The sequence below is a fragment of the Aliiroseovarius crassostreae genome (assembly GCF_025137635.1).
Classification (GTDB): Bacteria; Pseudomonadota; Alphaproteobacteria; order Rhodobacterales; family Rhodobacteraceae; genus Aliiroseovarius; species Aliiroseovarius crassostreae.
Genome location: NZ_CP080772.1, coordinates 2,397,185 through 2,454,040, shown reverse-complemented (window position 1 = coordinate 2,454,040; position 56,856 = coordinate 2,397,185). Strand labels below are relative to the sequence as shown.

At 59.9% G+C, this 56,856-nt stretch carries 52 protein-coding genes and 1 other RNA gene (2 of these 53 only partly in view); 23 read left to right on the top strand and 30 right to left on the bottom strand.

The features are described 5' to 3' along the window. On the bottom strand, positions 1–895 hold the 5' portion of the coding sequence (locus tag K3J57_RS11710; protein ID WP_259796027.1) for a mucoidy inhibitor MuiA family protein. 752 nt of this gene lie to the left of the window's left edge; the window shows 895 of its 1,647 coding nt (coding positions 1–895); its start codon is at positions 893–895; the stop codon falls past the left edge of the window. Between the two features lie 290 nt (positions 896–1,185). Further along, entirely contained in the window at positions 1,186–2,208 is a 1,023-nt protein-coding gene (locus tag K3J57_RS11705) for an aspartate-semialdehyde dehydrogenase (protein ID WP_259775850.1), read from the bottom strand. Between the two features lie 399 nt (positions 2,209–2,607). On the opposite strand from K3J57_RS11705, the gene K3J57_RS11700 reads away from it, so the two are divergent. Continuing rightward, positions 2,608–3,945 carry a DEAD/DEAH box helicase gene (locus K3J57_RS11700; protein ID WP_259796026.1) on the top strand — a complete coding sequence of 446 codons (1,338 nt, stop codon included), beginning with the start codon at positions 2,608–2,610 and terminating at the stop codon, positions 3,943–3,945. Between the two features lie 110 nt (positions 3,946–4,055). Here K3J57_RS11700 and K3J57_RS11695 read toward each other — a convergent pair whose 3' ends face one another. Continuing rightward, positions 4,056–5,243 carry an MFS transporter gene (locus K3J57_RS11695; protein ID WP_259791963.1) on the bottom strand — a complete coding sequence of 396 codons (1,188 nt, stop codon included), beginning with the start codon at positions 5,241–5,243 and terminating at the stop codon, positions 4,056–4,058. 172 nt (positions 5,244–5,415) lie between these two features. Next, entirely contained in the window at positions 5,416–6,450 is a 1,035-nt protein-coding gene (gene hemE, locus K3J57_RS11690) for a uroporphyrinogen decarboxylase (RefSeq protein ID WP_259796025.1), read from the bottom strand. Positions 6,451–6,579: 129 nt separating this feature from the next. Between hemE and hemC the strand changes: the two genes are divergently transcribed. Further along, the gene (gene hemC / locus K3J57_RS11685; protein WP_259796022.1) at positions 6,580–7,548 is read left to right on the top strand and encodes a hydroxymethylbilane synthase; all 969 of its coding nucleotides are present in this window, start codon (positions 6,580–6,582) and stop codon (positions 7,546–7,548) included. Positions 7,549–7,750: 202 nt separating this feature from the next. On the opposite strand, the gene K3J57_RS11680 is transcribed toward hemC, so the two are convergent. The 7 genes from K3J57_RS11680 to clpS all read right to left on the bottom strand — a co-directional run bounded on the left by K3J57_RS11680 (position 7,751) and on the right by clpS (position 13,302). Further along, positions 7,751–8,926, bottom strand: coding sequence for an acetyl-CoA C-acyltransferase family protein (locus K3J57_RS11680; protein ID WP_259796020.1), 1,176 nt, complete (start codon positions 8,924–8,926; stop codon positions 7,751–7,753). Between the two features lie 96 nt (positions 8,927–9,022). Continuing rightward, positions 9,023–9,493, bottom strand: coding sequence for a MarR family winged helix-turn-helix transcriptional regulator (locus K3J57_RS11675; protein ID WP_259796017.1), 471 nt, complete (start codon positions 9,491–9,493; stop codon positions 9,023–9,025). Positions 9,494–9,546: 53 nt separating this feature from the next. Beyond that, positions 9,547–10,056, bottom strand: coding sequence for a hypothetical protein (locus K3J57_RS11670; protein ID WP_259796015.1), 510 nt, complete (start codon positions 10,054–10,056; stop codon positions 9,547–9,549). Positions 10,057–10,069: 13 nt separating this feature from the next. Beyond that, a complete protein-coding gene (gene hemF / locus K3J57_RS11665) occupies positions 10,070–10,951 on the bottom strand; it encodes an oxygen-dependent coproporphyrinogen oxidase (RefSeq protein ID WP_259797777.1) in 882 nt (293 codons plus the stop codon). 120 nt (positions 10,952–11,071) lie between these two features. After that, positions 11,072–11,899, bottom strand: coding sequence for an SDR family NAD(P)-dependent oxidoreductase (locus K3J57_RS11660; RefSeq protein ID WP_259773151.1), 828 nt, complete (start codon positions 11,897–11,899; stop codon positions 11,072–11,074). 38 nt (positions 11,900–11,937) lie between these two features. After that, positions 11,938–12,939, bottom strand: a complete 1,002-nt coding sequence (locus tag K3J57_RS11655) for a class I SAM-dependent methyltransferase (protein ID WP_259796012.1) — start codon at positions 12,937–12,939, stop codon at positions 11,938–11,940. A gap of 30 nt (positions 12,940–12,969) precedes the next feature. Continuing rightward, on the bottom strand, positions 12,970–13,302 hold the full coding sequence (gene clpS / locus K3J57_RS11650; RefSeq protein ID WP_055187452.1) for an ATP-dependent Clp protease adapter ClpS: 333 nt from the start codon (positions 13,300–13,302) through the stop codon (positions 12,970–12,972). Positions 13,303–13,920: 618 nt separating this feature from the next. Here clpS and K3J57_RS11645 point away from each other — a divergent pair. Further along, on the top strand, positions 13,921–15,378 hold the full coding sequence (locus tag K3J57_RS11645; RefSeq protein WP_259791955.1) for a D-alanyl-D-alanine carboxypeptidase family protein: 1,458 nt from the start codon (positions 13,921–13,923) through the stop codon (positions 15,376–15,378). 96 nt (positions 15,379–15,474) lie between these two features. Here the strand turns inward: K3J57_RS11645 and K3J57_RS11640 are convergent, their stop codons facing one another. The 5 genes from K3J57_RS11640 to K3J57_RS11620 form a co-directional block, all read right to left on the bottom strand. Beyond that, the gene (locus K3J57_RS11640; protein ID WP_259796009.1) at positions 15,475–17,091 is read right to left on the bottom strand and encodes an ABC transporter ATP-binding protein; all 1,617 of its coding nucleotides are present in this window, start codon (positions 17,089–17,091) and stop codon (positions 15,475–15,477) included. Beyond that, positions 17,088–18,194: an ABC transporter permease gene (locus K3J57_RS11635; protein ID WP_173484889.1), complete on the bottom strand. Its 1,107-nt coding sequence runs from the start codon at positions 18,192–18,194 to the stop codon at positions 17,088–17,090. The genes K3J57_RS11640 and K3J57_RS11635 overlap by 4 nt, the downstream gene beginning before the upstream one ends. 3 nt (positions 18,195–18,197) lie before the next feature. Then, positions 18,198–19,283 (bottom strand): microcin C ABC transporter permease YejB, encoded by a 1,086-nt coding sequence (locus K3J57_RS11630; protein WP_055187457.1) that lies wholly within the window; start codon positions 19,281–19,283, stop codon positions 18,198–18,200. A gap of 6 nt (positions 19,284–19,289) precedes the next feature. Beyond that, positions 19,290–21,230: an extracellular solute-binding protein gene (locus tag K3J57_RS11625; RefSeq protein WP_259791950.1), complete on the bottom strand. Its 1,941-nt coding sequence runs from the start codon at positions 21,228–21,230 to the stop codon at positions 19,290–19,292. Positions 21,231–21,490: 260 nt separating this feature from the next. Further along, a complete protein-coding gene (locus K3J57_RS11620) occupies positions 21,491–22,018 on the bottom strand; it encodes a c-type cytochrome (protein ID WP_259791948.1) in 528 nt (175 codons plus the stop codon). Positions 22,019–22,135: 117 nt separating this feature from the next. Between K3J57_RS11620 and K3J57_RS11615 the strand changes: the two genes are divergently transcribed. Continuing rightward, positions 22,136–22,972, top strand: coding sequence for a prephenate dehydratase (locus tag K3J57_RS11615; RefSeq protein ID WP_055187460.1), 837 nt, complete (start codon positions 22,136–22,138; stop codon positions 22,970–22,972). Between the two features lie 113 nt (positions 22,973–23,085). Here the strand turns inward: K3J57_RS11615 and K3J57_RS11610 are convergent, their stop codons facing one another. Then, the gene (locus K3J57_RS11610; RefSeq protein ID WP_259773143.1) at positions 23,086–23,547 is read right to left on the bottom strand and encodes an SRPBCC family protein; all 462 of its coding nucleotides are present in this window, start codon (positions 23,545–23,547) and stop codon (positions 23,086–23,088) included. A 75-nt stretch (positions 23,548–23,622) separates the two neighbouring features. Then, a complete protein-coding gene (gene nudC, locus K3J57_RS11605) occupies positions 23,623–24,585 on the bottom strand; it encodes an NAD(+) diphosphatase (RefSeq protein ID WP_259796004.1) in 963 nt (320 codons plus the stop codon). Between the two features lie 169 nt (positions 24,586–24,754). On the opposite strand from nudC, the gene K3J57_RS11600 reads away from it, so the two are divergent. From K3J57_RS11600 to rsgA, 3 genes are all read left to right on the top strand, one after another. Continuing rightward, positions 24,755–26,707 carry a bifunctional 2',3'-cyclic-nucleotide 2'-phosphodiesterase/3'-nucleotidase gene (locus K3J57_RS11600; protein WP_259796002.1) on the top strand — a complete coding sequence of 651 codons (1,953 nt, stop codon included), beginning with the start codon at positions 24,755–24,757 and terminating at the stop codon, positions 26,705–26,707. Positions 26,708–26,759: 52 nt separating this feature from the next. Then, an RNA gene (ffs, locus tag K3J57_RS11595) (signal recognition particle sRNA small type) lies at positions 26,760–26,857 on the top strand. Between the two features lie 282 nt (positions 26,858–27,139). Beyond that, positions 27,140–28,168, top strand: coding sequence for a ribosome small subunit-dependent GTPase A (rsgA, locus tag K3J57_RS11590; RefSeq protein WP_259791942.1), 1,029 nt, complete (start codon positions 27,140–27,142; stop codon positions 28,166–28,168). 4 nt (positions 28,169–28,172) lie between these two features. Here rsgA and K3J57_RS11585 read toward each other — a convergent pair whose 3' ends face one another. Continuing rightward, positions 28,173–28,667: a phosphatase domain-containing putative toxin gene (locus K3J57_RS11585; protein WP_259791940.1), complete on the bottom strand. Its 495-nt coding sequence runs from the start codon at positions 28,665–28,667 to the stop codon at positions 28,173–28,175. 146 nt (positions 28,668–28,813) lie between these two features. Here K3J57_RS11585 and K3J57_RS11580 point away from each other — a divergent pair, with 146 nt between their 5' ends. From K3J57_RS11580 to recR, 4 genes are all read left to right on the top strand, one after another. After that, positions 28,814–29,191: a YidH family protein gene (locus K3J57_RS11580; RefSeq protein WP_055187466.1), complete on the top strand. Its 378-nt coding sequence runs from the start codon at positions 28,814–28,816 to the stop codon at positions 29,189–29,191. Positions 29,192–29,275: 84 nt separating this feature from the next. Continuing rightward, positions 29,276–31,060, top strand: coding sequence for a DNA polymerase III subunit gamma/tau (locus K3J57_RS11575; RefSeq protein ID WP_259796000.1), 1,785 nt, complete (start codon positions 29,276–29,278; stop codon positions 31,058–31,060). 66 nt (positions 31,061–31,126) lie between these two features. Continuing rightward, the gene (locus K3J57_RS11570; protein WP_055187468.1) at positions 31,127–31,471 is read left to right on the top strand and encodes a YbaB/EbfC family nucleoid-associated protein; all 345 of its coding nucleotides are present in this window, start codon (positions 31,127–31,129) and stop codon (positions 31,469–31,471) included. A 15-nt stretch (positions 31,472–31,486) separates the two neighbouring features. After that, complete coding sequence (gene recR / locus K3J57_RS11565) at positions 31,487–32,083, top strand: recombination mediator RecR (RefSeq protein WP_259795998.1); 597 nt, start codon at positions 31,487–31,489, stop codon at positions 32,081–32,083. 463 nt (positions 32,084–32,546) lie between these two features. Here recR and K3J57_RS11560 read toward each other — a convergent pair whose 3' ends face one another. The 3 genes from K3J57_RS11560 to argH all read right to left on the bottom strand — a co-directional run bounded on the left by K3J57_RS11560 (position 32,547) and on the right by argH (position 38,022). Next, positions 32,547–35,078 carry a DUF4175 domain-containing protein gene (locus K3J57_RS11560; RefSeq protein ID WP_259795996.1) on the bottom strand — a complete coding sequence of 844 codons (2,532 nt, stop codon included), beginning with the start codon at positions 35,076–35,078 and terminating at the stop codon, positions 32,547–32,549. A gap of 15 nt (positions 35,079–35,093) precedes the next feature. After that, positions 35,094–36,359, bottom strand: coding sequence for a diaminopimelate decarboxylase (lysA, locus tag K3J57_RS11555; RefSeq protein ID WP_259791927.1), 1,266 nt, complete (start codon positions 36,357–36,359; stop codon positions 35,094–35,096). Between the two features lie 295 nt (positions 36,360–36,654). After that, positions 36,655–38,022: an argininosuccinate lyase gene (argH, locus tag K3J57_RS11550; protein ID WP_259794925.1), complete on the bottom strand. Its 1,368-nt coding sequence runs from the start codon at positions 38,020–38,022 to the stop codon at positions 36,655–36,657. 49 nt (positions 38,023–38,071) lie between these two features. Here argH and K3J57_RS11545 point away from each other — a divergent pair, with 49 nt between their 5' ends. From K3J57_RS11545 to K3J57_RS11530, 4 genes are all read left to right on the top strand, one after another. Then, complete coding sequence (locus K3J57_RS11545; protein ID WP_259791925.1) at positions 38,072–38,659, top strand: TlpA family protein disulfide reductase; 588 nt, start codon at positions 38,072–38,074, stop codon at positions 38,657–38,659. Positions 38,660–39,094: 435 nt separating this feature from the next. Beyond that, positions 39,095–39,487, top strand: a complete 393-nt coding sequence (locus tag K3J57_RS11540; RefSeq protein WP_259775826.1) for a hypothetical protein — start codon at positions 39,095–39,097, stop codon at positions 39,485–39,487. Next, positions 39,487–40,425, top strand: coding sequence for a sterol desaturase family protein (locus K3J57_RS11535; protein WP_259791923.1), 939 nt, complete (start codon positions 39,487–39,489; stop codon positions 40,423–40,425). Before K3J57_RS11540 ends, K3J57_RS11535 begins: the two co-directional genes overlap by 1 nt. 153 nt (positions 40,426–40,578) lie before the next feature. After that, on the top strand, positions 40,579–41,763 hold the full coding sequence (locus K3J57_RS11530; RefSeq protein WP_259795995.1) for a lytic murein transglycosylase: 1,185 nt from the start codon (positions 40,579–40,581) through the stop codon (positions 41,761–41,763). Here K3J57_RS11530 and K3J57_RS11525 read toward each other — a convergent pair. Continuing rightward, a complete protein-coding gene (locus K3J57_RS11525; RefSeq protein WP_259795994.1) occupies positions 41,760–42,326 on the bottom strand; it encodes a DNA-3-methyladenine glycosylase I in 567 nt (188 codons plus the stop codon). The genes K3J57_RS11530 and K3J57_RS11525 overlap by 4 nt on opposite strands. A 164-nt stretch (positions 42,327–42,490) precedes the next feature. Here K3J57_RS11525 and K3J57_RS11520 point away from each other — a divergent pair, with 164 nt between their 5' ends. The 5 genes from K3J57_RS11520 (at position 42,491) to yddG (ending at position 47,875) form a co-directional block, all read left to right on the top strand. Then, entirely contained in the window at positions 42,491–43,303 is an 813-nt protein-coding gene (locus K3J57_RS11520) for an EAL domain-containing protein (protein ID WP_259791917.1), read from the top strand. Between the two features lie 278 nt (positions 43,304–43,581). Continuing rightward, positions 43,582–44,760, top strand: coding sequence for an acetyl-CoA C-acetyltransferase (locus K3J57_RS11515; RefSeq protein WP_259773127.1), 1,179 nt, complete (start codon positions 43,582–43,584; stop codon positions 44,758–44,760). Between the two features lie 326 nt (positions 44,761–45,086). Beyond that, positions 45,087–45,809, top strand: coding sequence for an acetoacetyl-CoA reductase (gene phbB / locus K3J57_RS11510; RefSeq protein ID WP_055190577.1), 723 nt, complete (start codon positions 45,087–45,089; stop codon positions 45,807–45,809). A 267-nt stretch (positions 45,810–46,076) separates the two neighbouring features. Next, complete coding sequence (gene gcvA / locus K3J57_RS11505; RefSeq protein ID WP_055190406.1) at positions 46,077–47,018, top strand: transcriptional regulator GcvA; 942 nt, start codon at positions 46,077–46,079, stop codon at positions 47,016–47,018. After that, positions 47,015–47,875 carry an aromatic amino acid exporter YddG gene (gene yddG, locus K3J57_RS11500; protein ID WP_259795992.1) on the top strand — a complete coding sequence of 287 codons (861 nt, stop codon included), beginning with the start codon at positions 47,015–47,017 and terminating at the stop codon, positions 47,873–47,875. Before gcvA ends, yddG begins: the two co-directional genes overlap by 4 nt. A gap of 87 nt (positions 47,876–47,962) precedes the next feature. Here the strand turns inward: yddG and K3J57_RS11495 are convergent, their stop codons facing one another. The 3 genes from K3J57_RS11495 to K3J57_RS11485 form a co-directional block, all read right to left on the bottom strand. Beyond that, the gene (locus tag K3J57_RS11495; protein WP_074963795.1) at positions 47,963–48,130 is read right to left on the bottom strand and encodes a YdcH family protein; all 168 of its coding nucleotides are present in this window, start codon (positions 48,128–48,130) and stop codon (positions 47,963–47,965) included. A gap of 120 nt (positions 48,131–48,250) precedes the next feature. Continuing rightward, the gene (locus tag K3J57_RS11490; RefSeq protein ID WP_259791913.1) at positions 48,251–49,012 is read right to left on the bottom strand and encodes a tRNA1(Val) (adenine(37)-N6)-methyltransferase; all 762 of its coding nucleotides are present in this window, start codon (positions 49,010–49,012) and stop codon (positions 48,251–48,253) included. A gap of 4 nt (positions 49,013–49,016) precedes the next feature. Then, positions 49,017–49,232 (bottom strand): putative signal transducing protein, encoded by a 216-nt coding sequence (locus K3J57_RS11485; protein WP_173484912.1) that lies wholly within the window; start codon positions 49,230–49,232, stop codon positions 49,017–49,019. A gap of 73 nt (positions 49,233–49,305) precedes the next feature. Between K3J57_RS11485 and K3J57_RS11480 the strand changes: the two genes are divergently transcribed. Further along, positions 49,306–50,298 carry a polyprenyl synthetase family protein gene (locus K3J57_RS11480; RefSeq protein ID WP_259794924.1) on the top strand — a complete coding sequence of 331 codons (993 nt, stop codon included), beginning with the start codon at positions 49,306–49,308 and terminating at the stop codon, positions 50,296–50,298. A 231-nt stretch (positions 50,299–50,529) separates the two neighbouring features. Here K3J57_RS11480 and K3J57_RS11475 read toward each other — a convergent pair whose 3' ends face one another. The 4 genes from K3J57_RS11475 to K3J57_RS11460 all read right to left on the bottom strand — a co-directional run bounded on the left by K3J57_RS11475 (position 50,530) and on the right by K3J57_RS11460 (position 56,003). After that, complete coding sequence (locus K3J57_RS11475) at positions 50,530–51,372, bottom strand: 4-(cytidine 5'-diphospho)-2-C-methyl-D-erythritol kinase (protein ID WP_259795989.1); 843 nt, start codon at positions 51,370–51,372, stop codon at positions 50,530–50,532. Between the two features lie 3 nt (positions 51,373–51,375). Further along, positions 51,376–53,094, bottom strand: coding sequence for a tetratricopeptide repeat protein (locus K3J57_RS11470; protein WP_259797774.1), 1,719 nt, complete (start codon positions 53,092–53,094; stop codon positions 51,376–51,378). 119 nt (positions 53,095–53,213) lie between these two features. Next, positions 53,214–54,866 carry an electron transfer flavoprotein-ubiquinone oxidoreductase gene (locus K3J57_RS11465; protein WP_259795987.1) on the bottom strand — a complete coding sequence of 551 codons (1,653 nt, stop codon included), beginning with the start codon at positions 54,864–54,866 and terminating at the stop codon, positions 53,214–53,216. A gap of 129 nt (positions 54,867–54,995) precedes the next feature. Then, positions 54,996–56,003 (bottom strand): phosphatase PAP2 family protein, encoded by a 1,008-nt coding sequence (locus tag K3J57_RS11460; protein WP_259795985.1) that lies wholly within the window; start codon positions 56,001–56,003, stop codon positions 54,996–54,998. Positions 56,004–56,129: 126 nt separating this feature from the next. Here K3J57_RS11460 and greA point away from each other — a divergent pair, with 126 nt between their 5' ends. Both greA and K3J57_RS11450 read left to right on the top strand, forming a co-directional pair. Beyond that, a complete protein-coding gene (greA, locus tag K3J57_RS11455) occupies positions 56,130–56,600 on the top strand; it encodes a transcription elongation factor GreA (protein WP_055190395.1) in 471 nt (156 codons plus the stop codon). A gap of 46 nt (positions 56,601–56,646) precedes the next feature. Beyond that, positions 56,647–56,856 carry the start of a hypothetical protein gene (locus tag K3J57_RS11450; RefSeq protein WP_259784668.1) on the top strand. 840 nt of this gene lie beyond the right edge of the window, so the window shows 210 of its 1,050 coding nt (coding positions 1–210); the start codon lies at positions 56,647–56,649; its stop codon lies beyond the right edge, outside the window.

Sequence of the window (56,856 nt, the reverse complement as noted above, 5' to 3'; positions counted from 1 at the left end):
GAATTTGAGCGCGTTTGTCGCGCGGTTCGCTGGGGGCCACCTGCATGGATGGGCGCTGGGTAGAGAGGGTCACGTCAATCTGGTCCCAAACCGCGTCTTGCGGGGCATCCAACCAGACAAATCGGGTGATGGTCAGGCTGTCCTGGGCGGGCTCTGCCAGCTTCAGATCATAGTTCGGCGCCCATCCGCCACCATATTCAACGGATGTGGTCTCAATCTCAACAAGCTGTGGAGTTGCCAGTTCGACCGGCAACATGGCGAGGCGTCCTGTGTCGTCTGGAGGAGACAGGCGGTCATATGCTTTCCGGGCGGCGGTGAGCGCCTTCTCCAGCTCAGCCTGCCGATCTTTTGCCTCGCGCAGCTTGGCCTGCTGCGTGGCCATGCGGCTGCGCACATCCTGTGTTTGGCTGCCAACCAATGCTGCAATGGCTTTCAACTCCTCAACCGATGTGGTGTCGTCCGGTGCGGAGATGCTTTCCAGAAAGGTGAGTTCATTTTTCAATGAAGCAATGCTGTCCGCAATGCCGGATACATTGTCCTGTGCAGAAACAAGGGCGTCTTCAGCAGTTTCGACCGCAGTCTTTGCCTTTGCCTGAGCGGGGGTCAGAAGTCCCGGATCCATGGTGGGGACATCAAAGAGGATGGTGACGGGGCCAAGATGCGCATCGCCGCCCACCAGGGTGACAGTCGGTGCACCCTCTGTATTTTCAAACGGTGCGGCAGGCAGGAAGAGGCGATGCTGGCCTGCGGGCAGGTCCACTGTGATGCGATGGGTCTGCGTGACGCCTTCTGGGTAAAGGATGGCCGAAACCACCGGGGCGGAGCTGTAGAAATCATCAGCCCAGAGTGGCAGGGGCAGGGTTGTGAGGGCGGATAAGAGCAAGGCGCGGCGCATCGGAAATGTCCTTTTGGGTTCAATCTTATAGCGAGAGGACCATGTTGTGCCGCGCTTGGGAAGGGGGAGTTTTGGGACGGGCGGAGCTTTGCCGTGAGCGGATGTGCTCCCGCCCCCAGTGCCTGCGCACCCTTGGTGCTTGCCCGGGGTTGGGCCCGGGGTTGGGGATGGCCTCGCTTCGCTCGGCTGCCTCCGGCGGAGGTATTTTCAGCAAGAAAAAGCTGGCGGCATGTCTGCAAAAAAGCCCCACCATTTGGCGGGGCTTTCCTGGATTGGATTGTGAAAAAGGGTCAGCCCTTTTTCAGAACCTCGCGGCCCAGAAGTTCGGCGATTTGCACGGCGTTGAGGGCGGCGCCTTTGCGCAGGTTGTCCGAGACACACCACAGGTTCAGGCCGTTCTCCACGGTCACGTCCTGACGGATGCGCGAGATGAATGTGGCGTAGTCGCCCACGCATTCCACCGGGGTGACATAGCCACCGTTTTCGCGTTTATCGACCACCAGGATCCCCGGAGCTTCGCGCAGGATGTCACGGGCTTCGTCTTCATCAAGGAAGTCTTCGAATTCGATATTCACCGATTCCGAGTGGCCCACGAAGACCGGCACGCGCACGCAGGTGGCGGTGACTTTGATCGACGGGTCGACGATTTTCTTCGTCTCGACGATCATCTTCCATTCTTCTTTCGTGTCACCCGAATCCATGAAGACGTCGATATGCGGGATCACGTTGAAGGCGATCTGCTTGGGGTAAACCTTAGGCTCGACTTCCTGACCGGGGACATACATGCCTTTGGTCTGGTTCCACAGCTCATCAATTGCGTCTTTGCCCGAGCCCGATACCGACTGGTAGGTCGAGACCACAACGCGCTTGATCTTCGCGCGGTCATGCAGGGGCTTCAGCGCTACAACCATCTGCGCGGTTGAGCAGTTGGGGTTGGCGATGATGTTCTTGTTTTTATAGTCGTGAATGGCCTGCGGGTTCACCTCGGGCACGATCAGCGGAATGTCGGGGTCGTAACGATAAAGCGACGAGTTATCGATCACCACACAGCCAGCCGCGGCCGCTTTTGGCGCGTAGGTCTTGGTGGCATCCGAACCCACGGCAAACAGCGCCATGTCCCAGCCGGTGAAGTCGAAGGTGTCCAGATCCTGGGTGGTCAGGGTCTTGTCACCAAAGCTGACTTCAGTACCGAGCGAACGGCGCGATGCAAGCGCTGCGATCTCGTCTACAGGAAACTGGCGTTCCGCCAGGATGTTCAGCATTTCGCGGCCCACATTGCCCGTGGCGCCCACGACGGCGACTTTATAGCCCATTACGGCCTCCTATAATGAATCTGTCTTTGAACCACCCAAAGACGCAGGGTGCTTAGACCAAAATTGTCTTGTGGGGAAGGGGCATCCCGACGATCTGCCATGATTTCTCGTTGACTTGTCACCAAATTGCTGTGATACGGGCGCAATCTGTCCGGCTGACGCGTGAGCAGCCCGCCCAAATCTGAGGCAGACAGAGAGACGCACCTTGATTTCTTGAAGGTGCAATCCAAGAGTTCCCAAATCACGCGGGGTGCTGACGGCCGGATCGGCGGGCAGGATACTGCACGGGGATATGCCCCACCGCGAGCGCTGGTCGCAACCGATGCGATGGGCTGACGCGTGGCGCGGCCCCACACCCGTGTGAAACGGTGCGCCCGTGTGCGTGCCAGAAAGATGATTATGACCAAATTTGCAGAGCTCGGGCTGGACCCGAAGCTGGTGACCTCTGTTTCAGAGGCTGGATATGACACCCCGACTCCCATTCAGACTCAGGCCATCCCACTGGTCCTGTCGGGCCGCGACGTGATGGGGCTGGCGCAGACCGGCACCGGTAAGACGGCCGCCTTTGGCCTGCCGCTGATCCACCAGCTGTTGCGCAACCATGACAAACGCCAGCCGAAGTCGATCAAGGCGCTGGTGTTGGCCCCAACCCGCGAGTTGGTGAACCAGATTGCCGTGAACCTGCGCGACTATGTGAAGGGCACCCATCTGAAGGTGATGACCGTGGTGGGTGGTGTGTCGATCAACCGCCAGATCGAACAGCTGAACCGCGGCACGGACATTCTGGTGGCCACGCCGGGCCGCCTGATTGACCTGATGGACCGCCGGGCCATTCGTTTGGATACCGCAACTTTCCTTGTGCTGGATGAAGCGGACCAGATGCTCGACATGGGGTTCATCCATGCGTTGCGCCGGATCGCACCCGAACTTGGCACGCCGCGCCAGACCATGCTGTTTTCCGCCACCATGCCAAAACAGATGGAAGAGCTGTCGCGCGCTTATCTGACCGATCCCGCCAAAGTGCAGGTGACCCCTCCGGGCAAGGCCGCCGACAAGATCACCCAATGCGTCTATTATGCGCAGGACAAAGAAGACAAGGCGCGCCTGCTGATCAAGCATCTGCGGGGCGAACCCGACGGGTTGTCGCTGGTCTTTTCGCGCACGAAACATGGTGCTGAACGGCTGATGAAAAAGCTGGTGGCCGAAGGGTTCAAAGCGGTGTCGATCCACGGCAACAAATCGCAAGGCCAGCGCGATCGCGCCCTTGCCGCGTTCCGTGCAGGTGAGGCGCGCGTGCTTGTCGCGACCGATGTTGCAGCACGTGGGATCGACATTCCGGGCGTGAGTCATGTGTTCAACTTCGATCTGCCGGAAGTGGCTGACAACTACGTGCACCGCATTGGCCGCACCGCCCGCGCAGGCGCTGATGGGGATGCGATCAGCTTTGTGTCCGGTGTTGAGCTGGGCCTGCTGCGTGACATTGAAAAACTGATGAAAATCTCGATCCCGGTGCTGGGTGGCGAACGCCCGCAAGAGGAAAAACGCCCGACCCGTCAAGGCCGTGGCGGGGGTGGCGGTGGCCGTGGGCGCTCTGGTGGAGGTCATCGTGGTCAGGGTGGCGGTACACCTTCTGGCGGCAAATCCGATCAACGCCGCTCGGCTGGTGGGAAATCCCGCTCGGGCGCGCCTTCTGGTGGTCGACCTGGGGCCAGTCGCCGCCGTAAGAAAGCCTCATAAACAATACGCAAAAGGGCGCCGATCCAGGCGCCCATTTCGTTTCTCTCAGTGCGATGCTGGCTTAAAGCGTTTCGGGATAAACTTGAAACATCTGTTTCTTCCGAAACGCTTTAGTCCATGCGGTCCTGACTGAACAGATACAGCAGGCAGCCAACCAACATCGGCACCGCGAAATACAATAGCACGGCCTGATAGGGGGCGGCGGTGCTGCTCGCCCCGAATGCCTGCGCCGATTTGAACACCGTGGCTGAGCTGAACTGGAAAAAGCCCACGCCTCCGATCCCGACCATATTCATCAAGGTCACGCCTCGTCCGACCAGATGTGGCGGGTAAAAGCTGCGCCCATGGGCCATGATCAACGGGAAGCTCGAGGCAAACAACCCAATGCCTGCCATCAGGAGAGCCACTGTCCAAACCCCAGACGCGGGCATCGCCCATAAGGCAAAGACGAAACTGACCGCAATCATGTTGCCGATGAAAATCACCCATTTGCGCGTGCCGAACAGACGGTCCAGTGGGCCGTAGGCGAAATTTCCCAGAACCATTGCAAAGGCGATCCCCATGGTGACCCAACCAATCCCCGTGGCATCCAGACCGTAAAGATCGCGCATGAACGGCCCGGCCCAGCTTCCCCGCAGACCCGCCGCCGCCGCGTAATTCACGAACATGATCGGAAAAATTGCCCAAAGTGCAGGCAGTTTCAACAGGTCGAGAACGGACCCTTTCTGCCCATCCTGATGCGAGATTTTCGGGGGATCCTGCACCGTTACCATGATGATCAGGGCAACCAGGAACGTAACAATCGCCAATGCCCAAAGGCAGGCCCGCCACCCAAAGCTCTCGACCGCCAGTGCAAGCGGCAGTGCCCCCGCGATATTTCCAAGGGCTCCGAAACCGATCACCATGCCCGCCATGGTGCCGAATACGCGAGGAGAATACATTCGTGCAAAGATGAAATAAGACGCCATCAGCACCGGTGAACACCCCACACCAATCATCATCATGGCGTAAAGGATGTGATCAGGATGGGTGGCATTGGCAAATAAAAGCGCGCCGCCACCTCCGCCAACTGCCAGCAGGCCTGCCGCAAGCCGCCGGGGTCCGATATTGTCCAGCGCCCAGCCCACCGGCAACTGCATCAGGGCAAAGATCAAGAACCACGCGCCAGATGCCCGTGCCAAATCTTCGGGTGTTGCCCCGAGATCAAGTTTCAGCGCAGGGGTCATTACCGCCAGAAAAGCCCGATAGAACTGGCTCAGAACATAGGCGATGATCAGCGAAAAAATCCCAACCCGCATAAGGCGCTCCTCCCAAAACACAACTGGGCCACAAGACACGGGATAGGCGCATATGGCAAGCCCGTAGAACCACGCATAAAAAAAGGCGCGACATAAGATCCGCGCCCTTTTTCTTGCTGAAAATACCTCGGGGTGAGCCTTGAAAAGGCGAGGGGCAGAGCCCCTTTCCCGATTATCCGTTGCGGATCGTGTCGATCATCAGTTGAACATTCTCCGGGTCGGCGTCGGGGGTGATGCCGTGACCCAGGTTGAAGATATGCGGACCGTTCTTGAAGGCCTCGACAATGGCGCGGGTCTCATCAATCAACGCCTGACCACCGGTGACCATGTGGCTCGACTTGAGGTTGCCCTGCACACAGCTGTCGACCTGCACGTTTTCCGCTGCCCATTCGGGGCTGACCGAATTGTCCAGCGCCACGCAGTCCACGCCGGTGGCCTTGGCAAACCCGATATAGCCCTCGCCCGCTTCACGCGGGAAGCCGATCACCGGAATGCCCGGATGGCGGCGTTTCAGTTCCTGAGTGATAACACGGGCTGGTTCCACCGCGTATTTCTGGAAATCCTCGCCCTTCAGCGATCCCGCCCAGCTGTCGAACAATTTCACCACTTCGGCGCCAGCCTCGATCTGCTTCGACAGATACTCGATCGTGCCTTCGGTCAGGCGATCCATCACCGCTTCAAACAGGGCGCGGTTCTCGGCCTTCAACGCATGCGCCGGGCCCTGATCCTTGGTGCCTTGACCCGCAATCATATAGGTCGCCACGGTCCAGGGCATCCCGGCAAACCCGATCAGAGTGGTCTCGCTGGGCAGTTCGCGGCGCAGAATGCGCACGGTTTCATAAACCGGAGCGAGGTGATCATGGATGTCATCCTTGCCGACCAGCTTGTCGAAATCGCCCTGGCTGGTGATGGTCGACAGGCGTGGCCCTTCGCCGGTCACAAACCACAGATCCGCGCCAAGGGCCTGGGGCAGCAGCAAAATATCGGCAAACAGAATCGCTGCGTCAAACCCGTAACGGCGAATGGGCTGCAATGTGACCTCGGCGGCCAGCTCGGAATTGTAACACAGCGACAGGAAATCCCCGGCCTGGGCGCGCGTGGCGCGATATTCCGGCAGGTAACGCCCGGCCTGACGCATCATCCAGATCGGAGGGGTCGGCAGCGTTTCACCCGCAAGGGCCCGCAGGATCGTCTTTTGCTCGCTCATGTCTTACGCCTTTCCTGTCAATTCAATCACGGCACTCGCCCGTTCGGCCCGCGATGTCAAGCATAGTCTCGGTCGCATGTGTTTGACCTATGTTATGGACATGTTGATTCTGCATGTTAAATGAGGCCCATGACACACAATAATCTCACCCCCGTTCCCACCGCCGAAGCCCCCTTCAAGATCGGCACCCGTGGCAGCCCGCTTGCGCTGGCGCAGGCTTATGAAACCCGGTCCCGCCTGATGGCTGCGTTCGCCCTGCCGGAAGAGGCGTTCGAAATTGTGGTCATCCACACAACCGGCGACAACCGCTCTATGATCGACGCGGATAAACCGTTGAAAGAGATTGGCAACAAGGGGCTCTTCACCAAGGAAATCGAAGAGGCGATGCTGGACGGTCGCATCGACATCGCGGTGCATAGCTGCAAAGACATGCCGGTGGAGCAGCCCGAAGGGCTGGTGCTGGACTGCTACCTGCCGCGTGAAGATACGCGTGATGCGTTTGTGTCGTTCAAATATAAATCCATCGCGGACCTGCCGCAGGGGGCGGTGGTGGGCACCTCCTCGCTGCGCCGAAAGGCCCAGCTGCTCAATAAACGCCCCGACCTGAATGTGGTCGAATTTCGTGGCAATGTGCAGACCCGCCTGAAAAAGCTTGAGGCAGGTGTGGCCGAGGCAACGTTCCTTGCGATGGCAGGGCTCAACCGTCTGGGGATGGATGAGGTGCCGAAAACCGCTATCCCGACCGAAGATATGCTGAATGCCGTGGCGCAGGGGGCGATTGTGATCGAGCGCCGCATTGCAGATGAGCGCGCAAAGACCATGCTGGCCGCGATCCATGACACCACCACCGGGCAACGGCTCGATTGCGAGCGCGCTTTCCTTGGTGCGCTGGACGGATCCTGTGAGACCCCGATTGGGGCGCTGGCCACGCTGAATGGCGACCAGATCACGCTGAAGGGCGAAATCCTGCGGGTGGATGGATCTGAGGCCGTTTCGGATCAGATTACCGGCGCGATTGCCGATGGTCCTGAACTGGGTCGCAAACTGGCCGCCGACCTGCTGTCGCGCGTGGACGATGATTTCTTTGACTGGAAGTGAGGCGGTCTCAGGGACGATTGCTCCTTGACGCCTGTCGCTGGTAACCACTCTCTAAGAAAACTAGAAAACTAGAAAACTAGAAAACTAGAAAACTAGAAAACTAGAAAACTAGTATTCTGGTTTTGTAACGGAAAAGGGCGCCAGTTTGGGCGCCCTTTTTGTTTCAGTCAGCCTGCTGGATGCCCCATGTGGGGCGAAACGCTCAGAGCCGCTCGATGGCGATGGCGATGCCCTGTCCACCGCCGATGCACATGGTAATCAGGGCTTTTGACCCACCGGTGCGCTCCAGCTCATAAAGCGCTTTCAGCGTGATGATCGCGCCGGTTGCGCCAACCGGATGACCAAGGGCAATGGCCCCCCCGTTCGGGTTCACTTTCGCCGGATCCAGGCCCAGCCCCTTGTTGACCGCAAGTGCTTGGGCGGCAAAGGCTTCGTTCGACTCGATGACGTCGAAATCCGCTACCGAAAGCCCGGTTTTCGCCAACAGGTTCTCGACCGCTGGGACCGGGCCGATGCCCATCACCTCGGGGCGCACCCCGGCATGGGCATAGCCCAGGATGCGGGCGCGCGGCGTAAGCCCTGCGGCCTCAGCGGCCTCGGCGCGGGCCAGCACCATGGCGGCGGCCCCGTCATTGATGCCAGACGCATTCCCGGCGGTGACGGACCCGTCTTTCTTGAAGGCCGGGCGCAATCCTGACAGCGCCTCCAGCGTGGTCGCCTTGGGGTGTTCATCGCGTTTGAACGCAACCAGTTCGCGGCGTTGTTTGACCTCAATGGGCACAATCTGATCGTCGAAATACCCGGCGTCGATGGCTTTGGCAGCGCGGGATTGGCTTTCCAGTGCAAAGGCGTCCTGATCGGCGCGGCTCACGTCATGTTCTGCAGCAACATTCTCGGCGGTGATGCCCATATGCCCGGTGCCAAAGGGGCAGTTCAGCGCGCCCAGCATCATGTCCTGCGCGCCTGCGTCCCCCATTTTCTGCCCCCAGCGGGTGGCGGGCAGGATATAGGGGGCGCGGCTCATGCTTTCAGCACCACCGGCAATGGCGAAGTCCGCATCCCCCAGCATCAGCGCCTGCGTGGCCGACACCACCGCCTGCGCGCCGGAGCCGCAAAGGCGGTTCACGTTCATGGCCGGGGTTGTGTCGGGGATACCGGCCTCCATCGCGGCAATGCGCGACAGATACATGTCGCGGGGTTCGGTATTGATCACATGGCCAAAGACCACGGTGCCAATCTGCCCGGGTTCGACCCCGGCGCGGGCCATGGCTTCGCGGGTCACATGCGCGCCCAGGGCGCTGGGGGCGATGCCGGACAGACTGCCGCCAAAGGTGCCGATGGCGGTGCGGGCGCCGCCCAGAATTACGATATCGGTCATGGTGATCCCCTTACGTTTCGAACCGTTCACACCAGACTGTGCCACGGCGGGTAGGAGCTGTCTTTTGTGACGCCCCGTCAGAAAGGGAAAGTTGGATCAGGTCGCGGCGTCATCTTTGCCCGGACCTGTGTTCAGGTCCCGAAGCAGCGCGTTGATCTGGTGGTGGAACCCGTCCGGATCCTGCAAAAGTGCTTCCAGCTCCGCCTGATAAGCGTCCGCAATCGGGGACAGGGCGGTCATCATCTCGCGGCCTTTTTCGGTCAGGCTCAGCTCTACCAACCGTCGGTCGTTCGGGTTCACGGTCTTGGTAACATAGCCCGCGCTTTCCAGCCGAGAGGCCGCCCGGCTGACTTTGGGCTTGTCCATATCCACGCGTTTGTGGATCTCGCGCACGCTGACGCTGTCGGCCTGGGAAAGATGCGCAACCACGCGCCATTCCGACACGGAAATGCCATAGGCCTTGCGGTAATGGCGTTCAAACCCGGCACTGATCCGGCTGGACAGGACGGCGATCTGATAGGGTAGAAAATTGTCGAGCTTGAAGGTGGTCACGTCCGGGCCTTTCATTTCCTTTAAAACAATCTGCCCGGTTGTGTGGTGCAAAGCAAGCTGTCCCGCCCTCAGATCAACGGATCATAGGCCCATTGCAACAGGGCCTGACGTTGGCGCGGGCGGCAAAAGACATCCCCCGGATCGCAATTGGCCCGGATTTGGCCCGCATGCCGGGAAAAGGCCCGCCAGCGTTTGATCTGGGCAGCGTCGGTATCGGGCAGGCGGCGGCCCATATAGTAGCGGCAATACCACTGAAACCATCCACGTGGATCAGGCCCGAAGATCCATCCCTTTTCACGCCAGACCGACAGGGGTTGGCGGCTTTTCACGCCAAAGAAGTTTACCGTCTCATCCGGGCGGTCCGACAATTTGGCCCCATCGAACCAGGTTTGCGGAAACTCGTCGCGGCAATCATTCAGGTATTTGCCCTCAAACACCCCCATGGCGAGCATCTCGGCCGGGCTGTGATGCGGGGTGAAGCCGGGGGCAAACTCCGCGCCCACCGTGGCCTCCAGACGATAGGAATACCCCGATTGCATCTTGTCGTTTACGTGAACTTCATCCCCGACCTGCGCCATCGTTCCCCCCCGGTCAGATCCATTTCGCCATAGGCGGCAGGCTCATGAGCACCGCATTGGCGTCATGCCCCGTCGCCAGGCCAAACTTGGTTCCGCGGTCATAGACCAGATTATACTCGGCATAAAGGCCGCGATGGACCAGCTGGGTGTCCTTGTCCGCCTCGCTCCAGGGTGTGTTGCGGCGCTTTTCGGTGACGGGAACAAAGGCAGGCAGAAAGGCCCGGCCAATATCCTGGGTCAGGGCAAAATCCGCCTCCCAGTCGCCCGAGTTGCGATCATCCATAAAGATGCCGCCCACGCCCCGTGTGCGCCCGCGATGTGGCACATAGAAATACTCGTCCGCCCAGGCCTTCAATTCCGGATAGAGCGTCTTGTCATGCGGGTCGAGATGCTGCTTTTGCACCTCATGAAAATGGGCCGTGTCCTCGTCATATTCGATGCAGGGATTGAGGTCGGATCCCCCGCCGAACCACCAGGCGTTCGGGGTCCAGAACATGCGGGTGTTCATGTGCACGGCCGGGCAATGGGGGTTTTGCATATGCGCCACCAGCGAAATGCCCGAGGCCCAGAAACGTGGATCTTCCTTGATGCCCGGCACGCCGCGGGCCGCCATCGCGCCCTGCGCGGCTTCGCCCAGCGTGCCGTGGACGGTGGAAATGTTCACGCCGACTTTCTCAAACACGCGCCCTCCGCGCAGGACGGACATCAGCCCCCCGCCGGCATCAGCGCCATCGTCGCCCTGACGCTTGGTTTTGGTCACTTCGAACCGCCCGGCGGGTGCGTCGGCAAAGGGACCGGTGGTCTGGCTGTCCTCGAGGGCTTCAAATCGGGCAACGATCTGGTCGCGCAACTCATGAAACCACGCGCTTGCCCGCGCCTTCTGATCCTGCATCATGTCCATTGTTTTGATCCTTTACCTGATTGCGCGGTTTTCTTGGACCCGAGCTATCAGGTTTTGACGGCACAGGCCAACCCGCGCTTTGCCGCAGAGAGGCGCGCGCCGAGCGGAGGGGTGTCAGTGCGAGGGGTTGGAGACCACATCCAGGAGGCTCCGCCCGCCATCGACCTGCAGGATATGGCCGGTCATGAAACTCGACCCGTCCGAGCAGAGGAACTGGGCCGCCTCGGCAATTTCCGTGGCGCTGGCAATCCGCCCCAAAGGCGTGCCTTCGATAATGTCGGCGCGTGTGGATTTATTGGCCTTGATGGTCTCGCGCAGGCTTGCGCTCATCAGGGACCCAAAGCTGATCGCGTTGACACGGATCCGGCTGGGCGCCAGCGCCACCGCCAAGGAGCGGGTCATCTGATCCACCGCCGCAGAGGCCACCGAATAGGCCAGGAGGCCCGGCTGGGTGCGGCAGGCAGCAATCGAGGAAAGGTTCACGATGGCACCCAGCGGCGTGTCCTGATCATCCTCGCTCAGGTCCAGTCCCTGCTGGATCATCCGCTTTGCGACCAGTTGGCTTAACCGCAGACTGGTCATCAGGTTCTGGTCCAGAAGGGTGCGCATCGCGGTATTGTCCGCATCCAGCGGATCCGAGATCAACACCTGGCGCGAGGCATTGATCAGGATGTCGACCTGCTCAAACGCGTCGATTGTTGCCGACAGGAGATTGGCGATGGTCAGCTTTTCACGCAGGTCACCGGCAAATATCCGGGTGTTGGAGCTGCTGCCCTCGTCGTCCTCGGGGTTGTCCCCCCATTCTTTCAAAAGGCCCTCTTCGTCCATGTCCGCACAGACCACATTCGCGCCGTGATCGGCAAAGTGGCGGGCGATGGCCAGACCAATCCCGTTGGCGGCCCCGGTGACGATGGCAGTTTTGCCTGCGATGGAAAAAGACATGCGGTTCTCCTGATTCCCCAGCCCGACCCTAAGCGATCTTACCGGGTCGTGCGAAGTGACTTTGTGTCCGGCCGGGTGGCACGGATGACCTTGAAGCCCGAGGTCCCGCCGATTTCGGACACGTCGCGGAAATACTGCGCCAGCGTGTCTTCATAGGGCAGGTGGCGGTTGGCGACCATGATGAACTGGCCCGCCCCCTTGAGGATCTTTGCCGCTGTCTGGATGAATGCGCGGCCCAGATCCGGGTCGCCCTTGCGTCCGGTGTGAAAGGGCGGGTTGGAGACCACCGCGTCATAGGGTGCTTTGGCCAGATAGGTCGTGGCGTCCCCCCACAGGAAATGAGCACGCGGATCGGTGATATTGCGACGCGCGCAGTCCAGCGCCGTGGCATTGGCTTCAATCAGGTCGAGATGCTCTACTGCGTCTTGCGCCAGAATATGCCGTGACAGATACCCCCAGCCCGCGCCGAGATCCGCCACGCGCCCGCTGAGCGTTTGCGGCAGGGCATCAATCAGGGCAGCGGATCCCTTGTCGATCCCATCTGCGGAAAAGACACCGGGACGGGTGATGAAATCCCCTGCGATCACCGTGTCTTTCGCTGCCCAGTCGGACAGGTCGGCACCGTGCAGCCAGGCAATCTTGCCATGGGCCTTGGACATCACCCCGTCAAGAGAGGCGTGCTTTTTAAGCAGTTTCAGCAGGCTGTCGATACCATCGGTTTTCTGCCCATCCAGAACGATCAGCCCGCCCTGCGTGGCCTTGCTGGCCTCCGCGGCCCAGGCCTGTGCCAGGGCTTTGGCGCGTGGAACACATATGATTGCGGCGGCGATGTCTTGCGCGGGCAGGGTGGGGGACACAGACCAGCCCTGCGCCTGCCAGGTCGCATGGACCGGGAATTCCTGCGCGATGATCACGGTGCGTTCACGGGGAAGCCCGGACAGGTCCATGTCGGGCGTCGGGCCAAAGATCGCGATCTGCCCGTCTTCGGGCAGGGTAAGGCCAGCCTCGCCAGATGCGAGGGCAAAACGGGTGTGAAACATGTTCAGCCTCCGCTCAGAGGGTTGATGGGATTATTCTCGTTCCATGGTGCATTGCAGTGGGTGCTGATGCTCGCGCGCCAACTGCATGACCTGGGTGACTTTGGTTTCGGCGATTTCAAAGGAAAAGACGCCCACAACGGCCAGACCCTTTTTATGCACGGTCAACATCAGTTCGAACGCCTGCGCATGGTTCATGCCGAAAAAGCGTTCAAGGATCATCACCACGAATTCCATCGGGGTGAAGTCATCGTTCAGGATCATGACCTTGTACATCGGTGGTCGCTTGGTCTTGGGTTTGGTGGCCAGCGCCACACCCAGATCGCCATCATCGTCGCTTCCGCCGTTGCGCTGCGCGGTGGTCATGAGGATGGGGTCAAAACGCACGGGGCTTCTCCGAAGATCTGTCATGTTTGCAGCTGGGTCCGGTTGGGCCAGCCTGGTGCTTTGCCGAGTATATAGGGACGGCGCGGAAGTTTCAAAAGGGCCGGTTCCCCCTGTCAGGGGCCCCGAATATCACGAGGCTCTTAACAGACTGCGCATAAAAGTCACAACAATTGGTTTCGTTGCAGCGGGCGTGGGCGGGATGAGGGTATGGCGGGATCTTGGGCGGAGGTCTGGTGTCGTGCGCCGGTGGCGTTTGGGTTGCAGCCACATCGTCGGAATTCGAACAGGTGGGATGATTGGTCGATCCTGCGGGGGCAAAGGGCAGATGTTGTGGTCTGCCCGTGCAGGGATACTCAAGCTTGTGGCGTGGTCAGAAGGTCACGGCGCGGAACCTCTCGCAAAACAAGGGAAAATTGACTTTCCATGATTGGAATTCTCGTGTTACGCTGAAGAAAATAAATGAACGGGCGTCAGACCCGATTTCAGACGCAGACCCGAACAGGGCATGTCTGATTTGAGGCAGAAAAGGTAAGCGACGTGCAGACACGTCTTGGGCAGTGGGCCAGTTTTTGGCTATTTCTCGCAGTATTTTGCGTTATGTCGGCGGTTTCGGTCCGGCATGTGGTGGCTGCGCCGTATGCGGCCATGGTGATGGACGCGCGCTCGGGTAAAATTCTTCATGCCCGCAATGCCGATACCCGGCTGCACCCGGCGTCACTCACCAAGATGATGACGCTTTATATTGCATTCGAAGCAATATCTCGCGGGGAAATCTCTCTGGATACGGTGGTGACGATCACCAGAAAGGCGGCCGCTGAGCCGCCTTCGAAGCTGGGGCTGCGGGCCGGGCAGAAGATCAAGCTGCGCTATTTGATTCGTGCCGCCGCCATCAAATCCGCCAATGATGCCGCCACCGCGATCGGGATTGCGATTTCGGGATCAGAAGCCGCTTTTGCCCGCAGGATGAACCGGACCGCCAAGGCGATGGGGATGACCCGGACGCATTTCAAGAACGCCAATGGCCTGACGGAAAGCGGCCACCTGTCCACGGCGCGGGACATGACGACCCTGGGGCGACACGTTTTTTATGATTACCCGGATTATTACAACCTGTTCTCGCGCCGGACGGCGGATGCCGGAATGCGGCGGGTGAACAACACCAATACGCGGTTTCTAAACAGCTATCGTGGTGCAGATGGGATCAAAACCGGGTATACACGTGCGGCCGGTTTCAATCTTGTTGCCTCTGCGCAGCGCGGAAGCGAACGGATTATCACCACCGTGTTTGGCGGGCGGTCCACTGCGTCGCGCAATGCAAAAGTGGCGGAACTGATGGACCTTGGGTTCCGTCGCGCCCCCAGCCGTGTGGCGGTGCGCAAACCGTCCAAACCGACCTATCAGGGCAATGGCACGCCGCAAGGGGCGGGCAAGACCATTCGTCTGGTGGGGGCGGTGAAAACCAGTCCGCGCCCAATGCTGCGCCCCGCTTCGGGAACGCCTGAGACCACAGCGGAACCTGTCACCTCCGCGCAATTGGCGGCGCTGAGTGAGGGGATCGCCGAGGCGGTCGAAGAAGTGAACCGGGAAGTTGTGGTTGCCGCTGCAACTCCGGTTGCGCCTGTTCCCGCCCCTGTTCCCGCACCGTCGCCGGTCGTGGCGCAGAAATCTGCGGCGCGCCCGGTCACCAGCAGCCTTCTGGCCCCGGCTTCCGTCATGGCCCCGCGCCCGCGTCCTGCAGGGATCGTGCTTGCGGCCCGCGCCAAAACGCCCACCGATCCTGTGCCGCAGGAAGTGGTGACGCGGATGTCCACGTCCGGTGGACGCCATTGGGGCATCAATGTCGGTATTCTCGGGTCTCGGTATCAGGCGGAGCGTCTGTTGCTGAAAACCGCGCTGAAAGAGATCGACACGCTGGATGATGCGCTGCGCAAAGTGGTGAAGCGTCCGAAGGGGTGGTATGCGAATTTTGTCGGAATGACAGAGGAGCAGGCCGATCTTGCCTGTCGCCGCCTGAGCGCCCGGAACACGGAGTGCAAGGTGTTGGGGCCGAGCTGATCCCACCAACTTGCATTGCAGGTAAAGTTCAGAACAAAATAAAAGGGCGCGGTTTTCCGGCGCCCTTTGCTGTTTTGTCAGGCTTGTGATCAGGCTTTATTGCGACACCGTGTCCGAGGCTTTCATGTCAAAGGCTGCGGCCATCAGCGCGCGGGTGTAATCGGTGCCCGGTGCGTCGAAAATCTGATCTGCGGGACCGCTTTCGACAATGTCGCCCGCGCGCATCACCAGCACTTTGTGGCTAAGGGCGCGGACCACGCGCAGGTCGTGGCTGATGAACAGATAGGCAAGGCCGTATTTTTTCTGCAACCCGCGCAGAAGCTCTACGATCTGCACCTGCACGGTCATGTCGAGGGCCGAGGTGGGTTCGTCGAGCACCACCAGTTTTGGGCGCAGGATCATCGCGCGGGCGATGGCGATACGCTGGCGCTGCCCCCCTGAAAACTCGTGCGGGTAGCGGTCCATCGTGGTGGGATCAAGGCCGACCTCTTCCATGATTTCAGCCACCATTTCGCGTCTGTTGCGGCCCGGCTGCACCCCATGCACGGTCAGCCCTTCGGCAATGATCTCTTCGCAGGTCATGCGCGGTGACAGCGAGCCATAGGGGTCTTGAAACACGATCTGCATGTCGCGGCGCAGCGGTTGCAGCTGGCGTGATTTTCGCCCCTGAATGTTTTCGCCCAGAAAAACGACCGGCCCGTCCGACCGGATCAGCCGCATAACCGCCAACGCCAGCGTGGTCTTGCCTGATCCGCTTTCACCCACGATGCCCACCGTTTCACCGGCCCGGACCGTGAATGAGGCAGCATTGACCGCTTTGACATGGCCCACGGTGCGGCGCATGAGCCCGCGCTGGATGGGGAACCAGATGCGCAGGTCCTTGGTTTCAGCGATGATCGGCGCCTCGGCATCCACTGGCTCCGGGCGGCCCGCTGCTTCGGCGTTGATCAGCGTTTTGGTATAATCATTTTGCGGATTGGCAAAGATCTCGGCGGTTGGGCCCGTCTCGACGATCTCACCCCCTTTCATCACGCAGACCCGGTCGGCGATCCGGCGCACGATGCCAAGGTCATGGGTGATGAAAAGCAGGCTCATGCCTTCGCTCTCTTTCAGCTCCATCAACAGGTCGAGGATCTGTGCCTGAATGGTGACGTCCAGTGCGGTGGTGGGTTCATCCGCGACCAGCAGGTCCGGCCCATTTGCGAGCGCCATGGCGATCATCACCCGTTGGCGCTGACCGCCGGACAACTGGTGCGGATAGTCGGACAGGCGCCGTTCGGCATCGCGGATCCCCACCTTGTTCAGCAGGTCGAGGATGCGCACACGCGCGTCCTCTCCGCGCAGCCCCTGATGCAGTTCCAGGCTTTCCGCCAGCTGCTTTTCAATCGTGTGCAGCGGATTGAGCGAGGTCATCGGCTCTTGAAAAATGAAACTGATATCGTTGCCACGCACATCCCTGAGATCGGCCAGCGAGGCGCCGATCATCTCGCGCCCTTCATAGGTGACGGATCCGGTGATCTGCGCGCTGTCAGGCAACAGTCCCACGGTGGACAGGGCGGTCACCGATTTGCCCGATCCGCTTTCGCCGACCAGCGCCACGGTTTCCCCATGCCCGACCTCGAAACTCACCCCGCGCACCGCCGGGTGAAGCTGCCCATCCTGACGGAAGGAAATCTGCAGATTGTCAACTTTCAGAACGCGGGCATCCGTCATTGGAACGTCTTTCGCGGGTCAAAGGCGTCGCGCACCCCTTCGAAGATGAAGACAAGCAGCGACAGCAGGATCGAGAAGGTCAGGAAGGCGGTGAAGGCAAGCCAGGGCGCCTGCAGGTTGGCTTTGGCCTGACGGGTCAGTTCCCCCAGCGATGGCGCAGAGGAGGGCAGCCCGAAACCGAGGAAATCCAGCGTTGCCAGGGTTGAGATCGTGCCGGTGATAATGAACGGCAGAAGCGTGAGCGTGGCCACCATCGCGTTGGGCAGAACATGCCGATACATGATGACCCGGTTCGAGACGCCAAGGGCGCGCGCGGCGCGGACATATTCGAAATTGCGCGCGCGCAGGAACTCGGCCCGCACAACGCCGACCAGCGCTGGCCAGCCGAACAGGACAGTCACAAAGACCAAAAGCCAGAAGCTGCGTCCGAGAATGGCAAACAGGATGATGATGACGTAAAGCGATGGGGTGGAGCCCCAGATCTCCAGCAGACGTTGGAAAATCAGGTCGGTCTTGCCGCCGAAATAACCCTGGATCGCCCCCGCGGCAATGCCGATGACCGAGGTCAGCAGGGTCACGACAATGGTGAAAACCACCGACAGCCGAAAGCCATAGATCACCCGCGCCAGCACATCGCGCGACGTGTCATCGGTGCCCAGCCAGTTTTGCGCACTGGGGGCTGAGGGCACGGCCCCGCCCGTGTCGACAATGGTGGTGTAGCTATAGGGGATCGGGGGCCATAACAGCCACCCGGCTTCGACAGGCGCACCTTCGAACTGACCGGTTGCGGCCTCGGCGATCACCTCGTCGGGGGCGTCCCAGCAGGCTTCCAGCCCGCCGGTTTTGATCAGGCATTGCACCTCGATATCCCCATAGGGGGCTTCGGTCCTGAAATCGCCGCCAAAGGTGGTTTCGGGATAGAATTTCATGATCGGCACATAAAACTCGCCGCGATAGCTCACCAAAATCGGTTTGTCATTGGCCAGAAGTTCCGCGATCAGCGACAGGCCAAACAGCAGGCAGAAGATAATCAGCGACCAGAAAGCGCGCCCGTTGCGGCGGAAATTGCGCCAGCGGCGCTGGTTGAGGGGGGAGAGCGCCATGGATCAGCCCTCCCGCGCTTCAAAGTCGATGCGCGGATCGACAAAGACATACATGAGGTCAGAGAGGATACCGATCACCAGCCCCATCAGGCCAAAGACGAACAGCGTGCCGAAAATCACCGGGTAATCGCGTTGCAGCGCGGCTTCGAACCCCAGCCGGCCAAGCCCGTCCAGCGAGAACAGCGTCTCGATAATGACCGAGCTGCCGAAGAAAACGCCAAGGAAGACCGAGGGGAAACCTGCGATCACGATCAACATCGCATTGCGGAACACATGGCCATAAAGCACCCGGTTCTCAGCCAGGCCCTTTGCGCGGGCGGTGACCACATATTGCTTTTTGATCTCGTCGAGAAAGCTGTTTTTGGTCAGCAGCGTGAGCGTGGCAAAGCTGGCGATTGTGGTGGCTAGGACCGGCAGGGTGATGTGCCAGAAATAGTCGATGATCTTGCCCCAGAGGCTCAGCTCTTCGAAATTGTCCGAGGTCAGGCCGCGCAGCGGGAACCATTGCAGATAGGATCCGCCCGCAAACACGACCAGAAGCAGGATCGCAAACAGAAAGCCGGGGATGGCATAGGCGATGATGATCATGCCCGAGGTCCAGGTGTCAAAGCGTGATCCGTCCTGCACGGCTTTCTTGATCCCCAGCGGGATCGACACGATATAGGCGATCAGCGTGGACCACAGGCCAAGGGTGATCGACACGGGCAGCTTCTCGGCCACCAGTTCGAACACGCCGATGGACCGGAAATAGCTTTCGCCAAAATCCAGCCGCATATAATTCCACAGCATCAGGAAAAACCGTTCCACCGGCGGCTTGTCGAGGCCAAACTCCCGTTCCAGCTCTTCGATGAACTCCTTGGGAAGGCCGCGCGCCCCAATGTATTCGCTATCGGATCCAAAGGTTTCCTCTCCCACATCATTGGCATTGCCGATGATCTGCTGGGTCACATCCCCTTCGCCCTGAAGCTTGGCCAGCACCTGTTCAACAGGGCCACCCGGCACAAACTGGGTCAGCGTGAAGTTGATGATCATGATGCCCAGAAGGGTTGGGATGATCAGCAGAAGACGTCGTAAAATATAAGCGCCCACAGGGGATTACCTCAGCACACCTTTGGATTTCAAAGCGGCGTATTTATCTTCGTTGATCCACCAGAAATCAAGAAAGCCCGTTGCATGGGGCGGCAGGTTTTCGGGATGTTCAAAAAAGTCGTAATAGGCCAGCCATGTATCGGGCACATACCCGGCGTGGATCATGATGCGTTCATGGCGCAGTGCACGGTCCAATGCGGTGAGGGTGGTGATTTCGTCTTCGCGGGTAGTGGTGTCCAGAGCTGCGGTGATGATGGCGTCAACCAGGGGGCTGCGCAGCGTGGCCGGGTTGTAAGAGGAGACTTCGGCCGTTTCAGAGCCAAACATCTGCCGAAGACCAGTGCCCGCCTGGATAAAGGAATTATATCGCGTGAACAGCATCTGGTAATCCTTGTCCAGATACCGTTTCTGCATCTGGGCCGAGTCGACCTTTTCCGCCTTCGCGTCGATCCCCAGATCCTGAAGTGCCTTCACATAGGCGGTGATGATCGCAGAAGCGGTGTTGGAGGTTGCCGATGACAGCAGGAATTCCAGCGTCATCTGGTTGCCAGAAGCATCCCGCAATGCGCCTGCGTCATCCACGCGCCATCCGGCCTGTTCCAGCAGCTTCAGGGCCTTGCGCTTGTTCTTGCGGTCCGATGGCTTATCAGGGTTTGAGCTGTGGGCCATTACCGCCGGTTCCGTCAGCATCTCTTCCGGCACCAAATCCCCCAGTGATTTCAGAAACGCAAGTTCCTTGCCCTCGGGCAGCCCCACGGCCATCACCTCAGTCCCTTGTGAGAAGGAATGGCGCTGGGTGGTCAGGCCATATTGCAGGGACTTGCTGACCCATTCGAAGTTGAACAGAAGCGACAGCGCATGGCGAACTGTCTTGTCATCCAGCGGCGCCTTCAGGGTGTTGAAGATGATGCCGCTATTGCTGGGCGGGTTTTGCAGCAAAATCTCTTCGCGCACCACGTCGCCGTTTTCCACGGCGGGGAAATCATAGTCGATGGCCCAACGTTTGGTGCTGCCTTCGGGGCGGAAGGTGACCTCGCCTGCCTTGAACGCTTCAAACTCGGCCGTGTCATCGGCGAAATATTCAAACCGGACATAATCGAAATTGTGACGGCCCTGGTTGATCGGCAGATGCCAGCCCCAGTAATCGGGATTGCGCTTGTAAACCACATAGCGGTTCAGCTCGTAGTCATCCAACTGGTAAGGCCCGCTGGCCATTGGGGATTTCAACGACCCTTCGTCCAGCCGTTCACCGGTTTCCTCATACCAGGCTTTGGAGAAAATCGGCGTGCCCCCGACCTGGTCGATCAATGAGCGGCGGGAAATGCCATCTGCAAAGGTATATTTGATCGTGTGATCATCCAGCACTTCGACCGACGTGATCCGCTCCTTGACCGCACGTGCGTAGGAGCGAATGGCCTGTTCCAGAAACAGATTATGCGTGAATGCGGCATCATGTGCGGTCAGCGGAGATCCGTCGCGGAACCGCGCTTCGGGGCGCATGTGGAAGATGCAATAGGACTGATCTTCCGGGTATTCGACGCTTTCCGCGATCAGGCCATAGCTGTCGGTGATGTTGTCAGCGGGGATGCCGCCGCCAAAGGGCATGTCGCCAAACATGCTTTCCGCCACGACAGAAGAGTTCACTTCCGCATTCCCGGATTTCCAGGACCAGCGGTTAAAACCATCAAAGGTCCCGCGTTCGGACAGGGTGATGGTGCCGCCTTTCGGGGCGTTTGGATTGACATAGGTGAGATGGGGGAAATCAGCCGGGTATTGCAGCTCTCCATAGAAGGAATACCCGTGGCTTCGGATCAATTTCCCGCCCGAGCCTGCGCTGCCCGATGCCCAGCCCGTGCGTGGAATGCCGCCAAGCCCCACCGCTGTTCCCGCTCCTATCAGACCAAGGGCCGTGCGACGGGATACGGGGCCAAAACGCGATGAGGTCATGATGGATCTCCTGATGTCATCTTGTTGCAGATACACAACCTGCGGTGAAACCGGACAGGCGTGTCATTCCCATCGGACGTTAAAGCGTTTTAGGAACTGTGTGAATCCCAAACTTGGCCCTGAAACCTCGCGCGGGTTCAATCCTGCGTGGGGGTAGGCGAAGACTTGCTGCATGGGAGCGGGCCGCAAAGAAAAAGGCCACCAGCATCGGCTGATGGCCCTGTCTTCAATCTGTGTCAGGCGCTGCCTGTATCGGGGGCTTAGCCGCCGATGGTGCCCAGATAGGCAATCAGGTTGGCACGATCGGTGTCTTTCTTCAGACCCTTGAAGGTCATCTTGTTGCCCGGAGCGTAGCCTTTCGGATCTGTCAGCCAGATGTTCAGCTCTTCCGCGGTCCAGTTGGAACCAGCCAGCCCAGCCAGCGCGTCCGAATAACCGAAGCCGTCAATCGAAGCGATCGGGCGATCAATCAGACCGTAAAGATGCGGGCCGGTGCCGTTGGCGCCGTCTTCCAGCTTGTGACAGGCTTTACACTTGCTCCAGACCTTCGCGCCTTTTTCGGCGTCGGCGGATGCCAGAAGCTCTTCAAAGGAAACTTCTTCCACCACTTCCTCTTCTGCGGCCTCTTCACCGGCAGCCAGAACAAAGCCGGTGGTGGCATGACCGTCAGCAGCGTGGCTATCGCCTTCGGTAAACAGAATATTGGCAACCCAGCTGCCCAGAAGGAAAACAAGCAGGGCACCGCACAGGGCACCACCGGCTTTCGTCAGTGTCATAGTGTCGAACATGTCGCGTCTCGTTTCATCCAAAGTTAAAGCCTTCTAGCCGCTTCCCTTGTGTCATTTCAAGCGATATGACGCTTATTCACAGGGACAAATTGCCATAGTGCAGGAGTGAACAGCCAAATGACCGGTCGGATCGCATTTCAGGGGGAACCCGGAGCCTACTCACATGAGGCCTGTATCAAGGCCCGTCCGGATATGGAGGCGATGCCCTGTGAGACGTTCGAGGACGTGATTGCCGCGGTGCGGTCAGGGGCGGCGGATCAGGCCATGCTGCCGATCGAAAACTCGACCTATGGACGGGTGGCCGACATTCACCGTCTCCTGCCGGAAAGCGGGTTGCATGTTCTGGATGAGGCCTTCGTGCGGGTGCGGATCAGCCTGTTGGCCCTGCCGGGGGCAAGGATTGACGATATCAGCCTGGTGCGCGCCCATCTGGTGTTGCTGCCGCAATCTGCCAACTTCCTGAAATTGCACGGGATTAAAGGTGTCGCTGCTGCGGATAGTGCCGGGGCGGCGGCCAAGCTTGCCAAGACTAAGGTGGCGGGAGAGGGTGTTCTGGCCTCATCCCTGGCAGGCGAGATTTATGGGCTCGATATTCTGGCCGAGGATGTCGAGGATCATGGCCACAACACCACACGGTTTGTGATCATGGGGCGTGAGCCGAACCATGAGCGGCGTGGTGAGCACGGTATGATCACCACATTTGTGTTCGAAGTGCGCAACATTCCGGCGGCGCTTTACAAGGCGATGGGGGGATTTGCCACCAACGGGGTGAACATGACCAAGCTGGAAAGCTATATGGTCGACGGATCTTTCACCGCGACCCGATTCTATGCCGATATTGACGGCCACCCTGATGATCCGGGCGTGCGCCTGGCAATGGAAGAGCTGGATCACTTCACCGAGACGGTTGATATCCTCGGGGTGTATCCACGCGACCCGAGTCGTGACGAGTGAGTCTTTGGCAAGAGACCTGACGGAAAACAGCTGAATTTGCACCTGAGCCGGGACATCTCCGGGTCAGATGACATGGCGCGGAAGCCGGTGGTCGGGGTCGTCAGGCGGGGCTGTCAGGACCGGGCGCGGTCTTCGATCGTCTGCGCGTAATCAGCCACCCGGCGGCGGAACTTTTTGACCAGGTTCCCCCGCGCGAGCTTCATCGACTGCATCATCAGACGTGCGGGGATGGATTTCGGTTTCATTTCCACGTCAAGATTCAGGCGGGTGCGCCGTGGGGACAATGCCACCAGGTCAACACGAACCTCCGCTTCAATTCCCGAGATCTTGGAAAACAGGACCATGCCGTGCGGGGCTTCGTAATGGGTAAGCTTCATGTCTGCTTGCCGTTCGCGATTGCGAAAGGGAAAGGTTGCCCGCCAGCTCATGCCCGGTCCGGGGGCGGACAGGGTATCCGTGCGCACCACATCTGCGCCCCGGCGCAGGGCGGCGCGTTCCAGCCCACCGAAATCAGATACCGATGCAAAGACATATTCGATGTTGGCAGCGATATCTTCGCGGGTGCTGAATTTCATGACAACCTCATTTGTTACGGAACCCACGCATACCGGAGTTCGGATGACGCAGCAAACTTGCGGCCCAATCTGCGGTCAAACGGTGTGATCCGCAAGCCAGTTTCTAAGCAGGAAATGGGCGATGGATCCGGGGCGGGCCGGGCGGATTGCGGGATGGTGTCCCGCGAAACTCTGCATCACCTCTTCGCGGGTCAACCATAAGGCGTCCTCCAGCTCGTTCGGGTCCAGCGTGATCGTGTCGCTCAGGGCGTCCCCCCGGGTGCCGATCATCAGTGAGGCCGGAAAGGGCCAGGGCTGCGACGCGAGGTAGCCGACCTTGCCGACCCGCACACCGGTTTCTTCAAACACTTCGCGGCGGGTGGCGGCCTCGATGGTTTCTCCCGGTTCCATGAAACCGGCAAGCAGGGAATACATCCCCTCGGGCCAGCCCGGAGAGCGACCGATCAGCACCCTGTTGCCATGGGTGATCAGCATGATCACCACGGGATCCGTGCGTGGAAAATGCATCCGCCCACAGGACGGGCAATCACGTTGCCACCCCGCCTGCGCGCTGAGCGAGGGCTGACCACAGCAAGAGCAGAACCTGTGGCTGCGATGCCATTCGTGGATCGCGCGCGCAGTGGCGGCAATCTCGGCCTGGGGTGGGGTCAGCGCGGTCAGCATGGTGCGCAGCTCTTTGAACACACTGCCAGCCGGGGCCTCGGGGTGGCTCTGCTCCTGGGTGTCGAGGAAGCTGTTGGTGTCGGGAAGGGCAATGCCTTCCCAGTCCGGCAGGGTCACGGCGAAGACTGGCTGGTCCCCGGACAGACCGAGGAAAACCGGGGAATCATTGCAGTTTGCAACGAGGGGGTGGGTTTGCTCGACCAGCACCAACCGAAGCCCCCCTCCGTCCTCAGGATGGACCAGAGGTTTGCCCCGCCAAAGCGGTAAAAAGACCCCATCTGCCTGAAGACCAAGGAGCTTTTCCGGGTCGGAGCGAAAATGTGCGGCCCGGTCCAACTGGTTGACTCCAAAACTCAAAATATCGGTGGCTGCCATTGAAATCGTCTTTCTTTGTTCCAGAAAATGCGTCCTTCGCCTTTCATATAGGCGGTCATATCCCCTATAGGTAGTGTCTTATCTCTCGATTCATCTTTTGCTGGTGGCCCTTCCCATTCGGCGTTAAGCTACTTTGTGCAAAACGCAAATTTCCTGTGCAAGTGGGGAAATGGTAGAAAGGCAAGCAAGCGTGTCGCAAAACGCCGCGAATGTGGATGAGTGTTCCCGATCTCTCAGGATGAAGGTGCGCTTTCTGGCGACCACGGATTTGCATATGCATATCCTGCCGTATGATTACCTGAACGATCTGCCAAACGCGCGCTGGGGGCTGGCGCAAACCGCCAAGCTGATCCAGCAGGCGCGTATGGAAAGGCGCAATGCAGTTCTGCTGGATGCGGGGGATTTCCTGCATGGCACGGCCATGGGAGATTTTGTGGTCGAACAGGCCCGGGGCGAGCGGGCGCGCGGGCACCTTCCCGAGGTTCACCCGATGATCGCCGCGATGAACCATCTGCGCTATGACGCTGCGACCATTGGCAATCATGATTTTGACCGAGGTGTGGATGTCCTGCTGTCTGCAATCGAACAGGCCGAGTTTCCGATTGTCTCGGCCAATTCGGTGCTGAAAAAGGGCGAGCATCCCTTTCTCGACAGCACCTTCATGCCGCCTTACACGATCCTCAATCGTCGCTTTCAGGACTGCGATGGGGCGTCGCATATGCTTCGGATCGGCGTGATCGGCTTTCTGCCGCCAAACTCGATCCACACGGGCGAATCTCAACCCATCACGCCGGGCACACGTGATATCCTTGAGGCCGCGCGGAGCTTTGTTCCACGGTTGCGCGCCAAGGGGGTCGACCTTGTGGTCGCTCTGGCGCATAGCGGAATTGACATGTCAGAGCCGCGACCCGGAATGGAAAATGCGGTTGTGCCACTCTGTGAGATTGATGGGGTCGACGTGGTGATCGGCGGGCATTCGCATCAGTGCTTTCCACCGCCACCCGGGGATGCAAACCCTGCCCATAACTGGCTGCACGCGGCGCATATGGATCTCGAAGGGGGCAAGATCCATGGCAAACCGGTGGTGGTGCCGGGTTTCTGGGGGTCCCATCTGGGGGTGATTGATCTGGATCTGACCCGCAGCGATGGTCGCTGGCACATATGTGCCGGCCGGTCCGAACTGCGCGAAGTGCCGGAAAGCGAGCAGGACGCGGTTGGGGCTGATTTCTCGGCGCTTCTGGGCCAGTTGCACGAAAGCACCCTGATGCATGTGCGCACCCGCATCGGATACGCGCATCAAAGTCTGCACAGCTATTTTTCACTGGTGGGACTGGACCCGTCGACCCGTCTGGTGCAGCAGGCCATGACAGATTTCACCCGCCAGCTGATCAGCGATGGTGAGGTGCCGGACCTGCCTGTGCTGGCCTCATCGGCCCCGTTTAAAAACGGAGGGCTGGGAGGTCCCGGCTATTTTACCTCGATCCAACCGGGAGAGCTGACCCTGCGCTCGGTGTCGGACCTGTACATCTTTCCCAATGAGCTGGCATTGGTGCGGGCCAGCGGGGCCTATATCCGAGATTGGCTGGAACGCGCAGCCAGCGTGTTCTGCCAGGTGGCACCGGGGCAGGCACGGCAGGTGCTCAAGGATGTGGGCACGCCGGGATATCTGCTCGAAACCATTCTTGGGGTGACCTATCGGATTGACCTGTCACAACCTGCGCGGTTCAGCACGGCAGGGCGATTGGAAAATCCCGCCGCCTGTCGGATCACGGATCTGCGATATCAGGACAGGCTGGTGCGTGATGAGGACGAGTTCCTGCTGGTCACCAGTGATTTCCGCATCCGGGGCGGCGGAGGGTTTCCAATCATCGACCCGGATCGGATCGTTCCCGTGAAACAGGTGTCGATCCGGGATCTGGTGCGCCAATATGTCGAACAGCGTCAGAACATCGAACTGGAGCCGACACTGCAATTCACCTTCGCCCCGGTCAGGGAAGCCAGCGTTGTGTTCCCGTCTTCGCCGCTTGGAAAAGCGCAATTGGCCGAGGGGGTGCCCTTGTCTTTGCGGGATCTTGGCGAAGAGGATCCACGTGGCTTTTCCCTCTACGAGCTGATGCTGTAATCTCGTGCGCGCAAGGCTTGCATCCGGTTTGAACCCATCCTATATGAAACCCCGAGAGGTTGGCGCGGGCAGGCGCCTCGCCAACCTGGTCAGGTCCGGAAGGAAGCAGCCACAACGAGCCCCGCTTGGGTCGTGTTCAGCCTCTCACCCGCGTGCATTTCCGTCAGGAAATCACAAGCCCGACAGGCGATTGGCACAATCACCGAGAGGGAACATCCAGACCCCGGCAGGTGAAACGGAGTTTTACCGAGAAGGGCCACACCAACAACGCACCAGACGGAGGGACTTTATGATTGTAACAAACATCCTTCAGGCAGGTCGTTTCTGATCCAACCCCGGCCCAGCTGGCCGCAAGGGATCACTGCCTGATACACCCTTCCGACATCGCATCGCGATGCCCGGAAATGTTGTGTTCTCTACACAGGCAAACCAATGACATACACTCTTAAGGACCTCGGATGGTCCAACCACTTTGCGCGCCAACTGGAAGACGCCAGCGCGCAAACCCCGTTTCGCATCAGCGAAGTGCATCGCGACCGCCTGTCGGCGCTGGGCGCAGATGGCGAACTGACCCTGATCACCACGGATCACTCCACCGGCGATTTCGCCGTGGGCGATTGGGTGCTGGCCGATGATGCCAGCCGCATCACCCATCTGTTTGATCGACAGACAGAGCTGAAACGCCGGGCGGCTGGCACGGACGCTCGTTTGCAGCTGATCGCGGCCAATGTGGATGTGCTGTTCATCACCTCATCCTGCAATGCCGATTTCAACCCGGCACGCGTTGAACGCTACCTGGCCCTGGCCCATGAGGCCGGGTGTTTTGCTGTTCTGGTGTTGACCAAAGCGGATCTGTGTGACGACCCAGGCGTGGTCATACGCGAGGCCGAACGGCTGGCCCCGGCCTTGCCCGTCCTCGCCGTGAATGCGCTTGATCCGCAGGGCATTGCCCAGCTGGAAAGCTGGCTGCCGCCCGGACAAACCGCTGCTCTGGTCGGGTCATCCGGTGTGGGTAAAACCACGTTGATGAACGGGCTTTGCGATTTGCACGATGCGACGCAGGGCATTCGCGAAGATGACGCAAAAGGTCGACACACCACCACCGCGCGGTCGCTGCGGCCCACCCGCAAGGGCGCCTGGCTGATCGACACGCCGGGGATGCGCGCGCTGCGTCTGGCAGATGCGGGCGAGGGGATCGACGCGTTGTTTGATGACATCGTGACCCTGACTGCGTCCTGTCGGTTTTCTGACTGTCAGCATGAAGGGGAACCGGGCTGTGCGGTGCAAAACGCCATCGCGGAGGGGGACCTTGACCCGGATCGTCTGAAACGCTGGCGCAAGTTGCAGGCCGAGGATCGGCGCAACACCGAAACCCTGGCCGAAGCCCGCGCGCGCGACAAGGCGTTTGGCAAAATGGTCAACAGCGTGGTGCGCGACGCGCATTACAAGAAGGGGCGGTAACGCTTTAGATGCGATCTGACGCAGGCGCGGCGGCCCAATCCTGCTGCGCCTGTGTCTCAACCGCACAGGGGCGGGTGTCGCGCAGGCGCGCCAGCGCCGCTTCGGGATCTTCCCCCAACTCAACCATCAACCGCATCACCGCCATGCCCGACCGGCCACAGCCGCCCCGGCAATGGGCCAGCACCTTGCCGCCTTGGCGCAGGATCGCCAGCGCCAGCATGGACACTTCCGGCCAGGTCAGCTCCACATCCGCGCCGGGTGCGCCGAAATCCGTGATCGGCAGCGCATACCAACTGATCCCCCCATCTTGCAGGTCGTCGCCCAGCGTGTTTGCCCCAACCGTGACAAGCTCGGCCTCTTCGGTCATGGTCAGCACCAGATCCGGCGACCAGTCGATGATCGTGTTCAGATCATCCGCATAGGGCGACAGCAGCCCTGGCATGGGGCAGATCCCAAGCTGTCCTGCGGCTGCACTCAACGCGTAGATTTCAAATGCCATGGAGGGTGCCCTTTTCGAATGTGGTGTGGCCGCATCAGCGGCTTCGCCGGGATAGCATCTGACGCCGTGATGTTCCACAACCGAACGCTGACCACCCGGCGGAATAGGGGTTCACATCCGCAGGGCAAGGTGACTATTCTTCCCTCATGCCCGACAGGACCGATACCGACAACCAATCAAAAGCAGAAACGCGCACCCGCTGGGCGGAAGACCGCACAATCATGGCCAATGAACGCACGTTTTCGGCCTGGATGGGCACGGGGCTGGGCGCGGTGGGGGTAGCCATCGGACTGAAAGCCGTGTTTGGCGATTTTGATCCGACCTGGGCTGCGAAACTGGTGGCCAGTATGTTTCTGGGCATCGCGGTGGTGATCTATTGGGCGGCGCAACGGCAGGCGTGCAAGACATTGCAGCGCCTATCGGAAAATGATGCCGAGACCATGCCCACCAAATCCTTCACCCGTCTGGCCCTGCTGATGTCGCTGGCGACAGTTGCGGTGGGTGGGGTCCTCTGGGCGCTCTGAGGTGATTTTTGCATCTGCTGTAGACCTCGCCTGCACGGGGGCTTAGGCTCTGCATGACACCACGAATCCCGACAAAGGCTGACGATGAGCGACACCCTGACCGACACCGCCGAGCCACGCAAAGCCTATCAGGTGCTTGCCCGCAAATACCGCCCCGAAACCTTTGCCGATCTTGTCGGGCAGGGGGCGATGGTGCGCACGCTGAAAAATGCCTTTGAAAGCGATCGGATTGCGCAGGCCTTCGTGATGACCGGCATTCGCGGCGTGGGCAAGACCACCACCGCGCGCATCATCGCAAAGGGGATGAACTGTATCGGCCCTGACGGCACTGGTGGCCCGACAGTGGAACCTTGCGGGGAATGCGAACATTGCGTGGCGATTGCCGAAGGGCGCCATGTGGATGTGATGGAGATGGACGCGGCCTCTCGCACCGGGGTGGGGGATATTCGTGAAATCATCGAAAGTGTGCATTACCGGGCGGCCTCGGCCCGCTACAAGATCTATATCATCGACGAGGTTCACATGCTCTCGACCAGCGCGTTCAACGCGCTGCTCAAAACGCTTGAGGAACCGCCCGCCCATGTGAAATTCATTTTTGCCACCACCGAAATTCGCAAAGTGCCGGTCACGGTGCTGTCGCGCTGCCAGCGGTTTGATCTCAGACGGATCGAACCCGAGGACATGATGGCGATGCTGAAACGCATTGCCACCGCGGAGGGGGCCGAGATTGCCGAAGATGCGCTGGCGCTGATCACCCGTGCGGCCGAAGGGTCTGCCCGTGACGCCCAGTCGCTTCTGGATCAGGCGATCTCGCACGGGGCAGGGGAAACCACCGCTGATCAGGTCCGCGCCATGCTGGGGCTTGCGGATCGTGGCCGGGTGCTCGACCTGTTTGACCTGATTATGCGTGGGGACGCGGCAGGCGCGCTTTGGGAAATCGGGTCGCAATATTCCGATGGGGCTGACCCGATGGCGGTGCTGCGGGACCTGGCGGAAGTGGCCCATTGGGTCAGTGTGATCAAGATCACACCCGAAGCCGCCGAAGACCCCACCGTGTCGCCGGACGAACGCACCCGTGGTCAGGCCATGGCTGAAAAACTGCCGATGCGCGTGCTGGCGCGCATGTGGCAGATGCTGCTGACCGCGTTGGAAGAGGTGGGCAATGCCCCCAACGCGATGATGGCTGCTGAAATGGCGGTGATCCGCATGACCCATGTGGCGGATTTGCCGACACCGGAAGAGTTGGTGCGAAAGCTGAAAGATGCGCCTCCTCCCCCGACACCGTCCGGTGGTGGCGGTGGCGGCGCCCCGGTATCGCATGGCAATGGTGGCGTGAATGCGCAGGGGGGATTTGCCCCCAATGGTTCCGGCGCACCTTCCGGGCCGGGCGGTCCCACGGCCCTTGCCGTCGCGCGTGCCCCCGAAAGCGCACTTGCGCAATATGCCCGGTTTGAAGATGTGCTGCAGCTTATCCATCATCACCGCGACGGGCTGTTGAAGGTGCAGGTCGAGGAATATGTCCGTCTGGCGTCGTATCAGCCGGGGCGGATCGAGTTTACCCCCACCGAGGACGCCCCAAAGGACCTCGCGGCGCGGCTGTCGCAGCGCCTGCAGGGCTGGACCGGGGTGCGCTGGGGGGTGACACTGGTCAATGGCTGTGACGAACCAACCATTGCCGAATTGCGCGACAGTGAAAAGCTTGCCCTGCAGCGTGAGGCCGAAGCGCATCCGCTTGTGCAGGCGGTGATCGCAGCGTTTCCCAAGGCGAAAGTGACCGATATCCGTTCGACCGAAGACATGGCCCAGGAGGCCGCTGTTGAGGGTCTTCAGGAGGTCGAGGATGAGTGGGACCCGTTTGAGGAGGCGTAACCTCTCCTTGTATCCCAGCCGCCCGGCCCGTATCTAAGACCGAAGCTGAATTGTAAGGAGCATCAGATGTTCAAAGGACTGGGTGGGCTCGGCGATATGGCCGGGATGATGAAAAAGGCGCAGGAAATGCAGACCCGCATGGCGGAGCTGCAGGAGAGCCTGGAAACCATGACCGTGGTGGGCGAAAGCGGCGCCGGGCTGGTCAAGGCCACAGCCACGGCAAAAGGGGTGCTGACCGGGCTGGACATCGACCCGACCATCTTCAACCCGGATGAAAAAGAAGTGGTTGAGGATCTGATCCTCGCGGCCATCAAGGATGCTCAGTCAAAGGCGCAGGAACGGTCTGCACGCGAAATGGCTCAGCTGACCGAAAGCCTTGGCCTGCCCAAGGACATGAACCTGCCGTTCTGAACGGCGGCCCTTTCCATGACAGACGCACCGCGCGACATTGAAAACCTGATTGAGCTGATGGCCAAGCTGCCAGGGCTCGGTCCGCGCTCGGCCAGACGTGCGGTGCTGCACCTGATCCGGAAACGCGCCCTTGTGCTGACCCCCCTGGCCGACGCGATGCTTGCGGTCGCGGAAACAGCACGCGAATGCGTGACCTGCGGCAATGTCTCAACCTCAGACCGCTGCGCGATCTGCACGTCCCCCAAACGCGCCACCGGAGAAATCTGTGTGGTCGAGGATGTGGCAGACCTCTGGGCGATGGAGCGTGCGGAGATCTTTATCGGCCGTTACCACGTGCTGGGGGGCACCTTGTCGGCACTTGATGCGGTGGGGCCGGAGGATCTGGGGATCCCGCGCCTGGTCCGCCGTGTGATCGAAGAAGATGTTCAGGAAGTGATCCTGGCGCTAAACGCCACCGTCGATGGCCAGACCACCGCGCATTATATCGCGGAAGAACTGGAAGGGCGCTGTATCGTGTCCTCACTTGCGCAGGGGGTGCCCGTGGGGGGCGAACTCGATTATCTCGATGAAGGCACCATCTCAGCCGCGCTTACCGCCCGCAAACGCATGTAGCACGCCTGAAAAAAGGACCTTGCCTTCGCTCGTGCCGGTTTCGTGCCTTATCGAAGTTCCAATGGAAGCGGTTCGGGAGATACCCAAGGCACATGTCTGTCCCGGAATGCCTACCAAGCAGAGATCAATTTGGGGCCACAAGCTAAGGTCGGGAAGACCGAACCGCTTCAGGGGCGCTGCCCCTCGCGGCTTTGCCGCTCACCCCGGGATATTGAACACCAGAAAATGAACGGGGCTGCATTTCAGGGCATTGGTCATTCGCAATGAGGTGAGGAGAGACGGTCATGAGCGGATGACTGACCGCTGGTTGGCGATCATATTTGCGTTTCGAAACCAAGCCGTACCCCGGCCTGATCCCGAAACGCTTTAATTATCCGTTATTTTCTTGTCAGAAATATCCCGGGGTGAGGCCGAATGGCCGAGGGGCAGCGCCCCTTTCCTCTGGTTGCCGCCAATACGCCGGTCAGAACGGGTCAAGCAGGCGTTCAAAGTAATCCCGTTCCGGCTTTGGCCGACTGGTTTCACCAGCGCGATTGCGCAACTCTTCTGTCAATTCCTGTGCGCGTTTGCGCATGTCTTCTTCACTGGTAAATCCCCCATCCGAGGGGCCCCTTCCCAGTTGGTTGCCAGTGGCGCGTCCAAGCGGGTCGAGCGCATTGGGGTTGGTGCTCTCCTGTCCGGTTTGCCCCTGTTGCCCATCGCGCCCGGCCTGAGTGCTGTCCATCGCCTCGTCAAAACGGCGCAGTCCTTCCCGCAGGGCTTCCATCGCTTCGGCCTGACGATCAAGTGCTGCGCTGTTGTCGCCCTGTTCCAAAGCATCTGCCGCCTGATCCATTGCGCGCCCGGCCTGGTCCAGGGCATCCCGCGCGGCATTGCCGGCTTCGCTGCCAGCCCCTGGCAGGGCGCGGCGCTGCGCGTCCAGCTCCTGTTCAAGGCTGCGTTGCCTCTGGGCCAGAGATCTGTTTTCTGCGCCCTCGGCCCCCTGTGACCGGCCTTGCCCTTCTGCGCCTTCGGGTGAATTTTCGCCACTATGGGCCTGTCCGCGTCCCAGCTGGCCATCTCGTCCGGTATTGCCCTGCGATTCGCCCAGCTCATTTCCCTCGCCACCCTGTTCCTGAAGTTCACGGAAAGCCTCATCCGATAGACCTTGCTGTTGGCGCAGCGTGTCTGCCAGCCCGTCGCGCGCGCGCTGGTTGGCCTGTTTGCCCTGACCACGGGCCACTTGCATATTCTCCATCATTCGGTTGAGAGCATCGAGCATTTCCATGGCCTCGGCAAAACGCCCTTCCTGCATCAGCTCGTCGATCTGATCCATCATGGCGTCGAGATCAGCGAAACTTAGCTCCAGCAGGTCGCCGTCGGGCATGGGGGGCAATTCATCTTGTGGTATCTGGGCAAGGCGATCCAAATAGTCCTGAGTGGCGCGGCGCAGCTCGTCCATCAATTCGGCAAGCTCCTCGGGCGTGGCGCTATCACGCATGGCTTGCTGCAACCGTTCCTGAGCGCGTAGCATCCGGTCTCGGGCGCTGTCAGCACCGTCGTCTTCGATCTTGATTGCGATCTCCCAAAGGGTGCTGGCCAACCGCTCCTGCGCCTCGGCGTTCAGACCGGTGGTAAGGGCGCCCTCCAGGTCGCGGATTGCCGCTCGCAGCGCGAGGTAGCTACCATCCGGCAGGTCCAGATCTTCGGGACGGTGGAGTATTGCCCGCAACATCTGTGCCACCCGCGGACCCCCTGCGCGTGCCCAGAGCAGATCACGTCGCATCTCGATCACGGCGCGCGCTTCGGGGGTGAAAAATCGCCTTGCAGGTAAGGTCATGTGCAGCGGATCCGATCTGCCTGATTGGCCGACGGCGTCGAATGCGCTCAGCGTGACGGTGACCGGAAGGCCGGCCCATGGGTGCTGGGCGAGGTCTTCGGTCCAGAGGCCCTGCAACTGCCGGGGGTCGGCGCGATAGGGGCGAGGCAGATCAAGGATTTCGGCCGTCCGCGGATCGGGATCGGGGGACAGGCCATAGCGGCGTTCAACCGCATTCAACGCGAGCTCCACCCGCGCCTGCCCATAGGTCACGCCATAGTCATCACCCGCGCGGTAGCCCAATTTGAACGTCCCTGATGTGACACGGGTCAGTGCTCCGTCCGTGCGAATACTGGGGGGGACGTCGCCGATGGCGGTGAAGCGCCAGGCCGGTGTGGTCTTCGCCCCCCGGACATGGATGGATAGCGTGCTGTTCTCGGTGATCTCTGCCTGCAGCCCATCCCCCTGCGCGCCTCGAAGCAGATCCCCTCCAAGCGTGATCCTCCCGTCTTCCTGCCCGTAGAGCCGGAGGGTCAGGCGGCTGCCCGCGGGCACCGGTAAAGGGCCGGGCGGTTGGTCGTTTAGGTAGAGGCTGGGCTGGCCCGTGTAAACCGGGGGTTCGATCCAGCCTTCCCATGAGGCTGTCGGTTCGCATTCCAGGCAATCTGCCTGCGGCATTCCCATCCCGTTTGGTGCGTCCACAAATCCCAATGCCATCACGCAGCCGAGGGCAGCAATCAGGCGCAGTGCAAAGGGATCGCGCTCGGCAATGCGCAGATTGGGCCATGGCGCGCGCGCGGTGCGGGCCAATTGGATCATCCGGTCCTGATGGGCCTGCCAGAGGATCTGAGAGGTTTCTGTTGTCTCCAGCGCGGGCATGTCGCGCAGGGTCGCAAGGGCGGCATGGGGCAGGGTGCTATCCAGCCGCGCTTCGGCCTCAGGATCGGAAGGGGGGTGGAACCTGCGGATCCCCCAGACCAGCGCGATCAGAAAACTCACCCCAAGGGCGGCAAACCCGACCGATCCAAACCCTACAAATCGTGCCCAGGTCACGGCGGCCATTGCCACTGTCGCCAAAGGCCAGAACGCGCGCCAGCCCCGCTCTGCCCCGATCGCGGCCTTTGTCAGACGCAAAGGCCAACGCAGCTGGCGGGCCAGCTCGGGCGGGAGAGGGGGTCGGGCCCCGTTGCGTGCCATGTCACCTCATTTGGGTCAGATCCATTCCGGTATCGTATCGCGGGCAAGCATTTCTTCATAGGTGGGGCGGGCGCGAATAACGGAAAATTGCTCACCCGAGACCAGCACTTCGGGGATCAGCGGGCGAGAGTTATACTCCGATGCCATCACCGCGCCATAGGCACCTGCCGAGCGGAACGCAATCAGGTCATCCGATTTCAGCGGCGCCATATTGCGTTCCTTCGCAAAGGTATCGCCGGTTTCGCAGATCGGACCGACAATGTCATAACCGGCCTGCTCAAGGCCCGGTTCGGCCTCGATTACCGGGATGATGTCGTGATGCGCCTCATACATGGCCGGTCGCACAAGGTCGTTCATCGCGGCATCGACAATCAGGAAATCGCGACCTTCGCCTTCTTTCACATAGATCACGGAACTGACCATCAGCCCCGCATTGCCCGATACCAGACGCCCCGGCTCAATCTCGATCTCACAGCCCAGATGACCCACGGTTTCGCGCACCATCTGACCATATTCGAGCGGCAGCGGCGGGGCCGAGTTCGACCGCTCATACGGAATGCCCAATCCGCCACCGAGGTCCAGACGTGTGATGTCATGCCCGTCCGTGCGCAACGCCTCCGTCAGCTCTGCCACCTTCTGATAGGCCAGCCGGAACGGCTCCAGCTCGGTCAGCTGGCTGCCAATATGCACATCAATGCCAACCACCTTCAGGCCCGGCAGCTTGGCAATCTCGGCATAAACCTCACGCGCCCGCGAGATTGGAATGCCAAATTTATTGTCGGATTTGCCGGTCGAGATCTTCGCATGGGTTTTAGCATCCACATCCGGGTTCACCCGCACCGCAACCGGGGCTTCAACGCCCATTTCAGAAGCCACCTCGGACAGCGCGCGGTATTCCGGCTCGCTCTCCAGGTTGAACTGGCGAATATTGTGGCTCAGCGCCAGACGCATTTCGTCTTTGGTTTTGCCAACGCCCGAGAATACAATCCGCTCCCCCGGCACACCCGCAGCAATCGCCCGGCGAAACTCGCCGCCCGATACCACGTCCATTCCCGCGCCCATATCCCCCAGCAATTTCAGCACCGCGAGGTTCGAATTCGACTTCACCGCAAAACAGACCAGATGATCCGCCCACCCCAGTGCTTCATTGAAAAGCGAAATATGCCGCTTCAGCGTCGCCGCCGAATAAACGTAAAACGGCGTGCCCACCTGGGCCGCAATTTCGGGAATGGCAACGTCTTCGGCGTGCAATACGCCCTCGCGGTAAAGGAAATGATCCACGTCTCAAGCCTGTCCTTGTTGGTCTTTGCGCTTCTACTGCCCTAAAGGAAGCGCGCCGTCCGTTCAATCCTCATAGACGTGCTTTTCCTCTTGCCACAAATATCCCGGAGCGCGAGGCAGAGCCTCGCAAAAAGAAAACGCTGGCCGAAACGATGAACGTCTGGCCAGCGTTTGCAATATTATTGGGGCTGAATTTATCGCGTCGCCACGTCCTCGGGCGACCCCGGGCGGATCGGCTCTCCATCCGCGCCACAGCCCGCCAGTCCCAAAAGGACCAGAATCAACGCCACCCGGATCATGCCAGCTTCTCTTGCCAGCGGGCGATCTGCCGGCGCACTTCCGACGGGGCCGTGCCGCCATATGACGTGCGCGAGGCGACTGAATTATGCACGCCCAGCACGTCAAACACGTCCTTGGTGATGGCCTCATGCACCGATTGCATCTCTTCCAGCGTGAGGTCCGGCAGGTCACAGCCCTTGCCTTCGGCCATGGCGACCAGCGACCCGGTCACGTGATGTGCGTCCCGGAACGGCATATTGAGCGCGCGCACCAGCCAGTCGGCCAGATCCGTTGCGGTTGAGAAGCCAGATGCCGCCGCAGCTTCGAGGTTTTCGCGCTGCCCTTCCATGTCGCTGACCATGCCAGTCATGGCGGCCAAGCCCAGCATCAGGTTGTCGGCGGCGTCAAACACCTGCTCCTTGTCTTCCTGCATATCCTTGGAATAGGCCAGCGGCAGGCCCTTCATCACCGTCATCAGACCCACCGAGGCCCCCATGATCCGACCAATCTTGGCCCGCAGCAGTTCCGCCGCATCCGGGTTGCGCTTTTGCGGCATGATCGACGATCCGGTCGACCATTTGTCCGACATGCGCACGAAACGGAACTGTGCTGAGGACCAGATCACCAACTCTTCGGCCAAGCGGCTGAGATGCATCGCGGTGAGGGTCGAGGCAGACAGGAACTCCAGCGCAAAATCGCGATCCGCCACGGCGTCGAGCGAGTTGGCGGTGGGGCGATCAAAGCCAAGCGCCTCTGCCGTCATTTGGCGGTCGATCGGGAAGGATGTGCCAGCCAGCGCAGCAGAGCCCAGAGGGCATTCGTTCATCCGCTTGCGCGCGTCCTGAAAACGGGAAATATCGCGGCCAAACATCTCGACATAGGCCATCATGTGATGCCCCCAGGTCACAGGTTGGGCCGTTTGCAGATGGGTAAAGCCCGGCATGACCCAATCCGCGCCCATTTCCGCCTGCGACAGAAGGGCGCGCACCAGCGCGGTCAGGCCTTCGATGGCAGCGTCCATCTGACCACGGACCCACAGTTTGAAATCGGTGGCAACCTGGTCATTTCGGCTCCGTGCCGTGTGCAGACGGCCTGCGGGCTCCCCCACGATCTCTTTCAGGCGGGCTTCCACATTCATGTGGATGTCTTCCAGCGCGGTCGAAAACTGGAACGATCCGGTCTCGATCTCTGACAAGACGGTGAGAAGCCCTTCACGGATCGCCTCCGCATCGTTATCTGTAATCACGCCCGTGGCCGCCAACATGGCGGCATGGGCGCGCGAGCCGTCGATATCCTGTCGGGCCATGCGCTGGTCATAGCCGATCGACGCGTTAATCGCTTCCATGATTGCGTCTGGACCGGCAGAAAACCGGCCGCCCCACATGGCGTTCGCTTGCTTGTCGTTACTCATGGTCTAGCCCTTCGGAGGTCACATGTCTGTCTTGCGTTCCGCCCTGCTATACGCGTCCATCGCCCTTGGTGCAAATGCCGCTTTCACCATTGGGGGGGCAAATGTGGCTTTGGCAGAGACGGATGTGGCAGCACTTGCCGAAATGCGTGAAGGTGAGATGAAGAAACTGGTGTTTCACGCCACGCCAAAACCCGCAGGCACCGCGCCGTTTGCAGCCACGGATGGCAGCGATCACACGCTTGACGAGTTCCGCGGCAAAATCACCGTCCTGAATTTCTGGGCCGTCTGGTGCGCGCCCTGCCGCAAGGAAATGCCGTCACTTGATGCGCTGGAACAGGCCCTGGGCGGGGAAAACTTCATGGTGCTGCCGATCGCCACCGGACGCAACAAACTGCCCGCGATCGAAAAGCTTTTTGCCGAAACCGGCGTGACAGCCTTGCCGATTTACACCGATCAATCCCAGACCCTGTCACGGCAAATGGGGGTGCTGGGGCTGCCGGTCACGGTTATCCTGAACCGCGACGGGGCCGAAATCGCCCGTCTGACCGGTGATGCGGACTGGAATTCGGACAGTGCCAAGGCCATCCTGCGCGCCCTGATCGAAGGGTAATCTCCCGCACTCTGCCCCCTCTGACGAGGGGGCGCCGTTTGGGCCGGGCCTCGCTTCGCTCGGCTCAGGCCCGAAGCAGTGTGCATCAACGATTGAAGCGCTTCTGACAGATCCGTCAGGGGCTTTGCCCCTCGCGAGACAAGCTCGCTCACCCCAGGATATTTCTCCCCAGAAAATGAGAGAAACGTCCCTCTTCTTCTTGCCCTAAATATTCTGGGGTGAGGACATCGTCCGAGGGGCAAAGCCCCTAAAAGGCTCACGAAGTGAGCCGCCCCCAAGCAAGGTCAAGCCTCTGCGAGGCGCGGGTTTTGCGCGGGAGGGCCTGGGTATTTCGCCTGTCTGGCTTGACCCTTGGATAGCGTTGACACAGGCCAGCTGCTTTCTCTTCAATGTGCTGAAGAACGCCGGAAAATGGTGAATTTCAGGGAGGACACGATGCCGCTGGAGGTATTGGCATCCATCGTGGTGGTGGGGCTCGCACTGATTTACGTGATCATGAAGATCTGGAAGTTTGACCGCTGCCTGGTGCTTGCGAGCGAAGAGATCGCGCGGGCTGAGTGGGAGGCGGACAACCCGACGGCACCGGCCCTTGAGGTGATCGTGGCGGCCAGTGGACAATCGGCGTTGGTGCGGTCTCGGCGTGGCTGGGGCGTTCTGTGGGTGATGGGGCTTGATGCGGCCAGTCACGAGCTGAAAGGGGGCGTGCTGCATGACCATCCCGCTGGACTGCGGGTGCAACTGCCGGATTTTGCAGCGCCATCCGTCGTATTGCAACTGGCGCCAGATGAAATTCCCGTCTGGCGTCAACAGATTGAAGGGGCGTTCTGATGGCCGTTGCCTATCCTAATGTAACCGACTACGCCGTGCCGTTTTTTGTTGCGGCCATCGCGTTGGAGCTTGCGTGGATCTTTTTTAAAAAACGCGGCGGTCGCTATGAGGCACAGGATGCGATGACCAGCCTGTTCATGGGGGTGGGGTCGGTCCTGTCGGGGATCCTCCTTGGGTTTCTTGCATTCGGGTTTTTCATGCTGTTGTGGCGGATCACGCCGTTTGATCTGGGTACGGCCTGGTGGGTGGTGGTGGTCTGCTTTGTGCTTGACGATCTGCGCTATTACTGGGTGCATCGGTTCGGACATCGGATCCGCTGGGTCTGGGCCAGCCATGTGAACCACCATTCCAGCCAGCATTACAATCTGACAACGGCGCTGCGTCAGACCTGGACCGGAACCTTCACCCTGATGATGGTGGTGCGTGCCCCGTTGGTGCTGTTGGGGTTTCACCCTGCGATGATCCTGTTTGTCGGTGGCATCAACCTGATCTACCAGTTCTGGATCCATACCGAGGTGATCGACAAGATGCCGCGCTGGTTTGAAGCGGTCATGAACACCCCCAGTCATCACCGGGTGCATCACGGGCGCAATGCGCGTTATCTGGATGCGAATTATGCGGGCGTGTTCATTGTCTGGGACAGGATGTTTGGCACGTTTGTGCCGGAACAAGAGAGCGAGCCGGTGGATTACGGGCTGGTTCACAACCTCGGAACGTTCAACCCGATCCGAGTGGCCTTTCACGAATGGGTGGCAATCTTCAGGGATTGGATGCAGCCGGGCGTGACGTGGAGGGATCGCTGGAATTATGCCATCAAACCGCCGGGGTGGCGCCATGACGGCAAAGGGGGATCCACAGAGATGCTCAAGCGTCTGGATGTGAAGCGGCACCCGGAAAAGGCAGGCACACCAGGGTTTGAGCCCTCAAGGATGCGCTGACCGGGCAGGGGCTTTGCCCCTCGCCTCTGCGAGGCTCACCCCAGGATATTTGCAACAAGGAAACAGGGCGGGCGAAAGCTCGCCTTTTCTTTTCCCGGGGATTGAGGAAGGGGGAGGCTGCTTTATGCTATGGGTATGGATCGGGAGAGTGTCATGGTTTCACGGCGGGTTGTTCTGACAGGTTTGATGGCGATGTCCGCGCTGCCGCATGTTGCCGGGGCTGAGGCCGGGTTCCGGGCCTGGTTGTCCGGTTTCGGGAAGTCTGCGCGTCGCGCCGGGATCAAATCCGCAATTCTGAAACAGCTCGACACTGTGGCCTATCTTCCCAAGGTGGTGGCCGCAGACCGCAAGCCTGCTGAGACGGCCAAGTCACTAGATTTCTATATTTCCTCTGCGGCGTCGTCCGCTCGAATTCGGACGGGAAAATCCATGGCGCGCCGATATTCCGGGCTGCTGGAGCAGCTGGAGCGGCGCTATGGCGTGTCGCGCTATGTGCTGTTGGCGATCTGGGGGATGGAAAGCAGCTATGGCGGATTTCGCGGCAATGTCCCCACGCTGTCGGCGCTGGCCTCTCTGGCCTATGAAGGGCGTCGGAGAGAGCGTTTCGAGGATGAACTTCTGGCGGCTTTGAAGATCCTGCAGGCGGGGGATGTGACCCCGAAGCGGCTGGTCGGCTCTTACGCGGGGGCGATGGGGCATACGCAATTCATGCCCAGCTCCTACCTTGAACATGCGGTTGATTTTGATCGGGATGGGCGGCGGGATATCTGGGGTGATGATCCCACGGATGCGCTGGCCTCCACCGCGGCGTTCCTGGCTGCGAAAGGCTGGTCCAAAGGGCCGCGCTGGGGAGAGGAGGTTCGGCTTCCACAAGGGTTTGATCTGGCGCTGACCGGGCGGATTTATCCACGTAAACAGACCGCGTGGGCGCAGCTTGGGGTCACCCGTGCCAATGGCCGGAAACTGTCCGGCAGACGCGAAGGTGCCGTGATCCTGCCTGCTGGGCCAGAGGGGCCGGTTTTCATGATTTACCCGAATTTTCACATCATCAAGACGTATAATTATGCCGACAGCTATGCGATCAGCGTCGGCCATCTGGCGGATCGAATTGCGGGGGAGGGGGCATTTCTGACCCGTTCTTCCGACCGACCCTGGGGGATGAGTTTGAAAGAGCGTGTTGAGCTGCAAAACCTTTTGAATACAGCGGGTTATAATGCAGGTCGGGCCGATGGCGTGATTGGGGAAAAGGGCCGCGCCGCGATCAGGGCCTATGAAAAGGCACATGGGTTGCGCCAGACGGGGGTTCCCAGCCGCGCGCTCCTTGCTCGTCTGCGTTAGGGCTGCCCGTTAAGGTCCGGGTAACGGTGACAGTCCCTCGTGTGGTTCATGAACAGTCCGCACGCCTCCATCCACGCATAGACAATGGTCGGACCGCAGAACTTGAACCCGGCCTTTTTCAGATCCTTGGAAATCTGAGAGCTGAGGGCGGAGGAGGTCGGCACATCGGCCTGGGTGGCATAATGCCCCACAAGCGGGTGCCCATCCACATAGGCCCACATCATTTCTGAAAAGGCCTCTGCGCCGCCCAGATCCAGATAGGCCTGCGCATTGGTGATGGTGGCTGCGATCTTGCCGCGATGGCGGATGATACCGGGGTCCGCCAAGAGGCGAGAGATGTCTTCCTCGTCCCAGGTTGCAATCTGTTCGGGATCAAACCCGGCAAAGGCGGCGCGGAAATTGTCGCGTTTCCTGAGGATGGTGATCCAACTGAGACCCGCCTGAAACCCGTCGAGAATCAGCTTCTCCCACAGGGCGCGCCCGTCCCGTTCGGGCACCCCCCATTCCAGATCGTGATAGGTTTGATAAAGCGGATCCTCACCGCACCAGGCGCATCTGATCATTTTTACCCCAATATCAAATACTTGTTCGGAAAGTTTTCAATTTTCCTTAAAAGCTGCGTTTTACCTGTTGTTAGCGAGTTTGCCGACAAAATGACAGTGTTGGGATGTGGCGAGCAGCATTGCTGAGGGGCGGCTGGTGCCACGCAAATCGTGTTGGGGACGATATGAGCAAGAAGGTTAAAAGCAGCCCGTTTGATATTGCGGTGCAAAAACGGCAAAGCGAGACGCTGGATATGGTGCGCATTGCGCTGGCGCACAAACAGGTGAAACTTGCCTTCCAGCCGGTGGTGCTGACGGCCCAGCCGGATCGTATGGCCTTTTATGAAGGGCTGCTGCGCGTTACCGACCAGCAGGGGCGTGTGATCCCGGCCAAGGATTTCATCGATGTGGTTGAAGAGACGGATATGGGGCGTCAGCTGGATGCCCTGGCAATCGAGCAGGGCCTGATGGCTTTGGCTGAGGAGCCCGGCCTGCGACTGTCAATCAACATGTCCGCCAATACGATAGGATATGCCCCTTGGAACGAAGCTTTGCTGGCGGGGCTGTCCAAAGACCCTACGCTGGCCGAACGTTTGATTATCGAAATCACCGAACGCACCGCGCTGTGCAAATCTGATGACCTGCTGGATTTCATGACCGAGATGCAGGGTAAGGGGATCAGCTTTGCCCTGGATGATTTCGGGGCCGGATATACCTCGTTCAAATACCTCAAGGATTTCTATTTCGACCTGCTCAAGATTGACGGGGAACTGATCCATGGCGTGCATAAGGACCCGGATGCGCAATTGCTGACCGAGGCGCTGCTGGATCTGGCCCATAAATTCGAAATGTTTGTTGTGGCAGAAAATGTCGAAACCTTCGAAGACGCAGAATATCTCAGCTCGATCGGGATGGATTGCATGCAGGGGTATTATTTTGGAGTGCCGACCCTGACCCCTTATTGGCGGGTCAATCAGATACTGGGAAAAACGGCCTGACACCCAGATGTCCCCGTGCAAGATGGGTGGTGGTCTGATGTCAGAGCGTGCTCCTGCGCAATGCGAAAGTTGCGCCCATTGTGTTTTCTTAAACATATTATTTCTCACGCTTGATTTTTTCTGCAATGCAGCACAGGATGCCGGCACCGCAATCACGCGGATATGGGTTGGCCTGTCTTGGGGAGGGCGGTTGCCTCTGACCCGCATGTAGGAATTTGGAACGCAGGTGATCGAAGGCGGCAACAGCCAGGTCAACTTGCATCAGGTGGAGGAAGACCATGACCAATGTCGTAATCGTATCGGCCGCGCGCACCGCGGTTGGCAGTTTCTCGGGTGCGTTTGCCAATACGCCCGCCCATGATCTGGGCGCAACCGTGCTGGAAGCCGTGGTGGAACGGGCCGGTATTGAAAAATCCGAGGTGGATGAAACCATTCTGGGTCAGGTGCTTGCGGCCGGTCAGGGGCAGAACCCCGCCCGTCAGGCCCATATCAACGCGGGCCTTCCGCAGGAATCGGCTGCGTGGAGCATCAACCAGGTCTGTGGTTCGGGGCTGCGTTCGGTCGCACTCGCCGCGCAACATATTCAGTTGGGGGATGCCGGAATTGTTGCCGCAGGCGGTCAGGAAAACATGTCTCTGTCGGCCCATGTGGCACATCTGCGCGCCGGGCACAAAATGGGGGACATGAAATTCATCGATTCGATGATCAAGGATGGCCTCTGGGACGCGTTCAACGGCTATCACATGGGCCAAACCGCCGAGAATGTTGCAAATCAATGGCAGATTTCGCGTGATATGCAGGACGAATTTGCCGTGGCCTCGCAAAATAAGGCCGAAGCCGCTCAGAAAGCGGGCCGGTTTGCGGATGAAATCACCCCCTTCACGGTGAAAACCCGCAAAGGGGACATCGTGGTCGATAGCGACGAGTATATCCGTCACGGCGCCACGATCGAAGCGATGCAGAAACTGCGCCCTGCTTTCGTGCGGGACGGCGGTTCCGTGACGGCGGCCAACGCATCGGGCATCAATGATGGTGCGGCTGCCGTGTTGCTGATGTCGGCTGACGAGGCCGAGAAGCGCGGGTTGGAGCCGCTGGCCCGCATCGCTTCTTACGCCACCGCCGGACTGGACCCGTCGATCATGGGTGTCGGCCCGATTTTCGCCTCGCGCAAGGCGCTGGACAAGGCCGGCTGGGCCGTGGGCGATCTGGACTTGGTGGAAGCCAACGAAGCCTTTGCTGCGCAGGCCTGCGCCGTGAACAAGGACATGGGCTGGGATCCGTCGATCGTGAACGTGAACGGCGGCGCCATTGCCATTGGTCACCCGATCGGCGCCTCTGGTTGTCGTATCCTGAACACGCTGCTGTTTGAAATGAAGCGCCGCGACGCCAAAAAGGGTCTGGCGACCCTGTGCATCGGTGGCGGTATGGGCGTGGCCATGTGCCTTGAGCGCCCGTAATTGACAACAAGATATCTTAGAAAGGGGCGCCGATGGGCGCCCTTTTTTTGTGCCTGATATCTTGAGCCTGACGTAATGTCCGGGCAGCTTTTGTCATCTCGCGTTTACAAGTCTCGTGCAGCTTGTGATTGATTCGCCAGTAAGAGTGTCATTTTGCGCTGGCAGCGTTCCAAACTGCCTGAAAACTGAGCAATTTGCGGGAAATCTTGCTGCAATTGCAGTTAAATAGCCGCAATGCAGAAATATCATCGCAATATTGTTGCTCTTCTGGGTTCCTGAGGGTAATAACATTACCAATAAGTGATGTCTATTTGGGAGATATGAACATGGCAAAAGTAGCACTTGTAACCGGCGGTTCGCGCGGCATCGGAGCTGCGATTTCAACAACTCTGAAAGCCGAAGGTTACGAGGTTGCCGCCACCTACGCGGGCAACGACGAAAAGGCCGCGGCCTTTACCGCAGAAACCGGCATCAAGACCTACAAGTGGAATGTCGGCAGCTATGAGGACAGCAAGGCAGGTCTGGCCCAGGTCGAGGCCGATCTTGGCCCGATCGACGTGGTGGTTGCCAATGCCGGGATCACCCGCGATGCACCGTTCCACAAGATGTCCCCCGAGCAATGGCAGGAAGTGATCGACACCAACCTGACCGGCGTGTTCAACACCGTGCACCCGATCTGGCCGGGTATGCGCGAGCGGAAATATGGCCGCGTGATCGTGATCAGCTCGATCAATGGTCAAAAAGGGCAGTTTGGGCAGGTGAACTATGCTGCGACCAAGGCCGGGGATCTGGGGATCGTGAAGTCCCTGGCGCAGGAAGGGGCACGTTTTGGCATCACTGCAAATGCGATCTGCCCCGGTTATATCGGCACCGAAATGGTGATGGCCGTGCCAGAGAAGGTGCGGGAAGCCATTATTGGTCAGATCCCTGCCGGTCGCCTGGGGGAACCCGAAGAAATCGCCCGCTGCGTTGCCTTCCTGGCAGATGAGAAATCCGAGTTCATCAACGGCTCAACCATCTCGGCCAACGGGGCTCAGTTCTTCGTCTGATCAGCACGGACAGGATTGCAGAGCGGGTCGCGGTTTCGCGGCCCGTTTTTTTATGGCGTCGCGGAGTGGGCGCAGGGTGAACAGGGCGTGAAAGGCTTGTGCCCGCAGGATATGGGCTTTGCGATAGTGGCGCTGCATCTCGGTGATATTGGCAGTTTCCAGCATTGTATACCCTCAAGTTTTATTTGCTTCACATAAGATGGATGACATGAAACTAAATAACAAACGAGACTTTTCAGGGTTTCGGTTAAGTGATATTGAACTGATATGTCTGATCGTCTTCCCCCGTTGACCGCCCTGCGCGCCTTTGATGCCGCCGCCCGCCACATGTCGTTTCAAAAGGCGGCGAGCGAGCTGCACGTGACGCCCGCCGCGCTTTCGTTCCAGATCAAGTCGCTGGAAGAGCATCTCGGGGGGGCTTTGTTTTACAGGCTGAACCGTGCGGTTGAGCTGACCGAGGCAGGCAAGGCGCTGGCGCCTGGTGCGCAGGAAGGGTTCGAAACGCTGACCGCTGCCTGGCGGGCTGCGCGTCGCAGTCTGGAAACCAATGTGCTGACTGTGACGGCTGGGCCGGCGTTTACCTCGAAATGGCTGGCGCCGCGCATGTATGCGTTTGCCCAGTCCCACCCCGAGGTCGAATTGCGTTTTGCGGCCAGTCTGCAGATGGTGGACCTGTCGCGGGATGAGGTCGATGTGGCTATTCGGTTTGGTTATGGCCCCGATGGCGGGTTGTTTTCGCATCCCCTGTCAGAAGAGTGGATCACGCCGGTCATGACCCCGGAAATGGCGCAACGTTACCCCACGCCGGAGGCGTTGTTGCAGGCCCCTCTGATCTCCGATCATTCGATTGATTTTTTGCAGCCGCGGTGCGACTGGGCGGCGTGGTTTCGGGCGGCGGGGATCGATGCCCAGCCGGGGCCGGCGCTCAGTTTCAACCAGGCCGATCACGCGCTGGATGCTGCGATGGCCGGGGCGGGTGTCGCGTTGGGCCGGCGGTTTTTTGTGTCGAAAGACCTGATGGAGGGGCGACTGGTTGCGCCCTATGGCGTGGCAATTTCGACCCGCGCGCATTTCCGGTTTCTCTGCGCGCTCGGACGAGAGACCCGCCCGGAAATCAAGGCGCTGCTGGACTGGATGCTGGAGGAAATCGAAAAAACGGCCCATGTGTCGGATGACATGACAATTTTGCCGGTCGAGGCGCTGGCATGACCCGGTCTCGTGCCACTTCTGTGGGGTTCATCGCGGTGTTGCTGTGGGCCTTGCTGGCGCTGTTTACGGTGGGGTCTGCGCCGGTCCCGCACTTCCAGCTTGCAGCCCTCTGTTTCGCCATTGGTGGGGCATTGGGGGCGGTCTGGATTGGGGCTACGGGCGGGTTCTCTGTGCTGCGTGGTGTCAGTTGGAAGGTTTACGGTTTCGGGACGCTGGGGCTGTTTGGCTATCATGCGCTTTATTTCTCCGCCCTGCGGATGGCGCCGGCTGCCGAGGCGGGGTTGATTGCCTATCTCTGGCCGCTGATGATTGTCCTGTTTTCCGGTCTGCTGCCGGGAGAGCATCTGCGCCCCATGCATATCCTTGGTGCCCTGGTGTCTTTTGTGGGGGCGGCGTTGATCGTGTTGGGGGGCGCGGCCGGGTTTTCCGCAGAACACCTTCCGGGATATGGGCTGGCGTTTCTCTGCGCGCTGACCTGGTCAGGGTATTCGGTGCTCAGTCGCCGGTTGGGCAGCACGCCGACTGCCTCGGTTGTGGTGTTCTGTCTGATGACATCCCTGTTGGCAGGGATTGCGCATATCCTGGTCGAAGAAACGGTCTGGCCCGTCGGGGCCATCGGCTGGTTGTCCGTTCTCGGGCTTGGCCTCGGTCCGGTGGGGCTTGCGTTTTATGTCTGGGATGTGGGGGTCAAGCAGGGGGACATTCAGCTGTTGGGAGTGGCATCCTATGGGGCGCCGCTTTTGTCCACTCTGGTGTTGATTCTGGCAGGGATTGCCGCGCCAAGTGCCGCACTTTTGCTTGCAGGTTTCCTGATCACGGCAGGGGCCGTGATGGCGGCGCGCGCCAGCACCAGATAGCGGCACTGACAGGATGGTGATCGTCAGGCGATTGCGGGAAGGCGCGCGCGGAGTTTACGTCAGATCAGATCTGTTTGGGATGCCGGTTCAGGCGTTTTCCAGACGGGCAATCTCTTCCTTGATCTTCAGTTTCTGCTTTTTCAGTTCGGTGATCTCCTGGTCCGTGGTTCCGGGTGCGCGCTGTGCGGCTTCGACCTCGCCCTCCAGGGCCTGATGTTTGCGGCGCAACTCTTCCACATGCGAACTGACGCTCATGGCGATCCTCCTTTGAAAAACGATTTTGCCCTTCGAGTGCATCATAAAATTTCGGGGATGTCACGAATTGGTTGCAATTCTTGGCATATTTTCGCGCCTCCGCGAAACATTGTGAATTGGTCACCAAAGGGGGAAGGCATGGCCGTCACGCAGGATCGCCGAAACCTCGGGGGTGTAATGCTCGACATCCCCAACATGTTGTGGTCCTTCGTGTAAAATGAGGGGCGCTGCGAGGCGGAAGGCACCGCGTCCGCCTTTCCGGGCCTGCACAATGACAAGTGAGGTGACCCGGCCGATTCTGGGGCTGAGCGGTTTGACCATGATCGAGCCGAGCCTGTCATCCAGAGCGGCCATGATCTCCGGCAGGCGTTCGGCCTTTTGGATCAGGGTCAGATAACCGCGTGGCTTCAGCCGCCGGGTGGCCTGATCAATCCAGGCGGAGAGCGGCAGGTCTTCACCCAACGCCCCTTCACGCAGCGTATCAGGTGAGGGCGTGCCGCGCTCTCGCAGATAATAGGGGGGGTTCATGATCACATGATCAAAACTTTCTTCCTTGAGCGCGGCAGGTGGGTTTGCAATATCCGCTTCGTGAACCTCGAAAGGGATGTGGTTTTGTGCCCCGTTGCGGCGGGCCAGTTCAGCATAGGGTGCCTGGCGTTCAATGCCCACAAGACGCAACCCTGTCACCCGTGTGCCAAGGCAAAGTGCGGCGGCCCCGGCCCCGCACCCCATATCCAGCACGCATTCCCCCGGATGGGCCTGCACGGAGGCCGCCAGAAAGACCGGATCCACCCCGGCGCGGTATCCGTTGACGGGTTGGGTCAGAACGAGCTTCCCCCCCAGAAACTTGTCCTCACTGAAACCCGTTGGTGCAGTGCTCATCCCGTTATCCTTCCGTCGCAATGTCATGGTCGCGCAGGATTGCCCGCGCCCGGAACAGATCCTGATCGCGGACCATAGCGCGACGAGGTAAAATTCCTATTGATCCCTCCAGTGCACTCATATGGACGTCCATGACAAATAAGGGTATATCCTCGGCCTCAAGAAGGGCTGTGACGTAGGGGATCAGTGTCGGGTCAGTGGTGCGGATAAGCTCTTTCATAGACAAAGACTTAAGGGCAAGCGCGTGAAACGCCAACGGGGTTTTGCGGCAATGTGACGGGATCGTGAGCAAAATGAAGGACGCAAGCTATAAACCGCATGAACGCCTTGGGGCGCATCTGGCGGCAGACATGGATGCTGTGAACACGCTGATTCGCGATCGGATGGCGTCCGAACATGCACCGCGCATTCCCGAAGTGACGGCGCATCTGGTGGATGCTGGTGGCAAAAGATTGCGCCCGATGCTGACTTTGGCGGCAGCGCGCCTGTGTGGCTATGACGGGCCCTACCATGTGCATCTTGCGGCAACGGTTGAGTTTATTCACACCGCGACCCTGCTGCATGATGATGTGGTGGATGAAAGCGCCCAGCGGCGTGGGCGCCCGACGGCAAACCTGCTTTGGGATAATAAGTCCTCGGTCCTGGTCGGGGATTACCTGTTTTCACGCTCGTTTCAGCTCATGACCGAAACCGGGTCCATTGACGTGCTGCGCATCCTGTCCAACGCTTCGGCCACCATTGCCGAAGGTGAAGTGCTGCAACTGACCGCCGCGCAGGATCTGAAGACGGATGAAGGCATTTATCTGCAGGTGGTGCGCGGTAAAACCGCAGCACTTTTTTCCGCCGCAACCGAGGTAGGCGGGGTGATCGCCGATGCGGATCCCGCCCATGTGAAGGCGCTGTTTGAGTATGGTGACGCCTTGGGTGTTTCCTTCCAGATCGTCGATGATCTGCTGGATTATTGGGGGGGTGAGGCCACGGGCAAGAATATTGGTGACGATTTCCGCGAACGCAAACTCACCTTGCCGCTGATCAAAGCGGTGGCCAAGGCGGGACCCGAGGAACGCGCCTTCTGGGTCCGCACCATTGAGAAAGGCCGGCAGGAAGAGGGTGACCTTGAACAGGCGCTGATGCTTCTGAACAAGCATAATGCCCTGGAAGAAACCCGGCTGGATGCGTTGGCCTGGGCGGAAAAAGCAAAATCCGCCATGGCCTCTCTCCCCGAGGATCCGATCCGTGACATGCTGATTGATATCGCTGACTACGTGGTGGCGCGTGTCACCTGATCAGACTTGGGGCTTGCGCCCCAATGCCTCCGGCGGGGATATTTGGAACAAGAAAAAAGGCCGAAAGATTCTGTTAATCAGGATCTGGCAGTTTGGAGCTGCGGTACAGGCGGGGACGCCGATGACCGTACAAGGAAAAAGCGATAAGCTTTGAAAAGAGAGGGCACTCCCCTCTCTTTTTTCTTGCCATAAATACCTCGGGGGTCTGGGGGCAGCGCCCCCAGCCATGGTTTATCTCAAAGCGCATGCTGCGATCCACCAATCAGGATGGTCGCGGCGCAGTTGACCCTCAGCGGTCTCGGCGGCGGCTCTGGTGTCAAACAGGGCAAAACAGGTTGCACCGGAGCCGGACATGCGGGCAAGGCGCGCGTTGGGCAAAGCGGCGAGCGCCGTGAGCGTATCTGCGATCACCGGTGTTGCGGCGATGGCCGGGGTCTCAAGGTCATTGCGTTGCCGGGCCAGCCAGTCAATCAGGGCAGCGGTGCTTTTCCAGCGCGGCAATGTCCTGGGCATGGGGGCGTTGGTCTTCTGTGTCAGCGCCTTGAATACGGTCGGGGTCGACACGGCTGCACCGGGATTGGCCAGCACTGCAAAGAGGGGGGGGAGCCCCTCGACCGGGGATACCCGCTCTCCGATCCCCTGCATCCGTGCCGCCTGACGTATCAGGCAGACCCGCACATCCGCCCCAAGTGTCGACACGTCAGGCAGGCGCGTGTCACCTGTAAGCTCCGCCAAGGCCAGAACGGTCGCCGCTGCATCCGAGCTGCCCCCGCCAATCCCCGCCATTGCAGGCAGGTGCTTGGACAGGGTGATATCCACCGGAATACCATAGAGATCTGCCGCCTTGCAGACGAGGTTCGATCCATCCGAGGGCACGCCGTCAGCCTGTGGCCCCACCACATTGAGTTGATTGGCCGCCGCCGGTCGGATCGAAATCCGATCGCCCACATCGGCAAAAACGACCAGGCTGTCCAGCAGGTGATAGCCGTCGCCACGTTGGCCCGTGATGTGCAGGGTCAGGTTGACCTTGGCGGGTGCAAAGGTTTTAGAGATCTGCAGCGTGTTGAAATCCATTGCTTATTTCGATCCGTGCAGCGGCGCGGCGCCTTCCTCTGCCAGCACCTGATCCAGCCCCAGTTCGAGTTTTCGGCGAATGCGTTCCGGGTTCAGCTCTTCCAGATCCGTGTCTTCCGTGACAAAGCTGAGCGCGCGTTTCCATTGAAACTCTGCCTCGCGTTTGCGCCCAACCGCCCAGTAGGTGTCACCCAGGTGATCATTGAGGATCGGGTCAACGGGCAGCAGTTCAACCGCGCGCTCCATCTGCTCAACCGCCTCGTCATATCGGCCAAGGCGGTAATAGACCCAGCCAAGACTGTCGGTGATATAGCCGCTGTCGGGCCGCTCGGCCACGGCACGTTCGATCATGTCGAGTGCCTCCTCCAGATGTTCGCGCCGTTCCACCAGGCTGTAGCCAAGATAGTTCAGCACATTGGGCTGGTCCGGGTTGAGGGCAAGGGCTTTGCGAAAATCTGCTTCCGCCGCGGGCCAGTCATCCAGTTTTGTTTCAACAATGGCGCGTTGGAAATAGACCCGCCACTGGGTGTCCAGATCCTGCTCAAACAGGGAAATGGCCTGATCAAAGGCTGCTCGGGCCTCTTCATAGCGATCCTCGCGGGACAGAAACTCCCCCAGCAGGGTCGGGATGCGGGCCCGTGTCGGGAACTGGCCTGAAAGTGCGCGCAGCTCGCCAATCGCTTCTTCTGCCCGGCCTGACTGGCTCAGGGCCATGGCGCGCCCAAGGGCGGCTTGCAGGAATTGCGGGCTGTCTTGCGGGATGCGGGCATAGGCGGCCACGGCCAGATCATGCTGGCCCATATCCTCGTGCAACTGTGCCGTCAGCAAGGTGGCGTCATAGAGGCCGGGGCTGAGATATTCGGCAATGCGGGCATAGATCAGAACCGAGGTCAGGCCGGAATTGGGCGGGATATTGTTGGCGATCAGGTAAAACAGCTCTGCCGCCCCTTCCTGAACCGTGCGAACAGCGGTGAAGGGCAGGGGGGTTTTGGATTTGAGCGTGTCGATAATCGCGATCAGCTCGTCGTCAAGCACCCCGTTTGAGGCCTGTGCAAGCACCTCCAGCGCCTCGTCATATCGGTCCAGCTGACTGAGGATCTGCACATAGGCGATCACGCCGCGTCGGTTCAGGCGAAACTCGGCCACCTGTTGCTGCATCAATTGGGCCGCGGTTTCGAAATCACCGACAAAGGCGGTGGCCAGGGCTTTTTGCTGGATCGCAAAGCCGCGTGTGCCTTCGTCCTCGGCCAGCCGGTCCAGAACGGCCAGCGCCTGCGACATCTGCCCGCGCCCCAGCTCTGCCCAGGCGCGCAGCATTTCGGTCATCAGCGGCCCAACCGAGACGCCCTCTTCAAGCAGCGTCAGCGCCGCGTCCCATTTGTCATGACCAAATGCATCCCCCAGAAGCACCAGCCGGGCGATGGCGTTCTGTTCGTCCAATGCCGCCAGCCGGCGGGCATAGGGGGTGGTCTCGGGCAGCGGGTTCAGCACCAGCTGGGCAATGGTCAGCCCTTCCAGAATACGTGCATTGTCAGGATCTTCCGCGATGGCCCGTGCGCCATATTCCAGGGTTGCGGAAAAATCTCCCTGATAATCTGCGGTTCGGGCGGCAAGATAGGCCCCCAGCCCGGTTTCACCTTCGGCAAGGGCAGGTGGGGCCAGCATGGTTGACAGGGTCAGGAGGGCAGACAGGGTCAGGGATTTGGGGGCATGGCGCAACATACGCAAGGGTTCTGCTTTCTTTACATGAGCGTTTCGCCCCGACCCTATCGTTGCGGATGCACAAAAACAATGAGGGGCCGCACCTGCAGCCCCTCACAATACGGTCATTTTCCGCCGATTTACATATTCGGGTAGTTCGGCCCGTCGCCCCCTTGCGGAACGGTCCAGGTGATGTTCTGGCTCGGGTCCTTGATGTCGCAGGTTTTGCAGTGAACGCAGTTTTGGAAATTCACCACAAAGCGCGGCTCGGCGCCGTCTTCCTTGATCACCTCATAGACACCCGCCGGGCAATAGCGCTGGGCGGGTTCGTCGAACTCGGGCAGGTTCACATTGATCGGCACATCCGGATTGGCCAGGCGCAGGTGGCAGGGCTGGCTTTCCTCGTGGTTGGTGGCCGCAAAGCTGACATTGGTCAGGCGGTCGAACGAGAGGGTGCCATCGGGTTTCGGATAATCAATAACCTTGTAATCCGCCGCTTTGCCGGTGGCCTGCGCATCGTTTTTGCCATGCTTCACGGTGCCGAAGAAGGAGAAACCGAAGAGCGAGTTGGTCCACATGTCCAGCCCGCCCAGCACCAACGACGCGGTCAGGCCCCATTTCGACCAGATCGGCTTCACATTGCGCACCTTCTTGAGGTCATCAGCGATCTCGCCCGTGCGCAGTTCAGTCTCGTAATCCGCCAGTTCATCGCCCGAGCGTTCAGCGGCAATTGCCTTGGCGGCCGCTTCAGCCGCCGCAATGCCCGACAGCATGGCGTTGTGGTTGCCCTTGATGCGCGGCACGTTCACGAGGCCCACGGAACAGCCCAGCAGCGCCCCGCCCGGGAAGACCGATTTCGGCATCGACTGATAGCCACCTTCGGAAATGGCCCGCGCGCCATAGGCGATGCGTTTGCCACCCTTGAGCACCTTGGCGATCTCGGGGTGGTGCTTGAAACGCTGGAATTCCATGTAGGGGTAAAGGTGCGGGTTCTTGTAGTTCAGGTGCACCACGAAGCCCACGTAAACCTGATTGTTGTCCAGGTGATAGAGGAACGAGCCCCCACCTGCATTTGACCCCAGCGGCCAGCCCATCGTGTGGGTCACGGTGCCTTCTTTGTGGTTCTCCGGGTCGATTTCCCAGATTTCCTTCATGCCGACGCCGAATTTCTGCACGTCGCGCCCGGCCTGAAGGTCGTATTTGGCGATGATTTCCTTGGCCAGCGACCCGCGCACGCCTTCGGAAATGAACACGTATTTGCCGTGCAGTTCCATGCCCGGCTCAGTGTTCGGGCCGTAAGAGCCATCTTCTTCCAGGCCAAATACGCCAGCAACAACGCCTTTGACTTCGCCGTTTTCGCCGTAAACCAGCTCGGACGCCGCCATGCCGGGGAAGATTTCCACGCCCAGCTCCTCGGCCTGCTCAGCCATCCAGCGGCAGACATTGGCCATCGAGACGATGTAATTGCCGTGGTTGTCCATCAGCTTCGGCATCGGCCAGTTGGGCAGGCGGATCGACCCTGCCGGCCCAAGCATCAGGAAGTTGTCTTCCTTCACCGGCACGTTGAGCGGTGCGCCTTTTTCCTTCCAGTCCGGGATCAGCTTATTAAGCCCGCAAGGGTCAAGCACCGCGCCTGACAGGATATGCGCGCCCACTTCGGACCCTTTTTCCAGAACGACAACCTCAAGGTCGGCGTTCAGCTGTTTCAAACGGATGGCTGCCGACAGACCAGCGGGGCCTGCGCCCACGATGACCACATCGTATTCCATGCTTTCGCGTTCAATCTCGCTCATAATCTTTTCCCCGGATGGTCCGTTTCAGCAAGATCGTTAGCCCGCCACTTGGGCAGGGTCAATCGCAACACGGCGTCAAATCAGGAGATTGCGACCTATCTGTCGGTTTTTTGTTAATTGTTTGCGCTGTCAGTCGCTGAATGACCCGGCGGGGGTTTGCGGCAGGTCGGTGGCCGGGCTGGGGCGGGGGGCGGATCGCTCTTCGCGCCGCCGCAACCAGATCCAGACGCCGATCATGACGAGAATCGAAAAATACCCGTCGATCGCATAGTGCCAGCCCTGATAGACGGACAGGAACTGATAGGTTGCCACGATCAGGATCGACAGGGGCAAAAACGCCCGGTGGCGTTCGTAAAGGTAAAGGGCAAAGACCGTGGCGGTGGCGATATGCACCGACGGGAAGGCGGAAATGCCGGAGCCGGGCAGTTGCGCCTTGCTTTCATAGGCGGCCCAGAGGTTGTCGCTGAGCGCATCCAGAAAGCCCCCGGCAAAGCCGATCTCCTGCAAAGAGGCCATCATCGGGACAAATGTATCGCCCCCCAGCAGGCGGTCGTAAAAGATCGGTCCGGCCGACAGGAACGCCAGCGCCAGCACATTGCCCATGACAATCCAGCTGAACAGGTAAAGCAGGATAAAACGCCGGAACCGCCGCGCGTCCATGTCGAACATCACGATCAGAACCGGAAGATACATGCAGGGCAACAGCCAGGCGGTGAAATAGATCGTCCCCGCCAGTTCGGGATTGATCCAGGCAGAAACCGCATGGGTCAGGCGCCAGGGGTCCACCCCGAAATGCAGCGCCCGATCCAGATCCGCCATCCACGGATCCGCCCAGAAGGGCAGGATGAAGGGCATGGTGGTCTTCAGCATGGTGAACATCAGAAACATTGCCGAGCAGATCATCACCGCCAGAATGGCGCGCGACAGGCGCGTGACCATGGTTTTGCGGTCAAACAGGAAGGTTACGACCAGAAACAGGGGCACCACCCACCAGCCCAAGGACAGAAAGACAAGCAGTGAAAACGGGATCGCCTCTGCCATTTCCAGCAGCAGATGCAGGGGATTGTCCCTGTAGATCAAGGTCACCAGCCCGCCCACGATAAGGTAGGCCAGCGTGATCAAGGCGAATAATGGCATTGCAAACCGCTCGATTTTGCTTTTCTTTTATACCAAATCTAGCGGCAGACAGCCGCTTTGCCTATACATCTTTTGGAACGAAAGGTTCCGGCGCCGTGCCGGGCCAAACAGGATCTGTAACACTTCATGGACAAGATACCCCTGACACGTGCGGGCCACACCGCGCTCAGTGATGAATTGAAACACCTCAAGTCGGTGGAACGCCCCGCGATCATCGAGGCCATCGCCTCGGCCCGTGAGCTTGGCGACCTGAAGGAAAATGCCGAATATCATTCCGCGCGCGAAAAACAGGGCTTCATCGAGGGGCGCATCAAAGAGCTGGAAGGCATCCTGTCCCTGGCGGACGTGATCGACCCTGCCAACATGTCGGGTGCTGTCAAGTTCTCGGCCACGGTGACCCTGATCGATGAAGATACCGAAGAGGAAAAGACCTACCAGATTGTCGGGGAACCGGAATCCAATCTGGAAAACGGTAAGCTCAACATCAAATCCCCGCTGGCCCGCGCCCTGATCGGCAAGGAAGAAGGGGACAGCGTCGAGGTGCGCACCCCCGGTGGAGAACGTGCTTACGAGATTTTGAAGATCCAGTATATTTAAAGTAACGTTACGCGTATCTCATCGTTGACCAATCAGGAGTGAGGCCATGAGTGCTGGCCCGCAAAGCGACCCGGCCAAAAAATCCGCCAAATCAGGCGGCGGGTTGAACCGTCCGTTGCAGGCACCGGATATCTCCTCGCTCAGCGCAGGTGAGGTCATCGGGCTGGCCGTGTCGGCCGTCTGGCTGTTTGCCTGCGCGGCGTTTTTCATCGTGCTGGGGGGCGGTGGCGGCAATGGTGCCGATCCGCTGCGCTTC

Coding starts and splice junctions, on each gene's coding strand:
- K3J57_RS11460 (WP_259795985.1), bottom strand. CDS start 56,003: ATGCCATTATTCGCCTTGATCACGCTGGCCTACCTTATCGTGGGCGGG.
- K3J57_RS11655 (WP_259796012.1), bottom strand. CDS start 12,939: ATGTTTCACACCCGTTTTGCCCTCGCATCTGGCGAGGCTGGCCTTACC.
- K3J57_RS11560 (WP_259795996.1), bottom strand. CDS start 35,078: ATGGCACGCAACGGGGCCCGACCCCCTCTCCCGCCCGAGCTGGCCCGC.
- K3J57_RS11585 (WP_259791940.1), bottom strand. CDS start 28,667: ATGGCATTTGAAATCTACGCGTTGAGTGCAGCCGCAGGACAGCTTGGG.
- K3J57_RS11615 (WP_055187460.1), top strand. CDS start 22,136: ATGACCGGTCGGATCGCATTTCAGGGGGAACCCGGAGCCTACTCACAT.
- K3J57_RS11475 (WP_259795989.1), bottom strand. CDS start 51,372: ATGGATTTCAACACGCTGCAGATCTCTAAAACCTTTGCACCCGCCAAG.
- K3J57_RS11530 (WP_259795995.1), top strand. CDS start 40,579: ATGGTTTCACGGCGGGTTGTTCTGACAGGTTTGATGGCGATGTCCGCG.
- K3J57_RS11515 (WP_259773127.1), top strand. CDS start 43,582: ATGACCAATGTCGTAATCGTATCGGCCGCGCGCACCGCGGTTGGCAGT.
- K3J57_RS11535 (WP_259791923.1), top strand. CDS start 39,487: ATGGCCGTTGCCTATCCTAATGTAACCGACTACGCCGTGCCGTTTTTT.
- K3J57_RS11470 (WP_259797774.1), bottom strand. CDS start 53,094: ATGTTGCGCCATGCCCCCAAATCCCTGACCCTGTCTGCCCTCCTGACC.
- K3J57_RS11570 (WP_055187468.1), top strand. CDS start 31,127: ATGTTCAAAGGACTGGGTGGGCTCGGCGATATGGCCGGGATGATGAAA.
- K3J57_RS11580 (WP_055187466.1), top strand. CDS start 28,814: ATGCCCGACAGGACCGATACCGACAACCAATCAAAAGCAGAAACGCGC.
- K3J57_RS11520 (WP_259791917.1), top strand. CDS start 42,491: ATGAGCAAGAAGGTTAAAAGCAGCCCGTTTGATATTGCGGTGCAAAAA.
- K3J57_RS11670 (WP_259796015.1), bottom strand. CDS start 10,056: ATGGCGCAGGTCGGGGATGAAGTTCACGTAAACGACAAGATGCAATCG.
- nudC (WP_259796004.1), bottom strand. CDS start 24,585: ATGGCAGCCACCGATATTTTGAGTTTTGGAGTCAACCAGTTGGACCGG.
- greA (WP_055190395.1), top strand. CDS start 56,130: ATGGACAAGATACCCCTGACACGTGCGGGCCACACCGCGCTCAGTGAT.
- K3J57_RS11485 (WP_173484912.1), bottom strand. CDS start 49,232: ATGAAAGAGCTTATCCGCACCACTGACCCGACACTGATCCCCTACGTC.
- hemC (WP_259796022.1), top strand. CDS start 6,580: ATGACACACAATAATCTCACCCCCGTTCCCACCGCCGAAGCCCCCTTC.
- K3J57_RS11620 (WP_259791948.1), bottom strand. CDS start 22,018: ATGTTCGACACTATGACACTGACGAAAGCCGGTGGTGCCCTGTGCGGT.
- K3J57_RS11465 (WP_259795987.1), bottom strand. CDS start 54,866: ATGAGCGAGATTGAACGCGAAAGCATGGAATACGATGTGGTCATCGTG.
- K3J57_RS11695 (WP_259791963.1), bottom strand. CDS start 5,243: ATGCGGGTTGGGATTTTTTCGCTGATCATCGCCTATGTTCTGAGCCAG.
- K3J57_RS11525 (WP_259795994.1), bottom strand. CDS start 42,326: ATGATCAGATGCGCCTGGTGCGGTGAGGATCCGCTTTATCAAACCTAT.
- gcvA (WP_055190406.1), top strand. CDS start 46,077: ATGTCTGATCGTCTTCCCCCGTTGACCGCCCTGCGCGCCTTTGATGCC.
- hemE (WP_259796025.1), bottom strand. CDS start 6,450: ATGAGCGAGCAAAAGACGATCCTGCGGGCCCTTGCGGGTGAAACGCTG.
- K3J57_RS11680 (WP_259796020.1), bottom strand. CDS start 8,926: ATGACCGATATCGTAATTCTGGGCGGCGCCCGCACCGCCATCGGCACC.
- K3J57_RS11545 (WP_259791925.1), top strand. CDS start 38,072: ATGTCTGTCTTGCGTTCCGCCCTGCTATACGCGTCCATCGCCCTTGGT.
- K3J57_RS11575 (WP_259796000.1), top strand. CDS start 29,276: ATGAGCGACACCCTGACCGACACCGCCGAGCCACGCAAAGCCTATCAG.
- argH (WP_259794925.1), bottom strand. CDS start 38,022: ATGTGGGGCGGCCGGTTTTCTGCCGGTCCAGACGCAATCATGGAAGCG.
- K3J57_RS11700 (WP_259796026.1), top strand. CDS start 2,608: ATGACCAAATTTGCAGAGCTCGGGCTGGACCCGAAGCTGGTGACCTCT.
- recR (WP_259795998.1), top strand. CDS start 31,487: ATGACAGACGCACCGCGCGACATTGAAAACCTGATTGAGCTGATGGCC.
- K3J57_RS11495 (WP_074963795.1), bottom strand. CDS start 48,130: ATGAGCGTCAGTTCGCATGTGGAAGAGTTGCGCCGCAAACATCAGGCC.
- K3J57_RS11660 (WP_259773151.1), bottom strand. CDS start 11,899: ATGTCTTTTTCCATCGCAGGCAAAACTGCCATCGTCACCGGGGCCGCC.
- K3J57_RS11490 (WP_259791913.1), bottom strand. CDS start 49,012: ATGAGCACTGCACCAACGGGTTTCAGTGAGGACAAGTTTCTGGGGGGG.
- K3J57_RS11625 (WP_259791950.1), bottom strand. CDS start 21,230: ATGACCTCATCGCGTTTTGGCCCCGTATCCCGTCGCACGGCCCTTGGT.
- yddG (WP_259795992.1), top strand. CDS start 47,015: ATGACCCGGTCTCGTGCCACTTCTGTGGGGTTCATCGCGGTGTTGCTG.
- hemF (WP_259797777.1), bottom strand. CDS start 10,951: ATGATGCAGGATCAGAAGGCGCGGGCAAGCGCGTGGTTTCATGAGTTG.
- rsgA (WP_259791942.1), top strand. CDS start 27,140: ATGACATACACTCTTAAGGACCTCGGATGGTCCAACCACTTTGCGCGC.
- clpS (WP_055187452.1), bottom strand. CDS start 13,302: ATGACCACCGCGCAGCGCAACGGCGGAAGCGACGATGATGGCGATCTG.
- K3J57_RS11675 (WP_259796017.1), bottom strand. CDS start 9,493: ATGAAAGGCCCGGACGTGACCACCTTCAAGCTCGACAATTTTCTACCC.
- K3J57_RS11635 (WP_173484889.1), bottom strand. CDS start 18,194: ATGGCGCTCTCCCCCCTCAACCAGCGCCGCTGGCGCAATTTCCGCCGC.
- K3J57_RS11610 (WP_259773143.1), bottom strand. CDS start 23,547: ATGAAATTCAGCACCCGCGAAGATATCGCTGCCAACATCGAATATGTC.
- K3J57_RS11645 (WP_259791955.1), top strand. CDS start 13,921: ATGTCGGCGGTTTCGGTCCGGCATGTGGTGGCTGCGCCGTATGCGGCC.
- K3J57_RS11480 (WP_259794924.1), top strand. CDS start 49,306: ATGAAGGACGCAAGCTATAAACCGCATGAACGCCTTGGGGCGCATCTG.
- K3J57_RS11705 (WP_259775850.1), bottom strand. CDS start 2,208: ATGGGCTATAAAGTCGCCGTCGTGGGCGCCACGGGCAATGTGGGCCGC.
- K3J57_RS11640 (WP_259796009.1), bottom strand. CDS start 17,091: ATGACGGATGCCCGCGTTCTGAAAGTTGACAATCTGCAGATTTCCTTC.
- K3J57_RS11540 (WP_259775826.1), top strand. CDS start 39,095: ATGCCGCTGGAGGTATTGGCATCCATCGTGGTGGTGGGGCTCGCACTG.
- K3J57_RS11600 (WP_259796002.1), top strand. CDS start 24,755: ATGGTAGAAAGGCAAGCAAGCGTGTCGCAAAACGCCGCGAATGTGGAT.
- phbB (WP_055190577.1), top strand. CDS start 45,087: ATGGCAAAAGTAGCACTTGTAACCGGCGGTTCGCGCGGCATCGGAGCT.